This is a genomic window from Arthrobacter glycogeni (genome assembly GCF_054511155.1).
In genome coordinates this window covers 55,544-113,214 of record NZ_JBTNDE010000006.1, presented here as the reverse complement: position 1 = coordinate 113,214, position 57,671 = coordinate 55,544, and the positions used below count along the sequence as shown (strand labels likewise).

49 protein-coding genes and 1 pseudogene (2 of these 50 running past the window's edge) are annotated in these 57,671 nt (G+C 65.2%); 23 read left to right on the top strand and 27 right to left on the bottom strand.

What is annotated here, in order from left to right; translation table 11 throughout:
• The 5 genes from ACX80O_RS06165 to ACX80O_RS06145 form a co-directional block, all read left to right on the top strand.
• Positions 1 to 792 carry the 3' portion of an ROK family transcriptional regulator gene (locus tag ACX80O_RS06165; protein ID WP_459332876.1) on the top strand. Its footprint begins 411 nt before the window's first position, so the window shows 792 of its 1,203 coding nt (coding positions 412-1,203); its start codon lies off the left edge, out of view; the stop codon is at positions 790 to 792.
• Positions 793 to 911: 119 nt separating this feature from the next.
• A complete protein-coding gene (gene mmsA, locus ACX80O_RS06160) occupies positions 912 to 2,450 on the top strand; it encodes a multiple monosaccharide ABC transporter ATP-binding protein (RefSeq protein ID WP_459305019.1) in 1,539 nt (512 codons plus the stop codon).
• Positions 2,451 to 2,466: 16 nt separating this feature from the next.
• A complete protein-coding gene (mmsB, locus tag ACX80O_RS06155; RefSeq protein ID WP_459305020.1) occupies positions 2,467 to 3,738 on the top strand; it encodes a multiple monosaccharide ABC transporter permease in 1,272 nt (423 codons plus the stop codon).
• Between the two features lie 51 nt (positions 3,739 to 3,789).
• Entirely contained in the window at positions 3,790 to 4,872 is a 1,083-nt protein-coding gene (locus tag ACX80O_RS06150; protein ID WP_459305021.1) for a substrate-binding domain-containing protein, read from the top strand.
• Positions 4,873 to 4,947: 75 nt separating this feature from the next.
• Complete coding sequence (locus ACX80O_RS06145; RefSeq protein ID WP_459332875.1) at positions 4,948 to 6,045, top strand: Gfo/Idh/MocA family protein; 1,098 nt, start codon at positions 4,948 to 4,950, stop codon at positions 6,043 to 6,045.
• Positions 6,046 to 6,185: 140 nt separating this feature from the next.
• Here the strand turns inward: ACX80O_RS06145 and ACX80O_RS06140 are convergent, their stop codons facing one another.
• From ACX80O_RS06140 to purH, 3 genes are all read right to left on the bottom strand, one after another.
• Entirely contained in the window at positions 6,186 to 7,418 is a 1,233-nt protein-coding gene (locus ACX80O_RS06140; RefSeq protein ID WP_459305023.1) for an NADP-dependent isocitrate dehydrogenase, read from the bottom strand.
• A 110-nt stretch (positions 7,419 to 7,528) separates the two neighbouring features.
• Entirely contained in the window at positions 7,529 to 8,086 is a 558-nt protein-coding gene (locus ACX80O_RS06135; protein WP_459305024.1) for a hypothetical protein, read from the bottom strand.
• A 26-nt stretch (positions 8,087 to 8,112) separates the two neighbouring features.
• The gene (gene purH / locus ACX80O_RS06130) at positions 8,113 to 9,726 is read right to left on the bottom strand and encodes a bifunctional phosphoribosylaminoimidazolecarboxamide formyltransferase/IMP cyclohydrolase (RefSeq protein ID WP_459305025.1); all 1,614 of its coding nucleotides are present in this window, start codon (positions 9,724 to 9,726) and stop codon (positions 8,113 to 8,115) included.
• Positions 9,727 to 9,836: 110 nt separating this feature from the next.
• Between purH and ACX80O_RS06125 the strand changes: the two genes are divergently transcribed.
• Positions 9,837 to 11,195 carry an MFS transporter gene (locus ACX80O_RS06125; protein ID WP_459332874.1) on the top strand — a complete coding sequence of 453 codons (1,359 nt, stop codon included), beginning with the start codon at positions 9,837 to 9,839 and terminating at the stop codon, positions 11,193 to 11,195.
• 67 nt (positions 11,196 to 11,262) lie between these two features.
• A complete protein-coding gene (locus ACX80O_RS06120) occupies positions 11,263 to 13,974 on the top strand; it encodes an alpha-amylase family glycosyl hydrolase (RefSeq protein ID WP_459332873.1) in 2,712 nt (903 codons plus the stop codon).
• Positions 13,975 to 13,978: 4 nt separating this feature from the next.
• Here ACX80O_RS06120 and ACX80O_RS06115 read toward each other — a convergent pair whose 3' ends face one another.
• Positions 13,979 to 14,995, bottom strand: coding sequence for a magnesium and cobalt transport protein CorA (locus ACX80O_RS06115; protein ID WP_459305028.1), 1,017 nt, complete (start codon positions 14,993 to 14,995; stop codon positions 13,979 to 13,981).
• Between the two features lies 1 nt (position 14,996).
• Positions 14,997 to 15,566 carry a phosphoribosylglycinamide formyltransferase gene (purN, locus tag ACX80O_RS06110; RefSeq protein ID WP_459305029.1) on the bottom strand — a complete coding sequence of 190 codons (570 nt, stop codon included), beginning with the start codon at positions 15,564 to 15,566 and terminating at the stop codon, positions 14,997 to 14,999.
• 39 nt (positions 15,567 to 15,605) lie between these two features.
• On the opposite strand from purN, the gene ACX80O_RS06105 reads away from it, so the two are divergent.
• The gene (locus ACX80O_RS06105; RefSeq protein WP_459332872.1) at positions 15,606 to 16,049 is read left to right on the top strand and encodes a hypothetical protein; all 444 of its coding nucleotides are present in this window, start codon (positions 15,606 to 15,608) and stop codon (positions 16,047 to 16,049) included.
• A gap of 100 nt (positions 16,050 to 16,149) precedes the next feature.
• Here ACX80O_RS06105 and ACX80O_RS06100 read toward each other — a convergent pair whose 3' ends face one another.
• Positions 16,150 to 17,445, bottom strand: coding sequence for a cell division protein PerM (locus ACX80O_RS06100; RefSeq protein WP_459332871.1), 1,296 nt, complete (start codon positions 17,443 to 17,445; stop codon positions 16,150 to 16,152).
• Between the two features lie 82 nt (positions 17,446 to 17,527).
• Entirely contained in the window at positions 17,528 to 18,280 is a 753-nt protein-coding gene (locus tag ACX80O_RS06095; protein WP_459305032.1) for a sulfite exporter TauE/SafE family protein, read from the bottom strand.
• Between the two features lie 80 nt (positions 18,281 to 18,360).
• Here ACX80O_RS06095 and ACX80O_RS06090 point away from each other — a divergent pair, with 80 nt between their 5' ends.
• Positions 18,361 to 18,990, top strand: coding sequence for a DUF1684 domain-containing protein (locus tag ACX80O_RS06090; RefSeq protein WP_459305033.1), 630 nt, complete (start codon positions 18,361 to 18,363; stop codon positions 18,988 to 18,990).
• A 282-nt stretch (positions 18,991 to 19,272) separates the two neighbouring features.
• Positions 19,273 to 20,688: a stealth family protein gene (locus tag ACX80O_RS06085; RefSeq protein WP_459305341.1), complete on the top strand. Its 1,416-nt coding sequence runs from the start codon at positions 19,273 to 19,275 to the stop codon at positions 20,686 to 20,688.
• 54 nt (positions 20,689 to 20,742) lie between these two features.
• Here the strand turns inward: ACX80O_RS06085 and ACX80O_RS06080 are convergent, their stop codons facing one another.
• From ACX80O_RS06080 to ACX80O_RS06050, 7 genes are all read right to left on the bottom strand, one after another.
• On the bottom strand, positions 20,743 to 21,654 hold the full coding sequence (locus ACX80O_RS06080; protein WP_459305034.1) for a phosphodiesterase: 912 nt from the start codon (positions 21,652 to 21,654) through the stop codon (positions 20,743 to 20,745).
• A gap of 194 nt (positions 21,655 to 21,848) precedes the next feature.
• Positions 21,849 to 23,957: a hypothetical protein gene (locus ACX80O_RS06075; protein WP_459332870.1), complete on the bottom strand. Its 2,109-nt coding sequence runs from the start codon at positions 23,955 to 23,957 to the stop codon at positions 21,849 to 21,851.
• The gene (locus tag ACX80O_RS06070) at positions 23,954 to 25,054 is read right to left on the bottom strand and encodes a glycoside hydrolase family 130 protein (RefSeq protein WP_459332869.1); all 1,101 of its coding nucleotides are present in this window, start codon (positions 25,052 to 25,054) and stop codon (positions 23,954 to 23,956) included. The genes ACX80O_RS06075 and ACX80O_RS06070 overlap by 4 nt, the downstream gene beginning before the upstream one ends.
• Positions 25,055 to 25,060: 6 nt before the next feature.
• A complete protein-coding gene (locus ACX80O_RS06065; protein ID WP_459305342.1) occupies positions 25,061 to 25,816 on the bottom strand; it encodes a carbohydrate ABC transporter permease in 756 nt (251 codons plus the stop codon).
• A gap of 169 nt (positions 25,817 to 25,985) precedes the next feature.
• Entirely contained in the window at positions 25,986 to 26,936 is a 951-nt protein-coding gene (locus tag ACX80O_RS06060; protein ID WP_459305037.1) for a carbohydrate ABC transporter permease, read from the bottom strand.
• Between the two features lie 11 nt (positions 26,937 to 26,947).
• Positions 26,948 to 28,240, bottom strand: coding sequence for an extracellular solute-binding protein (locus ACX80O_RS06055; RefSeq protein ID WP_459305038.1), 1,293 nt, complete (start codon positions 28,238 to 28,240; stop codon positions 26,948 to 26,950).
• 54 nt (positions 28,241 to 28,294) lie between these two features.
• Entirely contained in the window at positions 28,295 to 29,332 is a 1,038-nt protein-coding gene (locus ACX80O_RS06050) for a LacI family DNA-binding transcriptional regulator (RefSeq protein WP_459332868.1), read from the bottom strand.
• 244 nt (positions 29,333 to 29,576) lie between these two features.
• On the opposite strand from ACX80O_RS06050, the gene ACX80O_RS06045 reads away from it, so the two are divergent.
• Entirely contained in the window at positions 29,577 to 29,753 is a 177-nt protein-coding gene (locus ACX80O_RS06045; protein WP_459305040.1) for a DUF1059 domain-containing protein, read from the top strand.
• Positions 29,750 to 30,892: an EAL domain-containing protein gene (locus ACX80O_RS06040; RefSeq protein WP_459332867.1), complete on the top strand. Its 1,143-nt coding sequence runs from the start codon at positions 29,750 to 29,752 to the stop codon at positions 30,890 to 30,892. The genes ACX80O_RS06045 and ACX80O_RS06040 overlap by 4 nt, the downstream gene beginning before the upstream one ends.
• Positions 30,893 to 30,919: 27 nt before the next feature.
• Here the strand turns inward: ACX80O_RS06040 and ACX80O_RS06035 are convergent, their stop codons facing one another.
• From ACX80O_RS06035 to ACX80O_RS06020, 4 genes are read right to left on the bottom strand one after another with little or no spacing between them, the layout of a single operon-like run.
• Entirely contained in the window at positions 30,920 to 31,993 is a 1,074-nt protein-coding gene (locus tag ACX80O_RS06035) for a glycine betaine ABC transporter substrate-binding protein (RefSeq protein ID WP_459332866.1), read from the bottom strand.
• The gene (locus ACX80O_RS06030; RefSeq protein ID WP_459305043.1) at positions 31,993 to 32,775 is read right to left on the bottom strand and encodes an ABC transporter permease; all 783 of its coding nucleotides are present in this window, start codon (positions 32,773 to 32,775) and stop codon (positions 31,993 to 31,995) included. The genes ACX80O_RS06035 and ACX80O_RS06030 overlap by 1 nt, the downstream gene beginning before the upstream one ends.
• On the bottom strand, positions 32,772 to 34,097 hold the full coding sequence (locus tag ACX80O_RS06025; protein ID WP_459332865.1) for an ATP-binding cassette domain-containing protein: 1,326 nt from the start codon (positions 34,095 to 34,097) through the stop codon (positions 32,772 to 32,774). The genes ACX80O_RS06030 and ACX80O_RS06025 overlap by 4 nt, the downstream gene beginning before the upstream one ends.
• Complete coding sequence (locus ACX80O_RS06020) at positions 34,090 to 34,731, bottom strand: ABC transporter permease (protein WP_459305045.1); 642 nt, start codon at positions 34,729 to 34,731, stop codon at positions 34,090 to 34,092. The genes ACX80O_RS06025 and ACX80O_RS06020 overlap by 8 nt, the downstream gene beginning before the upstream one ends.
• 301 nt (positions 34,732 to 35,032) lie before the next feature.
• Here ACX80O_RS06020 and ACX80O_RS06015 point away from each other — a divergent pair, with 301 nt between their 5' ends.
• From ACX80O_RS06015 to ACX80O_RS06000, 4 genes are read left to right on the top strand one after another with little or no spacing between them, the layout of a single operon-like run.
• Positions 35,033 to 35,329, top strand: coding sequence for a FitA-like ribbon-helix-helix domain-containing protein (locus ACX80O_RS06015; RefSeq protein WP_459332864.1), 297 nt, complete (start codon positions 35,033 to 35,035; stop codon positions 35,327 to 35,329).
• Positions 35,326 to 35,766 (top strand): PIN domain-containing protein, encoded by a 441-nt coding sequence (locus ACX80O_RS06010; protein WP_459305047.1) that lies wholly within the window; start codon positions 35,326 to 35,328, stop codon positions 35,764 to 35,766. Before ACX80O_RS06015 ends, ACX80O_RS06010 begins: the two co-directional genes overlap by 4 nt.
• A 31-nt stretch (positions 35,767 to 35,797) precedes the next feature.
• Positions 35,798 to 37,612, top strand: a complete 1,815-nt coding sequence (gene glsA / locus ACX80O_RS06005) for a glutaminase A (protein WP_459305048.1) — start codon at positions 35,798 to 35,800, stop codon at positions 37,610 to 37,612.
• 10 nt (positions 37,613 to 37,622) lie between these two features.
• Entirely contained in the window at positions 37,623 to 38,342 is a 720-nt protein-coding gene (locus tag ACX80O_RS06000) for a polyamine aminopropyltransferase (RefSeq protein WP_459332863.1), read from the top strand.
• Between the two features lie 21 nt (positions 38,343 to 38,363).
• Here the strand turns inward: ACX80O_RS06000 and ACX80O_RS05995 are convergent, their stop codons facing one another.
• The gene (locus ACX80O_RS05995; RefSeq protein WP_459305050.1) at positions 38,364 to 39,653 is read right to left on the bottom strand and encodes an ATP-binding protein; all 1,290 of its coding nucleotides are present in this window, start codon (positions 39,651 to 39,653) and stop codon (positions 38,364 to 38,366) included.
• Between the two features lie 356 nt (positions 39,654 to 40,009).
• Here ACX80O_RS05995 and ACX80O_RS05990 point away from each other — a divergent pair, with 356 nt between their 5' ends.
• Both ACX80O_RS05990 and ACX80O_RS05985 read left to right on the top strand, forming a co-directional pair.
• Positions 40,010 to 40,267, top strand: coding sequence for a hypothetical protein (locus ACX80O_RS05990; RefSeq protein ID WP_459332862.1), 258 nt, complete (start codon positions 40,010 to 40,012; stop codon positions 40,265 to 40,267).
• A 31-nt stretch (positions 40,268 to 40,298) separates the two neighbouring features.
• A complete protein-coding gene (locus ACX80O_RS05985) occupies positions 40,299 to 41,555 on the top strand; it encodes a phospholipase D-like domain-containing protein (RefSeq protein WP_459305053.1) in 1,257 nt (418 codons plus the stop codon).
• A gap of 180 nt (positions 41,556 to 41,735) precedes the next feature.
• Here ACX80O_RS05985 and ACX80O_RS05980 read toward each other — a convergent pair whose 3' ends face one another.
• The 6 genes from ACX80O_RS05980 to ACX80O_RS05955 are packed head-to-tail and all read right to left on the bottom strand — an operon-like array spanning position 41,736 to position 49,492.
• Positions 41,736 to 42,407, bottom strand: a complete 672-nt coding sequence (locus tag ACX80O_RS05980) for a GntR family transcriptional regulator (RefSeq protein ID WP_459332861.1) — start codon at positions 42,405 to 42,407, stop codon at positions 41,736 to 41,738.
• A gap of 10 nt (positions 42,408 to 42,417) precedes the next feature.
• Positions 42,418 to 44,088 (bottom strand): dipeptide ABC transporter ATP-binding protein, encoded by a 1,671-nt coding sequence (locus ACX80O_RS05975; RefSeq protein ID WP_459332860.1) that lies wholly within the window; start codon positions 44,086 to 44,088, stop codon positions 42,418 to 42,420.
• Positions 44,072 to 45,880, bottom strand: a complete 1,809-nt coding sequence (locus ACX80O_RS05970; RefSeq protein WP_459332859.1) for a gamma-glutamyltransferase family protein — start codon at positions 45,878 to 45,880, stop codon at positions 44,072 to 44,074. Before ACX80O_RS05970 ends, ACX80O_RS05975 begins: the two co-directional genes overlap by 17 nt.
• A 5-nt stretch (positions 45,881 to 45,885) precedes the next feature.
• On the bottom strand, positions 45,886 to 46,821 hold the full coding sequence (locus tag ACX80O_RS05965) for an ABC transporter permease (RefSeq protein ID WP_459332858.1): 936 nt from the start codon (positions 46,819 to 46,821) through the stop codon (positions 45,886 to 45,888).
• A complete protein-coding gene (locus ACX80O_RS05960; RefSeq protein WP_459332857.1) occupies positions 46,821 to 47,774 on the bottom strand; it encodes an ABC transporter permease in 954 nt (317 codons plus the stop codon). Before ACX80O_RS05960 ends, ACX80O_RS05965 begins: the two co-directional genes overlap by 1 nt.
• Complete coding sequence (locus tag ACX80O_RS05955) at positions 47,771 to 49,492, bottom strand: ABC transporter substrate-binding protein (RefSeq protein WP_459332856.1); 1,722 nt, start codon at positions 49,490 to 49,492, stop codon at positions 47,771 to 47,773. The genes ACX80O_RS05960 and ACX80O_RS05955 overlap by 4 nt, the downstream gene beginning before the upstream one ends.
• 201 nt (positions 49,493 to 49,693) lie before the next feature.
• Here ACX80O_RS05955 and ACX80O_RS05950 point away from each other — a divergent pair, with 201 nt between their 5' ends.
• From ACX80O_RS05950 to ACX80O_RS05930, 5 genes are all read left to right on the top strand, one after another.
• Positions 49,694 to 50,425 (top strand): YoaK family protein, encoded by a 732-nt coding sequence (locus tag ACX80O_RS05950; protein ID WP_459332855.1) that lies wholly within the window; start codon positions 49,694 to 49,696, stop codon positions 50,423 to 50,425.
• 143 nt (positions 50,426 to 50,568) lie between these two features.
• Entirely contained in the window at positions 50,569 to 51,624 is a 1,056-nt protein-coding gene (locus tag ACX80O_RS05945; RefSeq protein WP_459332854.1) for an extracellular solute-binding protein, read from the top strand.
• A complete protein-coding gene (locus tag ACX80O_RS05940) occupies positions 51,624 to 52,637 on the top strand; it encodes an ABC transporter ATP-binding protein (protein WP_459305062.1) in 1,014 nt (337 codons plus the stop codon). The genes ACX80O_RS05945 and ACX80O_RS05940 overlap by 1 nt, the downstream gene beginning before the upstream one ends.
• A gap of 9 nt (positions 52,638 to 52,646) precedes the next feature.
• Positions 52,647 to 54,458, top strand: a complete 1,812-nt coding sequence (locus ACX80O_RS05935) for an ABC transporter permease (protein WP_459332853.1) — start codon at positions 52,647 to 52,649, stop codon at positions 54,456 to 54,458.
• 55 nt (positions 54,459 to 54,513) lie between these two features.
• Positions 54,514 to 55,389, top strand: a complete 876-nt coding sequence (locus ACX80O_RS05930) for an SDR family oxidoreductase (RefSeq protein WP_459305064.1) — start codon at positions 54,514 to 54,516, stop codon at positions 55,387 to 55,389.
• Between the two features lie 5 nt (positions 55,390 to 55,394).
• Here ACX80O_RS05930 and ACX80O_RS05925 read toward each other — a convergent pair.
• Together ACX80O_RS05925 and ACX80O_RS05920 are read right to left on the bottom strand one after the other, a co-directional pair.
• Positions 55,395 to 56,899, bottom strand: a pseudogene (locus tag ACX80O_RS05925) (MDR family MFS transporter).
• Between the two features lie 95 nt (positions 56,900 to 56,994).
• Positions 56,995 to 57,671: the 3' portion of a D-2-hydroxyacid dehydrogenase gene (locus tag ACX80O_RS05920; protein ID WP_459332852.1), read on the bottom strand. It continues 322 nt past the right edge of the window; only the last 677 of its 999 coding nucleotides appear in the window; the start codon falls outside the window, past its right edge — the gene reads right to left on this strand; the stop codon is at positions 56,995 to 56,997.

Below are 57,671 nucleotides of genomic sequence, written 5' to 3'. Positions count from 1 at the left end.
GAACGCCTCCTCGACCAGCTCCTCCTGCGTGCGGGCACCAGCCGCGCCTCCGTGCTCGGCGCCGGGGTGGGGATACCCGGCCCCATCGACCGCCGCACCGGCACCGTGGTGCAGGGCGCCATCCTGCCCGAGTGGGTGGGAATCAACATCCTCGCCACCTTCGGCGAACGGCTCGGATTCCCCGTCTTCATTGACAACGACGCCAATCTGGGCGCCCTCGCACAGGTCACCTGGGGGCCGCACGGTGCGATTGAAAACCTGATGTTTCTCAAGGTCGGCTCCGGCATCGGCGCTGGGCTCATCCTCGGCGGCACGGTCTACTACGGCCACGTCGGCATCACCGGTGAACTGGGCCACAGCACCATCGTCGAACACGGCCTCGTCTGCCGGTGCGGCAACCGAGGCTGTCTGGAGACTGTCGCGTCGACCAGCACCATGGTGGACCTCCTGAGCCGCCGCGCCGAGGGCCTGATCAGCGTCGACGAACTGGTGAACCTCGCACTGGCCGGTGACACCGCCGCGCTCCGGGTGATCGATGATGCCGGCCTCGCCCTGGGCAAGGCGGTAGCCAACGTGGCAAACCTGATCAACCCGGAACTCGTGGTGATCGGCGGCCCGCTGACCAGGCTCGGCGACATCCTGCTCGAACCCATCCGCCGAGGCCTCCTCCGTCATGCAGTCCCCGTGGTGGGCGAGTCGACCGCGGTGCTCATGTCAGCCCTCGGAGACCGCACCGAGGCGCTCGGGGGCGCCGCCGTCGTCCTCTCGCAACCGCACCTTCATAACGTTTAGCTACCAATGAAAGCCGTTCTGTGTTCAAGACTTGACTCCAAACGGCTGGGCAGGGTTAACTTCCTATTCTGGCCTGTCAGGGTCAGGGAGAGTCAATGCCGTCACTCGGGAGGATGCGTATGGAGCATCACAAGATCCTAGAAATGCGTTCAATCACCAAAGAATTCCCGGGTGTCAAAGCCCTCGACCAGGTTTCCATCACCGTCGAGGCTGGCGAAATCCATGCCATCTGCGGCGAAAACGGAGCCGGCAAGTCCACTCTGATGAAGGTCCTCTCGGGTCTCTACCCGCACGGCACCTACGACGGCGCCATCATCTTCCAGGGCGAAGAGGTGGAATTCAAGGACATCCGGTCCAGCGAAGCAGCTGGCATCGTGATCATCCACCAGGAACTCGCGCTCATCCCCGAACTGTCGATCGCCGAGAACATATTCCTTGGCAACGAACCAGGGAAACGCGGAGTCATCGACTGGGATTCCGCGAACGCGCAAACGCTTGAGCTGATGGCCCGGGTGGGGCTCCGCGAGGAAGCCAACACCCCGGTCAAGGACATCGGTGTGGGCAAGCAGCAACTGGTAGAGATCGCCAAGGCCCTCAGCAAATCAGTGAAGCTGCTGATCCTGGACGAGCCCACCGCAGCATTGAACGAATCCGACTCGCAGCACCTGCTTGACCTGATGGCCGGGCTACGCTCCAAGGGCATTACCTGCATCATGATCTCGCACAAGCTCAACGAGATCGAGCAGATCGCCGACTCCATCACGATCATCCGCGACGGCAAAACCATCGAGACGCTGCATGTGAAGAACGACGGCGTCGATGAGGACCGGATCATCCGGGGCATGGTGGGACGATCCCTTGAATCACGCTTCCCCGACCACACCCCGAAGATCGGCGAGACCTTCTTTGAGGTCCGCAACTGGACTGTCGGCCACCCGGCTGTTGCCGACCGGCTGGTCTGCAAGGACTCCAGCTTCAAGGTCCGCAGAGGCGAAATCGTTGGATTTGCGGGACTGATGGGCGCAGGACGCACCGAGCTCGCCCGCTCCATCTTCGGACGCTCCTACGGTAACTTCATCTCCGGCGAAATCTACAAAGACGGCGAGCAGGTCACCCTCAAATCGGTACCGTCCGCCATCAAACACGGGCTGGCCTACGTCACCGAGGACAGGAAGACCCTCGGGCTGAACCTGCTCGACGACATCAAAACCACCACCGTATCTGCGGCGCTGAAGAAGATCACCCGCGGACTGGTGGTCGACAACGACGAGGAATTCGTCGTCGCCGAAAAATACCGCAAGTCCCTGCGCACCAAGACACCGTCGGTCAACGAAGGGGTCTCGAAGCTCTCGGGTGGTAACCAGCAGAAGGTGGTTCTCGCCAAGTGGATGTTCACCGACCCAGACCTGCTGATTCTCGACGAACCCACCCGGGGGATCGATGTGGGCGCCAAGTACGAGATTTACGGGATCATTCAGCAACTCGCCAATCAAGGCAAGGGAGTGATCGTCATCTCCTCGGAGTTGCCGGAACTCCTGGGCATCTCAGACCGTATCTACACCATCTTCGAGGGAGCCATCACGGGCGAACTAGCCCGTGGCGAAGCCGACCAGGAATCGTTGATGAAACTTATGACCGCCCGCAGGAAGACTGCCTAGCTTTTAGGACCACCCCATGACCTCCCTCAAACAACTCTTTGGCGGCGATACGCGGCAATTCGGGATGATCTTCGCCCTGCTCGCCCTGGTCGTCTTCTTCCAGATCATGACCGGCGGAAAGACGCTCACCTCCGGCAATATGATGAACCTCTTCAACGGCAACTCGTACATCCTGATCCTCGCGATCGGGATGGTGCTGGTGATCATCGCCGGCCACATCGACCTGTCGGTCGGTTCCATCGCAGCGTTCGCCGGGATCGTCGTCGCCCTGGTGATGCGGGACTGGGACTTCCCCTGGTACCTGGGGATCGTCGTCGGCCTGGTCCTGGGCGCGCTGATTGGGGCGTGGCAAGGCTTCTGGGTGGCGTATGTCGGCATTCCAGCCTTCATCGTCACCCTGGCGGGCATGCTGCTTTTCCGGGGCGCCAACCAGTTTGTCGGCCAGTCCAACACCGTTCCCGTCCCTCAGGAGTTCCGGTTCATCGGTGCCGGGTACCTGCCGGAAATTGGGCCGAGCTTCGGGTACAACAACCTGACCCTGTTGCTCGGGTTTGCCCTCGTCGCCGCGGTGATCTACAACGAAGTACGCACCCGCCGCCGGTTCGCGAAGATCGGCGCCGAAGCACCCCCCGTCTGGGTCTCCGTCGTCAAAATGTTCCTGCTGTCGGCGGTCATCCTGTACGCGACCTACCTGTTCGCCACCGGTAACCCCGGTACCTCGTTCCCCGTCCCCGGGCTGATCCTCGGTGCGCTCGTCATCATCTATGGCTTCATCTCCACCAAAACCATCATTGGCCGCCACGTATACGCAGTCGGTGGCAACCGCCACGCCGCGAAACTGTCGGGGGTCCGTAGCCGTCGGGTCGATTTCCTCGTCATGATGAACATGTCCATCCTGGCCGCACTGGCCGGCATGATCTTCGTCGGACGTTCCACAGCATCGGGACCGTTTGACGGCGTCGGCTGGGAACTCGATGCCATTGCCGCGGTATTCATTGGCGGCGCCGCTGTCACGGGTGGTGTGGGCACGGTCGTAGGGTCAGTCATTGGTGGGCTCGTCATGGCTGTGCTGAACAACGGTCTGCAACTGCTCGGCGTCGGCGCCGACCTGACTCAAATCATCAAGGGCCTCGTGTTGCTGGTCGCCGTCGCCTTTGACGTCTACAACAAGAGCCAGGGCAAGCCCTCCATCACCGGCATGATCATGAAGAATTTCGGCAACAAGGGGAAACCCGAACTGCCGACAGCCACCGAGACGGTCATTTCCAATGACGTCTCGGCCCGCTAACCCAAACCAACACTTCAGCAGTTAGTCACTTAGTTCACTAAAGGAGCAGTAATGCGCAAGTACGCACGTTCACTAGCGGCAATCGCCGCGATTTCAGCACTGGCCATCTCTGGTTGCGGCCGCGATGCCGGGACCGAAACCGAAGGAGAAGGCGGATTTGAGGACGGCGCAGCGATCGGCGTCGCCCTGCCCCAGAAGACGTCGGAGAACTGGGTGCTCGCTGAGGGCCTGTTCAACGATGGTCTGACCGACGCCGGGTACGACCCCGATGTTCAGTTCGCCAACGGTGGCGTTTCCGAGCAGCAGAACCAGATCAGCTCCATGATCACCAACGGCGTCGAGGTTCTGATTGTGGGAGCCATTGACGGCGCCCAGCTGGGGACCCAGCTGGCCCAGGCGAAGGAAGCCGGCATCACCGTCATCGCATATGACCGGTTGCTGACCAACACGGAAGACGTCGACTACTACGTGGCCTACGACAACTTCCAGGTGGGCGAGCTGCAGGGCCAGGCACTGCTCGACGGCATGGCTGAGCGCGGCGAAGGCCCGTACAACATCGAGCTGTTCGCTGGCTCACCCGATGACGCCAACGCCCAGGTCTTCTTCGACGGTGCAATGAGCATCCTCGAGCCTGAGATCGAATCCGGCAACGTCGTCGTCACCTCCGGTCAGACCGAATTCAACCAGGCTGTCACCCAGGGCTGGGAAGCCGGCAACGCGCAGACCCGCATGGACACCCTCCTCACCGGTACCTACGGTTCCGAGGAACTCCACGGCGTCCTCTCCCCCAACGACACCCTGGCCCGCGCCATCCTGACGTCGGTTCAGGCCAGCGGCAAGGACCTCCCCGTCGTGACCGGGCAGGACTCCGAGGTCGAATCGGTTCGCTCCATCATGGCCGGCGAGCAGTACTCCACCATCAACAAGGACACCCGCGCCCTCGTCGCCCACTCCATTGAAATGGTTCAGGGACTCGGCGCAGGTGAGGAACTCGAGATCAACGATCCCGATTCCTACGACAACGGCGTCAAGGTTGTTCCCGCGTACCTGCTGGAACCACAGATCGTCACCAAGGAAAACGCTGCTGCAGCCTACGAAAACGATCCAACGCTTTCCGAGATCGTCAACGAGTAACCAGCTTGTCTTAAGTAGCCCGGTCCCGATGGGGCCGGGCTACTTTTTTGCCGGCAGGCAGGCAAAGATAGAACGATGAACTCCCTCCAACCTGCCCGGCAGATCCCCCAACCGCCCTGCGCCGCACCCGGCGCCGCCGATCCGTTCGCAGCCACCGGCGAACCGCTCCGCTGGGGAGTCGTCGCCACCGGGCGCATTGCCAGCAATGTCACGCATGATCTTGCGGGGCTGGAAGACAGCGTCCTGCAGGCGGTCAGCTCCCGGTCCCAGGCGTCAGCCCAGGCCTTCGCCAAGCAGTTCGGTTTCGTGTCGAGCTACCACGACGCCGACGGCGTCACCGGGTACCAGCACCTCTTCAACGATCCCGACGTCGACGTCGCCTACATCGCGACGCCCCACGCCCAGCACTACGAGGTGGCCAAGGCCGCCCTCGAGTCGGGGAAGCACGTCCTGTGCGAGAAGGCGTTCACTGTCAACGCGCGGGAGGCCGCGGAGCTAATCGACCTGGCCCGCGCCAACAACCTCTTCCTCATGGAAGCCCTCTGGAGCCGCTTCCTGCCGAGCGTCAACCGGGCCTGGGAGATCATCCACTCCGGAGAGCTCGGCGACATCCAGTGGGTCCAGGCCGATCTTGGCTTCCCCTCCGACCACGGGCGCGACCACCGGCTGTGGGACCCGGCCGCCGGCGGCGGAGCACTGCTCGACCTCACCGTCTACCCGCTGACTTGGGCGCTCGGCGCGCTCGGCTTCCCCTCAGCGGTGACGGCGACCGCTGTCCTGAACGACGACGGCATCGACACCCAGAACGGGCTCACCCTCACCTACCGGAACGGTGCGCAGGCCCAGCTGACGTCGTCGTTGGTGTCCTCCGGCCCCGGCCAGGCGACCGTGTCAGGTTCGGCCGGCTGGTTGCGGACCGGGTCGGTACTGCACAACCCGCGGGAGCTGACCATTCAGCCGCATCAGGGCGAGCAACGGGTGGAAACCTTTGAGCAGGCCGGCCGCGGCTACGTCTATGAGCTGCGCGAAACCACCCGCTGCATCCAGCAGGGACTCACGGAGAGCCCCACCATGCCGTGGGCCGACACGTTGAACACCATGCGGCTCCTCGACGGAGTCCGGGACCAGCTGGGGCTGCGCTACGCCAACGACGGGGACGGCGACGGGGAGTAGCTCCGAGATACGGCGGGCATGAGAAGCAGCGGGGCACAGACGCAGCCGACCCTGAAACCAGAGAGACCCGGCGGATTTCCGCCGGGTCTCTCTGTGTCTATTCAAACGTGTCTATTCAAGCGTGCCTGTCCGAGCAAGTACTAGCTCAGGCGTGCCTTCAGGTTGTCATCGAGGGTCGCAAGGAAGTCCTCGGTGGTCTGGTACGCCTGGTCCGGGCCGACGAGAGCCGCGAGGTCCTTGGTCATGTGACCGGCCTCGACGGTCTTGATGACCACATCCTCGAGGGTCTCAGCGAAAGTGATGACCTCGGGGGTGTTGTCCAGCTTGCCGCGATGCATCAGCCCACGGGTCCACGCGAAGATCGACGCGATCGGGTTCGTGGACGTGGGCTTGCCCTGCTGGTGCTGGCGGAAGTGACGGGTCACGGTGCCGTGAGCTGCCTCGGCTTCGACGGTCTTGCCGTCCGGGGTCATTAGCACCGAGGTCATCAGACCCAGCGAGCCGAAGCCCTGGGCGACCGTGTCGGACTGGACGTCGCCGTCATAGTTCTTGCAGGCCCAGACGTAGCCGCCCTCCCACTTCATGGCGGAGGCCACCATGTCGTCGATCAGGCGGTGCTCGTAGGTGAGGCCGGCAGCCTCGAACTGGTCCTTGAATTCGGCGTCGAAGATTTCCTGGAAGAGATCCTTGAACTGGCCGTCGTAGGCCTTCAGGATGGTGTTCTTCGTGGAGAGGTACACCGGGTACTGGCGCTGCAGGCCGTAGGCGAAGGACGCCCGGGCGAAGTCACGGATCGACTCGTTGAAGTTGTACATGCCCATGGCCACGCCGCCCTCTTCAGGCATGGTGACGACGTCGAACTTCATCGGCTCGGAGCCATCGGCGGGCTCGAACATCATGGTGACCTTGCCGGGACCCGGCACCTTGAAGTTGGTGGACTTGTACTGGTCGCCGTGGGCGTGGCGGCCGATGATGATGGGCTTGTTCCAGCCCGGCACCAGACGCGGAATGTTGGAGATGATGATCGGTTCGCGGAAGACCACGCCGCCCAGGATGTTGCGGATGGTGCCGTTGGGCGAAACCCACATTTTCTTCAGGCCGAACTCTTCGACGCGTGCCTCATCGGGGGTGATGGTGGCGCACTTGACGCCCACACCGTGCTCCTTGATGGCGTTCGCGGCGTCGATGGTCACCTGGTCATCGGTGGCGTCGCGGTTCTGGATGGAGAGGTCGTAGTACTTGAGGTCGATATCCAGGTACGGGTTGATCAGGCGGTCCTTGATGAACTGCCAGATAATCCGGGTCATCTCGTCGCCGTCGAGTTCGACAACCGAACCCTGAACCTTGATTTTCGTTGCAGGCGCGTCAGTCACACGGTCTCCTTGCGATGGTGGGCCGGCGGCCATTGTGATGGACGCGGCTCGGCCCGCGATTTGTACTGGTTTTATCCTGCCCAACTATGCCACAGGCCACTATTGGTGCCCTAAATGGGGGGCAGCCCTTCGGCTCGAACAATATTTCCCCAGCGGTCCATCATGGCGCCGGGTGCGATTGCTTTTCCCCACCGGTCGGTGGCAGGGGCGGGCCGCAGCCCGCGGGTATCGGGCGCCGGATTGTGGCCGGGTGCCTGACCGGCGGTCGGGTAAGACGCCGCCTGACCACGAAAGGCTTTTGGGGTGAGCGCGGCGGGCAGTCCGTGAGTCCCGGGTCGGGTCATTCCGGGGACCTGCGGCGCCCAGGCGGGCAGGTTGAGCGGACGCAGATCCGCCAGATTGGGGTGGCGCACCGGGTCCAGCCCGGCGTCCACCTTCTTCTGGTGCCGGCTCGCGGCGCGGAAGTTCCTGACGGCAAACACGCCGGCAATAATCCACAGGAACACTCCCGGCGTGGCGCCCAGGAACAACGTCAAGACGGCGAACAGCACCACCGCCAGACCGAGGAAGGCGGAGATCATCCGGGTTCCCGGCGACACTCCGCGCGCGAAAGCCGAACCGATCAGCGCCATCCCTGCCGCAAGGGTGAGAATCGATGCGATCTCCATGGGCCCCGCCGTCTCTGTTATGCCGGCTAGTGGAAGAAGTGCCGGGTGCCGGTGAAATACATGGTAACGCCTGCCGCAGTCGCCGCGTCGACCACCTCCTGGTCCCGCACTGACCCGCCCGGCTGCACCACGGCGCGCACGCCGGCGTCGAGCAGGATCTGCAGGCCATCAGCGAAGGGGAAAAACGCGTCCGACGCCGCCACCGCGCCTCGTGAGCGGTTGACCCCGTCGCCGGCCAGGGTATTCGCCCGTTCGACGGCGAGCCTGCAGGAATCGACCCGGTTGACCTGGCCCATGCCGACCCCCACGGCCGCCCCACCGTCAGCGAGGAGGATGGCGTTGGATTTAGCGGCCCGGCAAGCGGTCCAGGCGAACGCGAGGTCGGCGAGGGTGCGCTCATCGGCGGCGGGTCCCGCGGCGAGGGTCCAGGTTTCCGGTGCATCGCCGTCGGCCTTCACCGTGTCGGCCAGCTGCACCAGCACTCCACCGGATACCTGCCGGATCTCCGCCGGGTCCCGCCGGTACCCCTCAGGCAGGGTCAGCAGGCGGATGTTCTTTTTGGCGGACAGGATGGTGACGGCTTCGGGGGCGAAGTCGGGGGCGATGACCACCTCAGTGAAAACGTCCTTCACTGCGGTGGCCATGGCGGCGGTGACGGTCCGGTTGGCGGCGATGACGCCGCCAAAAGCCGACACCGGGTCGCAGGCGTGCGCCTTGGCGTACGCGTCAGCGATCGGGTCGTCGGTGTCGGTTGCGCCGACCGCCACACCACACGGGTTGGCGTGTTTGATGATGGCGACCGCGGGCTGGTCGAAGTCGAAGGCAGCGCGCAGGGCGGCGTCCGCGTCTACGTAGTTGTTGTAGCTCATGGCTTTGCCGTGCAGCTGGTCAGCCTGGGCGATGCCCGGGGTGGCGCCCTTCTCCACGTACAGGGCGGCGTCCTGATGCGGATTTTCGCCGTAGCGCAGCACCTCGGAACGTTCCAGGGCGATACCGGCGTAGGCGGGCCAGGAGTCGCCGTCGGTGGTGCCGTCCCCGAACTGGGAGGCGGTCCAGGCGGCCACCGAGTTGTCATAGGCGGCGGTGTGGGAGAACGCGAGCGCAGCCAACCGGCGTCGTGCGCTGAGGTCGAACCCACCGGCGTCGGCGGCGGCCACCACGTCGCCGTACCGCGCCGGGTCCACCACAATAGCCACCGAGGGGTGGTTCTTCGCCGCCGAGCGCACCATGGCGGGCCCGCCGATGTCGATCTGCTCGACGACGTCGTCCTCGCCAGCCCCGGACTTCACCGTGTCGACGAAGGGATAAAGGTTTACCACCACGAGGTCGAAGGGCTCCACCTCGAGCTGGCGGAGCTGCTCGACGTGGTCCTCGCGGCGGCGGTCCGCCAGGATTCCGGCGTGCACCATCGGGTGCAGTGTCTTGACCCGGCCATCGAGGCATTCCTGGAAGCCGGTCAGCTCGGACACCTCGGTCACGGGGACTCCCGCGGCGGCGATGCGCTTGGCTGTGGACCCGGTGGAGACGATGCTGACGCCGGCGCGGTGCAGCCCCCTGGCCAACTCCTCCAACCCCGTCTTGTCGTACACCGAGATCAGTGCCCGGCGGATGGGAACTTGGTCAAGATGGTTCAGGCTCACGCGGTGGCTCCAGGATTTTCGCTGCGGGTGGGATCGCTTTTAGTCTAGGTCACGGGGCCTACCGCCCCCAGCTCTCGTCGACCCCGACGCTCCGGCGGTACAGTGTCCCCGTGAGCACCGAAACCGAAGTACCCACCGGAGACCAGGTGGTGCAGGAATTGCCGTGGCGCTGGAGGGTGCAGGGGAAGATTTTCCTCATCGGCGGCCTCGGCTTCATGTTCGATGCCTGGGATGTGACCCTCAACGGGTATCTGATCCCCCTGCTGTCGGACTACTGGGACCTCGCGCCGGGCGAAGCTGCGTGGGTGGCGACGTCCAACCTGATCGGCATGGCCATCGGCGCGTTCGCGTGGGGGTCCATAGCCGACATCATCGGCCGGAAGCGGGCGTTCACGCTCACCCTGCTGATCTTCTCCATCTTCACCGTCCTGGGTGCATTTTCTCCCGACTTCATCTGGTTCTGCGTCTTCAGGTTCATGGCCGGGTTCGGGCTGGGCGGCTGCATCCCGGTGGACTACGCCCTGGTCGGTGAGTTCACGCCGCGTAAACACCGGGGCCGCGTGCTCACCGCGATGGACGCCTGGTGGCCGATCGGGGCTGCCCTGTGCGGGGTGGTCTCGGCTCTGCTGATGACTGCCTTCGGCGACTGGCGTTACCTGATGCTCGTCATGGTGCTGCCCGCTCTGCTGGTGTTCTGGGTCCGCCGCTCGGTGCCCGAGTCCCCGCTGTTCCTGGTCCAGAAAGGCCGACGGGCCGAGGCGGAGGCGGTCATCAACGATCTGGTGGACCGCACCGGTGCCGCCCGCACACCGTGGCGGCTTCCCACCCCCGCCGAAGCGCCGAAACTGTCCATCGGCTCAATCTCCGGGCAGCTTCCCGCGCTGTGGCGGTTCGACTGGCGGATCACCCTTGCCGCGTGGGGTCTCTTCCTGAGCATCCTCCTGGTCTACTACGGCGCCCTGACCTGGATGCCCCAGATTCTGGTGCAGGCAGGCTACAAACAGTCGGTTGCCTTCCTCACCACCGCCGGGATGACAGCCGTAGGTTTCTTCGGCGTCGTCGCTGCTGCGCTGCTCGTGGAGCGGGTGGGCCGCAAATGGGTCCTCGCCGTCTCGGGCCCGCTGTCCGCCGTCGTGCTGGTGATCTTCGCCCTGACAGTCGAGCTACCCGCCGTCGCGACAGCCTGGCTGCTGCTGTTCGGGTTCCTGATCCAGGTCGCCATCCCGGTGCTGTACACGTACGTATCGGAGCTCTACCCCACCGAGCTCCGTGCCTCAGGGTTCGGCTGGGCGTCAACAGTGTCCCGCGTCGGGGCAGGGCTGGTGCCGCTGATCTTCGGTTCGCTGCTCTGGCCCGTGTTGGGACTGCCGCTCACCTTCGCTGCGACCGGGCTGCTGGTGCTGGTGGCGGTGGCGTGGATGGCGTTCAACGCGCCGGAGACACGCGGCAGGGCGTTGACAGACGGCTAGGCAGGCATTGACACCGGGTGTGACGTGCACCACGCTGAAATGAGGATCAGTCAACCCGGAGGTTTATATGTTCGCCCGCCGCGCCACCGCCGTCGCCCTCGCCACTCTCCTTGCCGCGGGTACTGCCGCCGCCCCCACCCAGGCCAGGACCGCCGATCCAGACTCCCCCCGGGGCCTGAACTCGGTGCGCGGGCCCGTGACCGACGAGAACTTCTATTTCGTGATGGCGGACCGCTTCGCCAACGGGGAGGTAGCCAACGACGACGGCGGACTCGGCTCCGATCCGATGGTGTCCGGCTTCGATCCCACCCGGAAGGGCTTTTACAACGGCGGCGACCTCGCCGGTCTGCTCGATCAGATCGACTACATCGAAGGCCTCGGCACCACGTCCATCTGGCTGACTCCGAGTTTCAAGAACAAGGCGGTCCAGCCCGAGGACAACTCGGCGGGCTATCACGGGTACTGGATTACCGATTTCACCCAGATCGACCCGCATCTCGGCAGCAACGACGACCTCAAAGCGCTCATCGACGAAGCACACAGCCGTGGCATGAAGGTGTATTTCGACATCATCACCAACCACACCGCTGACGTGATCGGCTATGGAGAGGGCGCCCGGATGCCCTACGTCTCCAAGGATGCGGCGCCCTACACCACAGCCGACGGTGACACCTTCGATGACCGGGACTTCGCTGGCACCGGGACCTTTCCCGAGCTGGACCCGGCGTCGTCGTTCCCGTACAGCCCGGTTCTCGAACCGGGCGAGGAGACGCTCAAGGTTCCGGCCTGGCTCAACGACCCGGCGCTCTATCACAACCGCGGCGACACCACCTTTGCCGGGGAGGATTCCTTCTACGGGGATTTCTTCGGCCTCGACGACCTCTTCACCGAACACCCCACGGTGGTGGACGGGATGAAGGAGATCTACCAGACGTGGATTGCCGACTTCGGCGTCGACGGCTTCCGGATCGACACCATGAAGCACGTCAACGACGAGTTCTGGCAGGAGTTCGGCCCCGATGTCCTGCAATTCGCCAAGGACGAGGGCAAGGACGAGTTCTTCATGTTCGGCGAGGTGTTCGACACCACCAAGAGCTTCACCTCCCAGTTCACCACCCGCAACAAGATGCAGTCGGTGCTGGACTTCCCGTTCCAGGAAGCGGCGCGGAATTTCGCGTCACGGGGAACTGACGCCTCGGCGCTCGGTGAGTTCTTCGTCGGGGACGACTGGTACACCGACGCCGACTCGAACGCCTACTCATTGCCCACCTTCCTGGGCAACCACGACATGGGCAGGATCGGCGGCTTCATCACCGCCGACAACCCCGACGCCGGGGACGCGCAGTGGCTCGACCGCAGTGAGCTCGCCCACGAACTGATGTATTTTTCCCGGGGCAACCCGGTGATCTACTACGGGGATGAACAGGGCTTCACCGGTCCGGGCGGTGACCAGGACGCACGGCAGACCCTGTTCGCCAGCCAGGTGCCGGACTACCTGGACGACGACCTGCTGGGAACCGACGCGACGCACGCCACCGACAACTTCGCTACCGGACATCCGCTGTACCGGAAGATCAGCGAACTCGCCGCGATCACCGAGAAGCACCCGGCGCTGCGCGACGGCGCCCACCAGAACCGTTACGCAGCGGAGGGCCAGGGTATCTACGCGTTCTCACGGATCGACGCGAAACGTCAGCGCGAGTACGTGGTGGCGCTGAACAACAGCACCGAGCCGCAAACCGCGCAGATCCCCACCTATGTCGCCGGTAAATCATTCCAGAAGGTATACGGCAATGCGGACCGGAAGGTGAAGAGCTCGGGGACCGGCACCCTGACCGTTGAGGTACCCGCGCTGTCCACGGTGCTCTATCAGTCTTCCGGGCGGATTCCCCGCTCCGACGAGGCGCCCGCCGTCACCTTGCGCGAGCCGGTGCCGGCCGCTGATGACAACGGCCGGATGGAAGTGGGAGTCGACGTCGAGGGATCCTCGTTCTATCAGGTGAGCTTTGAGGCGCGGACGGCAAACGGGGGGTGGACACCGATCGGTACCGACGACAATGCCCCGTACCGGGTGTTCCACGACACCAGCGCACTGGAGCCGGGCACCGACGTGCAGTACCGGGCCGCGGTGCTGGACAACGGCGGGCACACCGCTGCCAGCTCGACCCGTACCGCGGTGGTCCCCGCTCCGAAGGTGACCATCACGTCGCCCGCCGAGGGCAGCAACGTACAGGGCGAGGTACGCCTCAGCGCGGTAGCCGATCCCGAGAAGCCGTCCCACGTGGTCGACTTTGAGCGCAGCGTCGGCGGCGGCGACTGGCTGCCGCTGGGCTCGGATGATTCGTCCCCCGCCTACACGGCGGTGGATGACCTCTCCGCCCAGGAACTCCCCGACGGCACCGAACTCAGGTACCGGGCGCTGCTCGACGGGGTAGCCAGCGACATCAGAACCGTGACGGTCGGTCCGGCGCAGGTCGCTCCACCGGAGGCTGTCTCGGTTCCGGGTAGCTTCAATGCCGCACTGGGGTGCGACGGCGACTGGCTACCGGACTGTGCTGAGGCGCAGCTCAGCCTGGATCCGGCGGATTCCCTGTGGAAACTGGCGGTCGCCGATCTTCCGGCCGGATCGTACCAATTCAAGGCGGCGCTGAACCGCAGCTGGGACGAAAATTATGGCGCCAGCGGTGTCAGGGGCGGCAACAACATCGTGCTCGACCATCCGGGTGGGGCTGTGACATTCACCTACGACCACGCGACCAAGCTGGTGACCACCGGATAGCGCGCTACAACCAGCGGTTCCGCTTGAACGCCAGGTAGAGGCCGACACCTGTGGCTGCCATCAGCACCAGGGCGAACGGGTAGCCGAAGGCCCAGTGCAATTCTGGCATCACGTCGAAGTTCATGCCGTAGATGGCGGCCACCAAGGTGGGGGCGAAGAGAATCGCGGCCCAGGAGGAGATCCGTTTGACCTCCTCATTCTGTGCCAGGGACGTCTCGGTCAACCGTGTCATCTCCTCATTCTGGCGTTGGGCAACGAGTGTCGAGTGAACGGTGAGGGCGTTCTGCAGCAGGGTGCGGAACGTGTTCACCTGTTCAATCAGCCGGATCACATGGTCCAGCACGTCACCCAACCGACGGTTCACCTCAGGGTCAAGATGGTACTTCTCGGAACCGCGCTGAAGATTCTCCACCATGAATTGCAGCGGCTGGGTGGCCCGCTGGAACTCGATCACCTCGCGGTGCAGATCGTAGATACGCCGGGAGACGCCCGGGTCGCCGCCGAAGAGCTCGTTTTCGATCTCGTCGATGTCGTTCTCGAGCCCGTTCACCACCGGCTCATACTCGTCCACCACCTCGTCGAGGATGGCGTAGAGCACCGCGGCCGGCCCCAGCGAAAGCAGTTCGGGGCTCTCCTCCAGCCGGTTGCGGACCCTTCCCAGGTTGGGTGATTCGGCGTGCCTGACGGTGACCACAAAATCCTCGCCAATGAACACGTGGAGCTCCCCAAACTCCACTTTCTCCTCATCGTCGAGGTAGCGCGCCGGGCGCAGCACCACAAACAGGGTTGACCCGTAGCGTTCCAGTTTGGACCGCTGATGACCCTTCAGGGCGTCTTCAACCGCTAGGTGGTGGAGGGAAAACTCGTCGGCGACCGTGGTGAGCTCCTCGTCGTCCGGTCGGTATAGGCCGATCCATGCCATACCACCGCTGGCGCGCATGATTTCGAAGGTATCGTCGAGGGAATCCGGGTTTGGTTCTCTCTTGCCATCGACGTAGACGGCGTTGTCGATGAGTGCCATATCAGCCCTGTTCCTGGCTGAGTCGGCGGAGGGTCTGGATGAGCAGGGTCCGCTCCTTCACCTTGATGCGTTCGTGGAGGGACGCCTCGGTGTCGTCGTCGAGCACCTCGACGGCGGCCTGCGCAAGGATGGGCCCAGTGTCGACGCCGGCGTCTGCGATCATCACCGTGCACCCGGTCACCTTGACTCCGTAAGCCAGGGCGTCCCGCACCCCGTGGGCACCGGGGAAGCTGGGCAGCAGGGCGGGATGCGTGTTCAGGTAGCGGTGGGGGAAGGCGTCGAGGAAGCCCTGGTCGACAATCCGCATGAACCCCGAGGACACCACGTAGTCCGGTGCATAGGACGCGACCTTCTCCGTCAATGCCGCGTTCCAGTCGGCGCGCCGGTCGAAGGACCTGAAGTCCACCACAAACCCGTCGATCCCGGCAGCGGTGGAGCGCTCCACCCCGTAGGTGTCCGGGCGGTCGGCTCCGACGGCGGCGATGGTGAGGTCAAGGGTGCCGGTGTTCACGGCGTCGATGACCGCCTGAAGGTTGGATCCGGTGCCGGAAACCAGGACTACGATGCGCATGGGTCAACCATAGGCTGCGCTCTACCCTAGGGTTAAACCATGAACGAGAGCCCCCGCCCCGCCAAGCCAGCTCCCGCCACGCCCGGCCCCGGGTCGCCCGGGTCGCCCGGGGAAAAAGAGCTGGCCAGGACGCGGACCTACTTCAGGTGGTTCCTGCTGGCGATGCTCGGTGCCATCCTGACCGGCACGCTCCCCTTGCCGTGGAAGGTCTTTGGCCTGGTTTTCGGTCTGGCCGCTCTGGTACTCGGGATTTTCGCCCTGGTGCGGGCGGTGCGGGACAAACTCCCGGGGATGCTGCGTGTCACCACGGTGATCGGGCTGGTAGCAACGGCATTCCTGGTCGTCGGAACCGGCGCCCAGGTGGCGTTGTGGCCGGTCACCGCCGACTACGAGGACTGCATGAGCACGGCGCTCACCAACGCGGCGCAGAGTGCGTGCCAGGATGACCTGATGAACCTTGGCGGGCTCCTCCCGGGCTCCTAGATTCTGCCGCAGGAAAGTGGCGGCCCCGCACCTGAGTAGCGGCCCCGCACCTGAGCGGTTGCCCCACCACTTGTTTGCGGGTCAGCCACTCGTTTGCGGGTCAGCCACTGTTTTGGCGGCCTTCCCGCTCCAGCAGCGGGCCCGCCGCGTAGCCGATGACGGCGCCGACCGCCACCTCAGCGGCAATCAGGAGTGCCACCCACGCCGGGTTAGGTCCCAGATCCACCAGCCGCCCGAGGCCCAGCGACGCGCGGGACACCCACGCGAGCACCCCTGCCGCCACACCGGCGGTGACGCCGATCAGCACTGCGGCTGCCAGGGTGGAGATGCTGGCAGTGAACCACCGCGCCTCCATCTTGATTTCCAGCCACTCGTCGAAGTGATTCTCGCCTTCCCTGAAGAACCACCAGCCGGCCAGCAGACCCGCCAGGACGGGAATGGCGAGCGCCGCCAACCCGTATTCGAGGGTGCCCGGCGGCACCGCGCCAAGGACCGGCAGGGCAGGCAACGGGCCAGCACTGGTGGTCAGCGGGGTAATAGCGCTGCCGGAGCCGAGCGCGAAGCCGGTGCCGGACGCCCAGGCGAGGGTCCACACCACCAGGTTGGGCAGGAAGCCGAGCTGCGCGAGGGTCAGGGCGCCCCCGCCGACAATCCCCGCGTCAAGGCGCTGGTAGACCGCCGCCAGCTCCGCCCACCGCAGCCCGAACGTCACCGCCAGCAGCAGCGCTGACAGCCCGAGGGAGACGGTAAGCGCCACGAAACCGGCCCGCACACCCGACCAGGCGTAGGATCCGGCCCACCGGGAGTGCTGGCTGGTCTTCGCAAGCCAGGCGGCGCGTTCGACGCCGATTAACCGGCTCCACTCCCCTGCCTCCCGGTAGGCACCAATCACCAGTCCCAGGCCCGCCGACACGAGTGGGATCAGAGCGCCGCCGGCCAGCGGGACGGTCACTTCAGCAGTGGTGGAGAGGTAGGCAACGCCGGCCCCGATCACCGAGTAGATTCCGAGCGCCCCAAGCAGTGCCTGCCACAGTTGGTCGGAGTACGACGCCCGGGCAAGGCGTCGGCCCGCCCGCCACGCCAGTAGGAAAGGGATCAGGGTGAGCCCCAGCGGCACGACGGCGAGGAGTCCCGTGACACCGGTCCCGTCCGGGTCTGCCGCGGAAAAAGCTATTTCAAGGGGTACCCCGTGGATCAGGAGCCAAGCCTGCCCAACCAGGTGCAGCATGGCGGTGGCCGTACGGTCGGCGAACCCACCCGCTACCCAGACAGCGGCCAGGGGGACCAGGATCAGCAGCCCAGAGATCACTGCTGACTGCGCCAACTCGAACACACCCTGCAGCCACAGGGGCATGGGCAGGGCACGCCGACCGGGCATACGGAGTGGAAGCTTCATCTCCTCAATGGTGCCACCGGCTGCAGCCTCCGACGTTCAGCGACGCGGCCCGGCCGCCCGGTTCGAGGACACGGACCCCGCGTTAGACAAGAAGATCCAGCAATCCCTTGACCAATGCGGCTGCGGCACCAACGAAAGCGATCACAATCACAAAGAAACGGGCGTGATCGTCCTTAATGAACCGGGAGAGCTTCTCGCCGGCGAAGATCCCGGTCACGATCACGACGCCGATGGCAGTCCACATCCACCATTGCAGCGCTGGGGCGTCCGAGGGGTCGAGGCTGAGTTTGACCGCCAGGGTGACCAGCCCGATCACCACGAAGAACGGCTGCAGGGTGGCGGCAAAGGGCCGTTGCGGCCAGCGGGACAACAGTGCGTACGCGCTGACCGCCGGACCGCCGACCCCGGCCATGGAATTGGTCAGGCCAGCAGCGAACCCCGCGATGGCCTTGGGCGTATTGCCGCGCACCACCACCGACGAGCGTTGCAGTACCAGTGACACCGAGAGCGCGACGAGGACGACGCCGCCCACTGTCACCGACAAGGGTGCGGACGGCAGCATCACCGCGGCGATGGACCCGGGGACCGAGCCGAACACGGAGGGGATCACCATCCACCGGAACATGTTCCAGTCAATGTCCTTCCAGACCCGCCCCACGATCAGGGCCGAGGACACCACCCCGCACATGTTGACCAGCACCACTCCCTCGTGCGGGCCCAGGATGATGACCAGGAACGGCGCAATCAGCAGGGCAAAACCCAGGCCGGCGATCCGTTGCGCGATGGCACCGAGCAGAATGGAGAACAGAACGATGAAGAAGATGCCGGTGGTCACAGGTGACACAGTACGCTGGGGCAACTGTTTTCCGGTTGTCCGTGACGGGCGCCCCCAGCGTGGGCCACTAGGCTTGGAGGATGCCTACAGCCACTACAGCACTCCAGATTGCCGACTGGCGACAGCAGGTTTTCGACCTCTATGCGCAGGTGCGTGCTCGCGCGCAGTCCGGGTCGCCGTCGTCGGCGCATACCCTGTGGCGTGCCGGACGGGACCGGCTGTTCGCCACCCATCCCGCATCGCCGCTGGATGCGACGGCGGCCGCCTCCTTCGTCGGCCTCGCGGTAGCCGGGTACCAGTCGGACTACCGGTTTGAGGCAGTGATCGACGACGACGGTGTGGGCGAGGAGATGACCGTCCCCACCGGGACGGACGGGACAGTGACGTTCCAGCGGCTCGGCACCGTGGGGCTCGACGGCGTCGGGCGGCTGGCCCTGTGGCGGCTCGCCTCCTACGGGGGCGGGCTGTTCCTGCCGGTGCGCGACGGCTCCGCAGGCCAGCCCGGCGGAACCTACGGGGGCGGGCGTTATCTGCTGGACACCGTCAAGGGTTCGCATCTCGGGGTGGTCGGTGACCGGCTCATCCTCGACCTGAACTTCGCGTACAACCCGTCGTGTGCCTATGACGAGGCGTGGGCCTGCCCTCTGCCGGGGGTGGACAACCGGGTTGACGTCGAGCTCCGCGTCGGCGAGCTGTACTCCACGTACTGAAGGGCGAACGACGACGCCGCCGGGGGTCAGGGGGCGGGACGCTCGGTGCGAAGCAGGCTTTATCATGGAGCTAAGACACCTGGTACCCCTCTGGAGGCTCACATTACGGATACTGCCGCCCAACACGATATCTATTTCGGCGCGCCCGAACCCGTTAACGAGGCCGAAGTCCTCGAGTCGGCGTCGCGCGCCGCCGTCGCACGCTTCACCGATCGCACCGACATCACCACCGTCAAACGCCGGTTCACGCTGATCAACCAGAGCGTCACACCGCACCAGGCGATGGTCGAGGATCTGCTGTTCATCCGCGCCGCACTCGAGGACGCCGCCATTGAGTACCTGCTGGTGCGCGGCAATGACGAACGTCCGGTGATCGCTATTGACCTCAAGCACCGTGAACGCTTGCGGGACGCCCTGGTGGCGGCCTGCGAGACCGAACCGTTCTACTCCCGCACCGTGGACACCAAACGCCGGACCACCCTCCTCGTCACGGACGGTTCCCTGTCCCACAGCGCCAAGGCCCGGATTTTCCGCCTGTTCCGCCCCCGGATCGAACCGATCGGCGGGCTCGCCTTCGGGCCGTCCGCTGGAGTGCAGATTGAACTGTGGAAGCTCGACGGCGACACCATCGAACTCCCCGTCGAGAATTCCCTGACCCGCCGCACCCTCCCCTCCTCCGAGGTGGTCCGCGGGTCCGTGGAACGGCACGGCCTGATGTGGCCAACCATCGACAACATGTTCGCCGATCACGCCACTGACATCGACTTTGAGATTGACCTGGTGTTTTCCTGGGTGGACGGCAGTTCACCCGAGTACCAGGCGGCCAGGGCTGCCCGGATGCAGGGCGCAGTGGTGGGATCTGGTGACGACCACGAGGCACGGTTCCGCCAGATCAACGAACTGAAATACGCCCTGCGGTCGGTGTACATGTTCGCGCCGTGGGTCCGCCGGATCTTCATCGCCACCGACTCCGCCGCCCCCGAGTGGCTGGCCGATCACCCCTCGGTGACCCTGGTCCGCTCTGAGGAACACTTCAAGGACCCGTCGGTCCTTCCAACCCACAACTCGCAGGCCGTTGAAAGCCAACTGCAGCACATCCCGGGGTTGTCAGAGCATTTCCTCTACTCGAACGACGACATGTTCTTCGGCCGTCCGGTGTCCCCCGACATGTTCTTTTCCCCCGGCGGGATCACCAAGTTCATCCAGGCTGACATCCGGATTGGACTGGGCGACAACGACGCCGAGCGCAGCGGCTTCGAGAACGCCGCCCGGGTCAACCGGCGGCTGTTGCATGAGCGGTTCGGCAGGATCACAACCCGGCACCTCGAACACACGGCGGCGCCCCTGCGGCGCAGTGTGCTCCTGGAAATGGAACAGGAGTTCGCTGCCGAGTTCGCCGCTACCGCGGCCTCACGGTTCCGGGCCAAGGACAACATCTCGGTCACCAACTCCCTGTACCACTACTACGCTTTGCTGACCGGCCGGGCCGTGACCCAGGAGTCGGCGAAGGTGCAGTACATCGACACCACCATGCGGTCAGGGCTGCGCGGCCTGAACAAACTGCTGGACAAGCGGCACACCGATTTCTTCTGCCTCAATGATGGAAGTTTCCCCGAGGTTCCCGCCGAGGAGCGCGCCCGGCTGGTCACTGACTTTCTGGAGAAGTACTTTCCCATCAAGGCGCCCTGGGAAAAATGACCGGAGCAGTGGCCCGGGTGTTGTAGTAGGGCGCCTGTCTGACGCCCCGGGGCGTCAGGCGCCGGTGAACTGCCGGGCGGGTGCTGCGTCGGCGATCCGCACCCCGGCGGCGTCGAGTCTGCGGCGTGTTTCACGCAACGGCACCGTCTCGCCCACCGGCCGGTACGCGCCGATCGGGACCACCGAGTGGACGATCGTGTCCTCATAGACGTGCACCAGGTTGTACGCCTGGGCACCGTCCTGCCCGCGGGTGCCGCCGCCGTCGTACCCCAGATCCTGGGTGTAGCAGGTGGCCGACGCCACCGACACTGGAACGCCGGCGAAGGTGGCAGTGGTCGAGTAGTGCAGATGACCGGCCAGGATGCCGCGAACGTCGGAACCGCGGACGACGTCGGCGAGCTGGCGTTGGCCGCGCAGTTCCACCAGGACCGAGAGGTCCTGGACGCAGGGAATCGGCGGGTGGTGCAGGGCAAGCAGGGTGCCGTTGGGCGCCGGTGTCAGAAGTTCGTTCGCCAGCCAGAGCAGCTGCTCGTGACTGAACTCGCCGTGATGGTGGCCGGGCACCGTGGAATCGAGGGTGATGATGCGCAAGCCGTTGACGAGGTAACTACGGTCGATCGGCGCAGCGTCGGGAGCCTGATCGAGCAGCCCCACCCGGAAATTGGCCCGGTCATCATGGTTGCCCATCGCCCAGATCACGTCGGCGCCGAGCTTCGCCGCTGCGGGTTCAACGATGGCACGGAGTTTTGCGTAGGCGTTGGCTTCACCCTTGTCGGCCAGGTCTCCGGTGAAGACCAGCGCCTCCGGCCGGGCCCCCGAGTCTTCCAACTCGGTAAAAATCTGGCGTAACCGGGCTTCGCTATCCACCGCCCCGTACAGTGGCCCGGGCCCACCGAGCAGGTGGGTGTCGCTGAGGTGGAGGATAAACTGCTGCGGCCGAGGATGCTCGGCCGTCCGGTAATTCATGGTGACCCTCTAGGTAGCTGGCGGTAACCGTTTACAACCTAATTGACCTCCATCAAAGCAGAGATCACACTAATAGCCGGTGAACACAGCCCGGCAAGTCGGATAACGCTTCACGAGTGGCCGCGCGGCCGGGGGGTTTCCCGGCCGCACGGCCTCCTGGCCTGCTTGCGGACTAATTGCCGCCTGTTTGCGGACTACTTGCGGATCAGCGAGGTTTCGGTGAAGCCTCCCGGCGCCACATACACCTTGCCCTTGTCAGGGCCCTTGTCCTTGCTCCTGTCCTGGTCGGTGCCCTTACCCTTGCCTCCGGGCAGCGCAACCGGCTGTCCGGCCGCGTCGTAGGCCTGCTGTTCCAGCCAGTACCCGCGCGGCACATCCACTCGGTGCAGCGTCTTCTTCTCGGCGGCACTCACATAGATGGTCGACTCCCCCGCTGGCCCGTCCACTGTCACCGAGGAGATCAGCGGTTGGAGCAGCAGCGCGTCGATCGAAGCGGGACCGTCGACGGCGGCGCTTACACTACGCTCGCCCCGCCGCAGGTCGCGTTCCAGGCTGAACGGCTGCAACTGCCCCGGCGCGTCGGTGATGCCCTGCTCCCCCGCCCCGCCATTCGGGGTGGTGCCGAGCTTCCGCTTGCCGGACCAGGTGGTGGTCCCTGATTCCTCAATGGTCCGGTTCACGATCGGGTACACGTTGCGGTCCTGCTGATGCGCGGGCACCGGGATGCGCAGGCGCGCGCCTGCAGTCAGTTGCGCGTACGCACCGCCGGAAATATTCGCTTCCCCGGTCCACGCCGACTCGGCGGTGACCATGCTGCCGTCGCCTCGGATGGTTCCGGTTTCCGCTTCCACCACGGTGAGTCCATCCGTCGCCACTGTCCGGTTAATGCCCAGGGCGTCCGCCTTCAGCCCGGGGTGGGCGTCCAGGACCAGCATGGACAGCAGTCCGTGGATGGTGGACTCGGCCCCCGAGTTGCGATTCACGGTGCCGTCGGCCTGCACGCCGTCGAAGGTGACGCCGGTTGCCGGGTTGTAGGTGGGTTCGCCGCTGCGATTCGCGCCGAAGTACCAGCCGCCCATCACCGCCGCCAGCTCATAGAGCCCGGTGGCACCGGTCGCCTCAGCCGTCGACACCAGGCTTTGCAGCCGCGAGTCGACCCCGTACGCGATCTGCACCCGTTCGGAGGGGGTGGGCGTCCACGCGTTGTCCGGCCCGCCGGCGGCGAGCAGTTGCGCGGTGAAACCGGCGGTGTCCTTGACCGCTGCGTCAGCCAGCTCCGGCCGGCCCAGCACCACCGAAGCGTCCGCGACGGCCGCCGGCGCCATCCCGCCCCAGGCGTGCCAGAACGTCTGCGACTTGGTCCACGGCAGGATGGCGCCGAACGGCCAGGCCCGGGTGTCTCCCGCGGACATCCCGGCGATGCCTTCACTCAGCTGGGAGAGGGCCGTCCGGGCCACCTCATCCGACGGCTCGGCGCCGACATACGCTGCCAGGCCCAGCACCGCCTCGGCCGACGCGTCAGCACCGTCGGCGATCAGCCACGCGGGAACCGCTACGCCGTCGGCCACGTCGTACTGGCCGTACTGGCTCAGCGACTGGCGGTTGAGCGCGCCCAGCGACAGGTGCAGCCGCTCCTTGAGGAACGCCGCGAACTCGGGGTCGGCCTCGCTGAACGCTGCGTAGCCCTCTCCGAGGGCCCACACAGTGCGGGCCACCCAGTACGATTCAGCCGAATCGGAGGGGTCCGGCAGTTCGACGGGTTCGGCGCTCGGGTTGAGGTCGCCGTCGGTTTGCTGCCAGAGCACCACGTTGCCGGCGTTGGGTCCGTCGGTGGTCTGCAGGTAGGCCAGCGACCGCAGGGTCTGGAAGGCCGACTCCCTGCTCGCCTCACTCCCGGTCTGCTGCCAGTGCCTGAGGTAGACCACAGCGGTCCGGGAAATGTCGTCGGCGTTGTAGGCGCCTTGGCTCCAGTCACCTTCGGCGTTCAGGTTCCCACCGCCGATTTTCCGGTAGGTGCCGTCGTCGTTCCGGTCGGCATACGTCCAGGGTGCCAACGCCGTGGGCCGGTCCCCGGATTGGTAGGTGCTGTGCCCGGCGATGTCAGGGACCGGCACCTCGTCAAGCAACCAGTCCAGGTGGGACGTGTTGGTCAGTGGCGCTGTAGCGGTGGGCTGGATAGCCGGCGCAACAACTGAGGGAACTGCCGGTGCCGGCGCAGCGGCCACCGGCGCCATCCCGACGCCGACGATCGCCAGCGAGACGCCGACGGCAAGGCACGGGACGCGTACCGCCCGGGCGGTCATGGCGCAACCCGATCGAGGCGGGCCACACCGATTTTGGAGTCGGCCATGCCGTAGAAGACGAAAAGCTGCCCGTCGATTTCCTCGATGGCCGTGGGGAAGACCACGTTCGGCACGATCCCCGACTTTTCGTCCTCGGTTTCCGGCGCCAGCAGCGGCTCCCGGCTGCGGGCGATCACGATGGACGGGTCATCGGCGGAGAGGATCATCGCCGCCGCCGAATAGTTGACCTTCTGTTGATGATCGAACGCTGACTTCTCCAGCGCACCGGCCACCCCGTGGTGGATGATGAGCCAGCCCTCGTCGACCCGGATGGGGGGCGGGCCGCCACCGATCTTCAGTTCCTCGAACTCGAACTCGCTCATCGCCACGAGGGTGTGCTTGCCCATGTGGACCAGGTTCCGGATGTCCTTCTCGACGTCCTCGACCGCGACATAGGAGATCCAGATGCCGGGTCGGCTGTCGGTCATCCCGGCGGGCAGGTGCTCGCCTTCACCCTCGCGGATCCAGCCCAGGTCCCACATGGGCCGGTGCAGGAGCGCATAGGAGGGGACGCCGTCGGGGTCGTTGACCGGTTCGGGGAAAAACACACCGTCCTTGTTGGGGAACAGGTTCAGGTCCATGGACAGTTCGGCCCGGTACTCGAAGAAGCAGGGGCCGAGCCGCTGCCAGGACCGCAAATCGGTGGAATGGGCAAACGCCATCCGTGGTCCCATCGGCCCGTACGCCACATAGGTCATCAGGTGCAGTCCGAGTGAGGGCACCCATGTGGTGCGGGGGTCCTCGGTGCCCGAGTTGTTGGTGCCCCGTTCCCAGCCCTCGTCCGGACCGAACACAACGCCCAGCCGGTCGACGCCGGTGGGGACCCCGTTCTCGATGATGATTTTGGCGAGCCCCACCCGGGACACGTTGCCCTTGGAGACCAGGCGGGGCAGCAGGTACAGGTCGCCGTCCGGGCCGCGACCGCTGGCCGGGTTGAGGACTCCTTCGGCTTCGAGGTCGTTGCCCTCCTCCGGGCTCATGATGACGCCGGCACGGGTCAGCGTGAACGGCACGGTGGGTAGCAGGGTGGTGGTGGAAGCAGTGGTTTGCGTAGTCATTGAAGGTTAACCCTTTGCGCTTGATCCGATATTGGTGGAAATGAATTGGCGTTGGAAGACGATGAAGAGTGCGACGGCGGGCGCCGCGAGCACGCACGCGCCGGCCAGGATGGCACCGAACGGGTTGGCTGCGGTGGCCGCAACATTGGAGATGTAGTTGGCGAGGGACACGGCGAGCGGTTGGAACGCGGTGTCCTTGGTGACCAGGAACGGCCACAGGAACTCGTTCCACGGCCCGATGAACGTGAGCAGGATTGCCGTGACGATCGCCGGCCGCACCAGGGGAATGGCGATCTGCAGCAGGATGCGCAGCTCGGATGCCCCGTCGATCCGCGCCGCCTCGAACAAGGAGGCGGGCAGTTGCAGGAAATACTGCCTGAAAACGAACACCGCGGTGGAGTTGATGGCAAACGGCAGGATCATGCCGAGGTAGCTGTCCGCCAACCCGTAGTCCCGCACAATCAGCACGTACAACGGGATCAGCAGCAGCTGGAACGGCACCATCTGGACCAGGAGCAGCAGGGCAAACACCACCCCGCGGCCGCGGAACTGCAGTTGCGCCAGGGCGTAGCCCACCGGGATGCCGAAGATCACGGTGCAAAGGATCACCCCGCCGGTGAAGATCCCGGAGTTGATCAGGCCCTGAATGAGGTTGATCGACTCGTTGATCAGGACGTAGTTGGCTCCGGTGATGTTTCCGACGTTCGGGAACGCCCCTCCCACCGAGGTGTCGGGTTGGGTCTGCAGCGACCCGATGAACATGTAGTAGAACGGAAACAGGAACACGAATGCACCGACGGCAAGCAGGATGAAGCTGAACGGCCGCAGCCCGCGCTGCTTTTCGGTCGGTGAGGCCCGCGGTGCCGGGGACGGCGTCACGGCCGGCGCAGCCGACGTCGTGCCGAGGGTTGGCTGGAAGTCCTTAGCCATGTCAATCGTCCTTTCCACCGATAAAGCGGCGTTGCAGGAAGGCCAGGAGCAGGACGCCGAGCACCAGGATGACGCCGAGGGCGGCAGCGGTATCGGGGTTGCCCTGCAGGATCCCCTGCTGGTACATGAGGAACACGGGCGACGTCGAGGCGCCGTCCGGTCCGCCGCCACCGGTGAGGAGGTAGGGCTCGGTGAACAGGTTAGCGCCGGTGATGGTGGCGAGCAGCGTCACAAGGAAACTGGCGGGCCGGACGCTGGGGACGGTGATGCTCCAGAACTGCCTGATTTTGCCGGCGCCGTCCACCGAGGCGGACTCATAGAGTTCTTCGGGGATATTCTGCAACGCAGCCAGGTAGAGCAGGATGAAAAATCCCAGCTGCTTCCAGGTCACGTACAGTGCCACGGTCGGCATGGCGAGCCCGGAGTTCACGAGCCACGACGGGTCGGGGGCCAGCGGGCCGAGGATCGAGTTGATCAGGCCGTTCTGGGAGAACAGGAACAGCCACACGCCGACGACGGCAACACTCGCCGTCACGTACGGCACGTAGTAGCTGACCCTGAAGAACGTGCGGAGGCGGGTGACCCGGTTCAGCGCGTTGGCGAGGACCAGGGACAGCACGACGGTGAGGGGCACATTGATGATCAGGAAGACGCCGATGTTCGCGAACGAACGGCCGACGTCGGGATCCGTGAGCACCGCCGCGTAGTTGTCGAACCCGACAAACGGGCGTTCCACGGCGACACCTGGCGCGGTGAAGAAGAAGTCGTGGAAGGAGATGTAGACGGCGTAGCCGAGGGGAAACGCGAGCACCGCGAGGATGAAGAGGACGTAGGGTGCACTGAACGCGAGCCCAAGGGGTTGGCGTCCCAGCAGTCTGTTGCGCCGGCGGGGGGCGGGACCCGGGCTGGTGCCCGGATCCCGCGGCTTACCGACGGTGGTTGAAGCAGTCACCGTCGGTCCGCCTACTCTTCGGTGGCGAGGGTGGTGATTTCCTCGGCGGCGGTGGTGAACGCGTCGTCGACTGTTTCATTGCCGAAGATCACCGACGCACCGTAGGCGTCACGGAAGGTCTGCCAGATTTCGACCGAGTTCGGCACGTTGGGAACCTCGACCGCCCGCGACGCCTGGTCGGCGAATTCGGTGTAGGCGGGGTTGGCTTCGAAGTACTCGGCGTAGGCGTCGCTCAGATCGGCGCGGATGGGCATCTGGCCGGTCGCTTCGAGGAGCGCCCCGTCCTGTTCCTCGCTGGTGGCGAACTTCATCAGGTCCCAGGCGGTCTGCTTGTTGTCGCAGGCCGAGTAGATGGCCATGTTCTTGGCGTCGGAGAACGTGTAGCTCTCGTCCCCCTCGGCGAGGCCCGGCACAGGCGCTGTGCCCCAGTTGACGTCGTCGCCGTAGACCGGGATGGCCCACGGACCGGAGATGGCGATGGCCGCCTTCCCATCGACGAAGGAGTCACCGGTGTACGCCTCCTGCGAGGACAGGCCCTCCTCGTACATGGTCTGCCACATCCCCGCGACAGCCTTGCCCTCGTCGGTGTTGAAGGCTGCCTCGCCGTCGGCCACCAGCTGTGAACCGCCGGATGCTGCGGCGAAGAAGGGGTAGAAGTCAAACCAGGACTGGTAGAACTCGCCGGCCGGGGACGGCCACATGGCGTAGTCGGCGGCACCCGATTCGACGAGGGTGCGGGACGTTTCGAGGAGCTCATCCTGAGTGCCGAGCGCCGGGTTCTCGGGGTCAAGGCCTGCCGCTTCGAACATGTCCTTGTTGTAGTACAGCACCACGGGGTTGGATTTCCAGGGCAGCTGGTAATACTGGCCGTCAGCCGATTTGTATTGCTCGGCGACGTCGCCGCTGCGGGATTCGACGTACTCGACGCCGTCCTCGAAGGTGTCCAGCGGAACCAGGCCGCCCATTTCCTCGAACTGCGGGACCGCCACGGGCGCCGTGTTCATCACGATGCAGGGGGCGTTGCCGGCGGTGATGGCCGCCGCGATAACCTCTTCGGAGCTGGTGCCCGCGGGAATCTCCTGGGCGGTCACCTCCTGGTCCGGGTTGTCTGCGTTCCAGGCTTCAACCATCGCCTCGCCCCACGCCACTTCCTGCTGGTTGTTCGAATACCAGATGGTGATGGGGCCGCTGGTCAGCTCTCCATCGCCGGCCGCGTCGCCGCCGCCCCCGCCGCAGGCGGCGAGTCCCAGACCCATCATGGCGGTGGCCGTGATGGCCAATGCTCGGTTGGTGTATCGCGTCATTGCGTTTTCTCCTAGATCACTTTCACAGCGCTTGGTGTCACTGTGGTTACTGAGTTATTTACTGCCGGTGGTACTCCGGCCGTGGGGCGCCGCGGTGGACCCGCGGGTAATAAGTCCTGGTGCAGGAAGGACGACGTCGTCGCCGTCGTGGGTGCCTTCGAGCTGGTTCAGCAGTACCTGCGCCGCGGAGCTTCCCCACAGCAGCGGGTCGCTGCCGATGCTGGTCAGCGCTGGGTTGAGGTACTGGGCGTATTCGGTGTTGTCGTAGCCGGTGATCGACAGGTCATCGGGAATCCGCAGCCCGTGCTGCTGGGCATAGGCCTGACCCGCCGTCGCCATGATGTCGTTCGCGTAGACGATAGCCGTGGGCGGGCTGTCCCGCGCCAGGAAGTCAGCCGTCGCTGCCACCCCCTCCAGGGCACCGAAGTCCGCCTCAATGAAGAGGTCATGGTCCAGCCTGTTGAGTTCAAGGGTGTTGGCCCACGCGTTACGCCGGCTCAGACCGTGGATGTAGTGCTGGGAGCCGCCCACATGGGCGATTCTGGTGTGGCCCAGGTCGACGAGGTGCTGGACGGCATGGCTGATGCCCTCGGTGTCATCCATGCAGACCGCGGGAAACGGGGACGGCGTGATGGGTCGATTCAGGGTGACCGCCGCAAGTCCCAGTTCGAGCAACAGGGCGATCCGGGAGTCGTTGGTGCGCATGTCGCTGAGGATGACGCCGTCCACGCGCCCTTCGTGCGCCAGACGCCGGTAGCTGGCTTCCTCTGCCCCTGTTTTGGTGGCCACGGTGAGGACCAGTGAATAGCCCCGGTCGGCCAGGGTGGTCTCGACGCCGGCAATGAACGAGGGGAAGAACGGATCCGTCCCCAGCAGCCTGGGGTCGCGGGCCACCACCAGACCCAGCGCGTAGGCCTTGGAGGAGGACAGGGACCTGGCCCGCAGGCTCGGCGTCCAGCCCAGGGCGGCCGCGGTGCTGAGGATCCGACGACGGGTGTCCTCGCTGACCCCGGCCTGCCCGTTCAGGGCGTAGGACACAGCACCTTTGCTTACCCCGGCGGCCCGGGCTACGTCGCTGATCGTTACCGCCATCTCCGTCGCCGTCCTTCGCTTGCTGAGTCAAAGAGTGATGCGCATCACTTAACCGGTTAAGTAGACTTAACTAAACCGGTTCAGTGGCCGATAGTCAAGGATGTCTCGAATTCACAGCGGATTCGATGGGTGGCGCAGCCATCTTTAACGAGGCCCAGAGCGAATCTAGCTCTGGAGCATTGAGCTCAAACACGTACAGTTATGCAGGTTCACCGCCGAACACGGCGTACTACAAGGAGATCAGATGAAATCGTTTGCATGTGGTGATGTGGTTCCTGGTTGCGACGCCAAATGGGTGTGCAGCTCGGACGACGAAATCCTGGCCCAGGTTGGCGCCCACGCCGCCGCAGTTCACGGGCTGACGTCGTTGCCCGACAGTATGGTTCACTCTGTCCACGGTGCCATTCAGCCAGTTAGTTGATTCCTGCACGCCCGTCCCAGTCCGGGGCCACCGCCGCCCCGGACTGGGAGGAGCTGCTGACGATCGCCTGCCGGGGCGAAGGCCTGGCTACCGCCTACCAGCCGATCATCGATACCTCACGTGGCTCAGTGGTCGGCTACGAAGCGCTGGCGCGGTTCCCCGGGTTTGAGGAGAAGAACCCCGAGGTCTGGTTCGCTGCCGCACGCCGGCACGGCCGGGGCGCTGACCTCGAGTCAGCTGCCCTCCGGGTCGCTCTGCGGGCGCGCCAGGACCTGCCCACGAACAGTTTCCTGACGCTCAATGTCTCTCCCGAACTCCTCACCTCGGAAGCCATCCGCAGCGTCTGGCGCCAGGAGGGCGACCTTGGTGGGCTGATCGTCGAGCTCACCGAGCAGACTCCCATCGATTCCTACCTCGAATTGGAACCCGATCTGCACCAGCTGCGGTCGGCGGGCGCGCTCATCGCCGTCGACGACGCCGGTGCGGGCTACGCCGGGCTGCGGCACCTGCTGCAGTTGCGCCCGTCAATGATCAAGATTGACCGGGAGCTGATTCAGGATGTTGACCGCGACGAAGCCAAGCGTGCCCTGATTGAGATGCTCGGAATCTTCGCCAGCCGGGTGGACGCCTGGATTCTCGCGGAGGGCGTGGAACGGGTGGAAGAACTCGACACCCTGGTCAGCCTCGGCGTTCCCCTTGTGCAGGGCTACCTGTTGGCCAGGCCGGCACCACCGTGGGCGGGCATCGACTTTGAGCTTGCCCACCGCCTCGCCGCCCGGCAGCCGTCCGCCCAGAAGTCCGTCCTGCGCGACGTCGTCGAGCCGGCCCCTGCGGTCCTCGGCATGGCTGAGGCGGTCGAGGCATTTAACCAGGACCCAGGGCTGGGGTCTGTTGCCCTCATCGACGCCGACCTGCGGCCTATCTCACTGCTCACGCCCGATGCGGCGTCCCTGGGAGTGGTGAGCCAGGGTATGCGTGCCAACCTGGACACTCCCCTGGCTGACGCCCTCGACCGGTCCATGACCCGCGAGGCCGTCTACCGGTTTGAGCCACTCCTCGTCATCGACAACGCCGGACGGTTCGCCGGGATCGCACGACTCGAACGGATGATCACCGCGCTCACGGCAACCGAGCCGTAGCGGACCGGATCAGGCCGTGGCGGCCCCCTAGTCTTCGGAGCCTAGCGCTCCCTCGGCCTCCGAGATGAAGCCCTGCTCCACCATGAAGTCGAAGGCGACGTCCGCGGGTTCCTCGCCCTCGACATCCACCCGCAGGTTCATCGCCCGCAACGCTTCGTCGGTCAGGGTGGGAGCGATCGCACGGAAAACGTCCTCAAGTTCCGGGTGCGCCTCGAGGGTCTCCGTGTAGAAGACCGGCGCCGCGTTGTAGGCGGGGAAGAAGCCGAAATCGTCCTCGAGGACCGTCAGGTCAAGGGCGTCGATCCGCCCATCGGTAGCGAACACCTCACCGAAGTTGCAGTCCCCGTTATCCGTGGCTGTGTAGACGGCACCGGTATCGAAGATGCTGATGTTGTCATCGGGTACACCGTCCGGGGCGCCCCGCTCCATCCCGTAGTGGGCGAGCATCGGGTTCATGCCGTCGGGCCGGGAGTTGAACTCAGCCTCAACGCAGAAGGTCCTCTCCTCCACCGGCAGTTCAGCGATTTCAGAGATCGAGCTGATCCCGCCGAGCTCCTCGACCGCCTCGCTGCGCACACCGATCGCGTAGGTGTTGTTCAAGGGTGCTGTGTCGCCCCACGTCAGCCCGTTCGGCAGGTCAGCTTCGTAGACGGCATCGAACTGCTCCTCCTGGTTGGGGAATCCTTCGCTCATGCCGAGGTAGGTCAGCCAGGCGGTACCGGTGTACTCCCAGACGATGTCCGCCTGCCCGGCGAGCATCAGCTCCCGGACGGGTTGGCTGCCCGGAACGTTGGTCAGGTCGGTGACATCGAACCCCGCGGCCTGACCGGCCAGGACGGCGATCTTACCGAGGATCAGCTGTTCGGTGAAGTTCTTCGAAGTGACAGTCAGCGGCTCGCCGTCGACAATTTCCTCGATGCTGCCCGGTCCTGCCAGCGGAACGTAGGAGGTGGCAGGCTGCAGCCCGCAGCCGGTGGCCAGCAGACCGGTGGAGAGCACCACGGCAGCGCCTGCGACGCGCCGCAGGGCCCGGCCGCCAGTCGTTGCTCGGGCGGAAGGTGTTCGGGCGGAGCTTGTTCGCGCGGAGGGTGATGAGTGCATCAGAGTCCTTTCGGGCGGGCAACGTGCTCGACGACGCGCCCAATCCAGTCGACCAGAAGAGCGAGCAGTGCCACCAGGACCGAGCCGATCACCAGCACGCTGACCAGGTTCAGGTTCACCCCGGTGATGATGAGGATGCCCAGCCCGCCGCCGTTAATGAATGCCGCGAGTGCAGCGGTGCCCACCAGGAGCACCAGTGCGGTGCGGATCCCGGCGAGCATCACCGGGACGGCAAGGGGCAGCTCCACCTTGAACAGGACCGCTGCGGCACTCATTCCCATTCCCCGCCCGGCTTCGACGAGCCGGTCGTCCACCTGGTTGATACCAATCATGGTGTTACGCAGCACCGGGAGCAGGGCGTAGAGGACCAGCGCGGTGATGGCCGCGTTGAACCCAAACCCCAGCCAGGAGGCGAGGAGCACAATCAGACCGATGGCCGGCGCGGCCTGCCCGACGTTGACGACGGCGAGTACCGGTCCGGTGAGCCGCCGGAACGGTCCACGGGTCAGGAGGACACCCAGTGGGATGGCAAGGATAAGCACGAGGACTGCTGACACGGCTGTCAGGGCGAGGTGTTCGAGCGTGTAGCCGAGCAGCGTGTCAGGGTTGAGCGTATTCAGTTCAACTTCCGACAGGTCTGCGGTCAGCGCCCAGGCCACCAGGACGGCGAATGCCGCAAGGATGCCCGCGAGCTGGTAGACCAGCGGCCGCCAGGAGGTCCCTGCGCTGTCCGCCCGCGCGGCGATCACCTGGGGAGTCTGGGCGGGTGCGGCAGCGCTCACTGGCCGTGCCCCGGGGTGATACCAGCTGAATCGCCGTCGCGGTCGTCGTCGCGATCGGCGTCGTCGTAGCGGGTGTCCTGCTCCTCGACGGCCTGCAAAGTGCCCGTGTTGACGCCCACCGGTCGCCCCGACGAGTGCGCCGACCGGGCGTGGGCGTGGGCACGGCCGATCGCGTCCATCACCGTTTCGACGTCGATCACCCCGAGGAAGGTGTCCCGCTTCCCGGTGACCAGGGCGGCGCCGGCGCTGGACACGAGCATGGTGTCCAGGGCGTCGTTAAGGGTGGCACGGTCGCCGACGACAGGGAGTTTGGCGTCCCAGTCGTCGCTGACCCGGTCGGTGCGGGAGAGCTGGCGGCGGGTCAGCCACTGGATGGGGCGGTTCTTCCCGTCGACGATCACCGCGTGGTCGTGCTTCGCCTCGTCGAGCCGGGACAGCACGTCGCTGCCCAGGTCGCCGATCTGCGCGACGACGGCGTCGGCCAGCACCACTTCGTTGACCCGGGTAAGGGTGAGTTGCTTCAGTCCGGCGCCGGATCCGATGAAGTTCTCGACGAACTCGTTCGCCGGGTTGGCGAGAATCCGCTCGGGGGTGTCGTACTGCACCAGTTGCGCGCCGTCTGTGAAGATCGCGATCCAGTCGCCGAGCTTCACCGCTTCGTCGAAGTCGTGGGTGACGCAGACGATGGTCTTCTGGAGCTCTGCCTGGATGTTCAGCAGCTCGTCCTGCAGCCGCTGCCGGGTAATCGGGTCCACGGCACCGAACGGCTCATCCATGAGCAGGACGGGCGGGTCGGCAGCCAGGGCACGGGCCACTCCCACGCGCTGCTGCTGCCCACCGGAGAGTTCCTTGGGGAAACGGTCACGGTACTGCGCGGGATCCAGTGAGACCAGTTCGAGCAATTCGTCGACCCGTGCAGCGATTTTGTCCTTGCTCCAGCCGAGCAGTTTCGGCACGATGCCGATGTTGGCCGCAACGCTCATGTGAGGGAACAGCCCGCCAGCCTGGATGACGTAGCCGATCCGGCGTCGGAGGTTGTCCCCGTTGATGTCGGTGACGTCGTCGTCGTCAAGGACGATGCGACCCTCGGTGGGCTCGATCAGCCGGTTGATCATCTTCAGCGTGGTGGTCTTGCCGCACCCCGACGGGCCAACCAGCATGACGATCTTGCCGGCCGGGATTTCGAGGGTCAGCCCGTTGACGGCCGGGGAATCCTGACCCGGGTAGCGTTTGGTGACCTTGTCCAACAGGATGCTGGCGCCGGTGATGCCGTTCCCCGCACTGTCAGGGGTGATGGTTGCTGTGGGAATGGTCTCAGACACGGATACCTCGCGGGGTGGTTAGTCGGCCGAGGCCGATGAGCAGGACGTCGAGCACAAGGGCAAGAATGATGACGGCGATGACGCCGGTGGCAACCGACTCGATGGCATTGGCGCCGCCGAGCCGGGACAGCCCAGAGAAGATGAAGCCACCCAGTCCCGGGCCCAGGGCGTAGGCGGTGATCGCGGCGATGCCCATCACCATCTGCGCGGATACGCGGATACCGGCGAGGATGACCGGCCAGGCGAGGGGCAGTTCGACCTGCAGCAAGGTGCGGATACGGCTCATCCCGATCCCCCTGGCGGATTCCACCACTGCGCTGTCGATCCCGGACAGCCCCACTACCGCGTTGCGGAGGATCGGCAGGGCCGCGAAGAAGGACACAACAATGACGGCCGGGGTGACGCCGAACCCGAAGGGGGCGATCATCAGCCCGATGAACGCGAACGAGGGGATGGTCAGCCCAACCGCTGAGATGCTGTTGGCGAGCGACTTGAAGAGGCTGCTGCGGTACACCAGTGCTGCGATAACTACGGCAATCACCGTGCCGAGGATTAAACATTGGACGACGAGGGAAAAGTGCTGCCAACTTGAGAACAGGATCTGAGGCAGCCGGTCTCCAAAGAAATCCAACAAATCTATACCCTCTTCACATTGGTTACGTGTCAGCCCGGCAGCAAATATCCGAAAATTTGAGGCGCCAAGAATCGGCCTCCTTTACAGGATACCCACAGCAATGTTGAGGAACCGTCACGCGACGGTCACGATTGGCAGTCGATAAGTGGCGACTGCGTGGTGAAAGCGGTGGGTTTACGCACATAGCGGGGACCGGTGTCCCATTTTTTTAGTGCATGCAGTGCAATCAATGCATGCACTTTCAAATCCGGAAGTGCATGCATTGCAGGCACTGCATGCACTTTTTAAAAGGGAGATACCCATGCCGAACCTCACCATCCGCCAAGTGGACTCGGACGTCGTGGACCAGGTCAAGGTGATAGCAGCACAGAATGGCCGATCAATGCAGCAGGAGTTGCGTCTGCTCGTTAATCGCTTCGTGAGCTTACCGGTCGAGTCCCGCCGCGCCCTCCTTCCTATCGCGGCACTACCGCTGCCCGAGTGGTACATCAAGCTCTGGCACATCCGGACGGACATCGGCAGCGTTACCCACACTGCCTTGCCGGTGCGACGCTCCCAGTTCAGGCACCTGGAGATGCCGAGGACGGTCAGGCAATGAGCATTCTCGACTCGGACGTTCTTCTGGCGCTCATCCGTTCCACTGAGGACCAGGAGGTCGCCGACTGGGTGAAGCAGTTTCCATCGAAGCCCCAGACCACTTCCCTGTCAGTGGCCGAGGTGACTGCGGCGGTTTACGCCAGCTCCGATCCCATGAGGCATTTCGCTCAGGAGCGTGCCCTGGAGACGCTGCTTGGCGGTCTCTTGCACCGCAGGGTACTGCCCCTGGACGCCGACTGCGCATCAATCCTGGCGAAACTTTCGACCGCACAGGATCCCAACGGCTCGTTCTACCCCTTGGGAGTGCTGATTCAGGCTGCTATCTGTCGCCAGTTTCGGATGCCGCTGGTCACAGGAAGGTCCGGCGACTACCAGGGCCTCGACCTTGAGTTGCATCCGCTGCTGTTGGATACAACTGCCGATGCCGAGGCAGGGTGAGTACAGCCAGGATCCAGCTAGTGTTGCAGTCATGGACTCCCCCATTGAAAACTATCTCAAGCGTATCCACCGGGAGATCTCGGAGCTCAAGGACGGGAAGCCGTACAGCACCATCCCTGCCATGGCGAACGTGGACCCGAACAATTTCGGGATCTGCCTCACCACCGTAGACGGCTACATCTACGAGGTCGGTGATACCCGGGACGAGTTCAGCATCCAGTCAATCTCCAAGCCGTTCACCTACGGGCTGGCCCTCGCCGATCTGGGGACGGAAGCGGTCGACGAGAAGGTGGACGTCGAGCCGTCAGGGGATTCGTTCAACGAGATTTCCCTTGCCGAGGGGTCGGGGCGGCCGTCCAACGCCATGATCAACGCTGGCGCCCTGACCGCCACCTCTCTGATTAAGGGGTCGGGCGGCAACGGCCGGTTCAAGCGAATCCTCAACACGTACTCGGCGTTCGCCGGCCGGCAGCTGAGCGTCAACACCGAAATCTACGAGTCCGAACTCAAGCACGGCCACCGCAACCGGGCGCTGGCCCACCTGCTGCGTTCGTTCAACATCATCGAGGACGATCCGACGCCGGTGATCGAGGACTATTTTCGCCAGTGCTCGGTGCTGGTGAACTGCCTCGACCTTTCGGTGATGGCGGCGACCCTGGCCAACAGCGGGCGCAACCCGCTCACTGGCCGCGAGGTCCTGGAAATCGGCCCTATCGAGCGGGTGCTGTCGGTGATGACCACGTGTGGCATGTACGACGACGCCGGCGCCTGGATCAGCACCGTCGGCATGCCGGCCAAGAGCGGGGTGGGCGGCGGCACCATCGCTGTGCTTCCCGGCCAGGTGGGTCTCGCCGTGTACTCCCCTCCCCTGGACGAGCATGGCAGCAGCGTCCGCGGCATGGCCACCAGCCAGCGCCTCTCCCAGGACATGGAACTGCATTTCGTCAGGGCCGCCCGGACGGGTAAATCGGCGATCAGGTCCACCTATGACATCTCGGCGTCGCCCTCGGGGATCCGCCGCAACGACGAAGCCATGGATATCCTTCGCGACAACGGCCACCGTGCCCGGGTGATCGAGCTCAACGGTGATCTGCTCTTCGCCGGCACCGAGTCGATGATCCGCGAACTAAGCTCCCTCGATCAGACGGTCGAACTGGTCATTCTCGACCTGCGCCGGGTTGACGAAGTGGCCGACGTATCAATGCGTCTGCTCGCCGAAACGCGGGAGAACCTGGTCAGCGACGGCAGGGAACTGGTCCTGATCGACAGCGACGGCACCCTCGCCGACACGTTCGAGCACGTGGACCGGGAGGTCCCCACCTTCGACACCCGCACCGCTGCGGTTGAGTGGTGCGAGGACCGGCTGATTGCCGCCTACGGCGATGACCTGCACCTCCCCTCGGTGGTCACTGTGACCGACTGTCCTGCGCTGAGCCCGCTGACCAGCGAGGACGCGGCTGCGCTTGCGGGCCGGATGGAGGAGCGGGAGTACGACGACGGCCACGTGATTCGCCGCGTCGGGCAACGTTTCGCCGGCGTGTTCTTCATCCTGTCCGGGAAGATCACCACCTCGGTCCCGGGACCGAGCGGGGGTCGGGTTCGCCTGACCACCCTGAGCGCTGGCATGACCTTCGGGGAACTGGCGCTGGGCAGCGACGACCGGCAGGAAACCACTGTGAAGGCCGAAGGCGAGGTTAAGGTCATGGTGCTGACCGCAGATGCCATCGCCCTGCTCGAAACCGAGGACCCCCGACTGGCCGTCGAACTGTGGAAAGCGCTCACCCGCGATGCCTACACGCGGGTGGATCTCTACCTGCGGGAGACCGCTGTCCGGGTCCGCGACTAGTGACACACTGATGAGCGCACGGTTCGAGGAGCTCGACTGGCGCGAGACCCGCCTGGGCGAGATCAGCCTGCGCCGCCGCTGGGACCCGACCTTCGATAAGGAGGTCTACGAGGTCAAACTCGACGACGACTTCCTGATGTCCAGCCTTTTCACCGTGGCGGAGATCGAGCTGACAGTCCTCGCCCTTGCCGAACTGCCCGGGGACGGGCTCGACGTCGTCGTCGGCGGACTCGGCCTGGGCTACACGGCGCAGGCAGTGCTCGACAGTCCGCGCGCCCGCACGCTACTGATCGTCGAGGCGCTCGGCGAGGTCGTCGAGTGGCATCAGTCGGGGCTGATCCCGGCCGGCAAATCCCTGACCGCGGATCCGCGCTGCCGGTATGTTCATGGGGACTTCTTCGCGATGGCCGCGTCGCCGGCGGGATTCGACCCGAACGCACCGGCGCGGCTGTTCCACGCGGTGATTCTCGACGTCGATCACTCACCGCGCCACGTGCTGCACCCCAGCCATGCGGCGTTTTATGATCCGGCGGGTACGCGGAGGCTCGCCGGTCATCTGCACCCGGGCGGGATTTTTGCGCTCTGGTCCAACGACCCGCCCGACGACGACTACCTCGCCGTGCTGGGCGAGGTGTTCACCGAGGTGGGCGCCGAGGTGGTCAGTTTCGACAACCCGCTGCAGGGCAGGGAATCGACCAACACCGTGTATCTGGGCCGCAAACCCCGATAACGTGACGCTCCCCCGGGTCTGTTACAGCCTTGCAATCCGCTCGATGTCCTCGCGGAATTCCTGCGCCACGGATGCCGACACGGTGGTCCGCGTTTCGGCGATCGCCGTCAGGTAGTCCTCGCTGGACGGCCCCGCGGCGGGCGTGCCGCCGTCCGCCGACCCGAAGACCGCCTGCTCCAGGGCCCGTTGGGACGCCTTGCGGGCCGCGAACTCGATGTCGGCTGGCGAGAAACCGTCGGAGGTGTCGACCAGCCGGGCGATGTCGACGTCGGCCGCCACCTCGGACGGGATGTAGCGCTGCCAGATGGCGTGGCGGGCGGCTTCGTCGGGCAGGCCGATCGGGATGACATAGTCGAAGCGGCCGTGGCGGAGGAACGCCGTATCAAGGGCCCGGATGAAGTTCGTGGCGCACACCAGCAGCCGGCCGGGCCGCTCCCGGAACGCCGGAATGATCTTGAGCAGTTCGTTGGTCACCCCCTGTAACGGGGACGGCGGCTCGCCCTGCCGCTGGGCGGCGATTTCCTCCACCTCATCGATGAAGACCACGGCGTGTTCCAGGTCGGCGATCTCGAGGAAGGTCTCCCGCAGCGCGCCCGCGAGGCCCTTGGAGTCAGCGGCAAGCCGCGACGGAAACACTTCGACGAAGGGCCACTCGAGCCGCGACGCGATGGCCTTCGCGAATGTGGTCTTACCGGTCCCCGGCGGGCCGAACAGCATCACAGCGCGGGGCGGAACCACCCCGTACTGCTCGGCGAGGTCGGGGTTGGCCAGCGGCAGGACCAGCCGGCGTTCGAGCAGTTCCTTTTCCCGCTGCATCCCGCCCACGTTGTTCCACAGGTTCCGCGGCATCAACCGGCCGCCGAGTTCGCTGAGCAGACCCATTTCCTGCCGCTGCACGGGGATGTCCCGTTCGAAGTACCTGAGGTGTTTGCGGTCCTGGAAACCCGAGTTGAGGAGTGCATCCACCCGGTGTTCGGCGTCGGGCACCAGGGTGGAGAGCTTGGTCAGGCCATGCGGCGCCATCCTGCCCTCGATGGCGGCGAGCAGCGCACTCCCGATCCCGTGGTTCCGCCAGCCCTCGTCGATGGCGAAAAAGACAATCCAGCCCTGGTCGTGGGCGGCGCGGGCCACCGCCGTGCCGACCACCGTCTCGCCGTGGACGGCGACGACGGCGTGGTCCTTCTGGCAGGAGGCGAGAACCTCAGCGAGGGCATACACCGGTTCGACGCCGGCGCTGCGGGATTCTTCCCACAGGTGCAGGATCGCGTCCATGTCTGCAGAGTGAAAGTCCCTGATTCTCCAACCGGTCATACGGGTGACTCCTTCGTCGTGGGCTGATCGTGTCGTCTGCAAAACGTGCCGTGCGCTGATCATGGCACACCGCCGGACGGTACCGGAGATTGTGACTGTCTGAGGCGGCTGCCATGATGCTGTGATGCACCTCGACCGGTTTCCCTCCGCCGTGTGACCGCCCACCCGGCGTATCCGCTGGCGCCAGGGCAGTGGCCGGGGACCCTGCCGCCCGTGGCACAACTGCTGGGCGACGGGCTGGGCCTGGGCGCGGCGACCTGAGCATGTCGCGGAAGGATTCCGAGTTTCACTCAATGTCCCACGGCGAATCTTTCCTGGAACTCGCCGTGGACCGGTTCCGCGGACCCTGCCTGTGAGTGCTGGACGAGCCGGAGTCGGCCCTGTCGTTTGGTGGCTGCCTGGCGTTGCTCGGCATCCTCAAGGATTTGCTCGCCGATGGGAAGTCACAGGTGCTGTTGTCCACCCACTCGCCCCTTCTCGCCGCCTTACCCGGGGCGTCCATCCTGGAGATCGGGCCATGGGGGTTCCGGGAGATGCCGTGGGAGGAGCTGGACCTGACAATGAACTGGCGGAGCTTCATGAACGCGCCCGACCGGTATTTGCGCCACCTCTGACCGCCGTCGCCGGTCAGCTAGGCTCTTGATTATGCGTCTACACCACCCGAAGCACCTTTTTGGCTTCGCCCGAACAGTTGTTGGTCGAGCGGCCCTGGCGCTCGCGGCACTGCAGGCGGCCGTTGCTGCGACGCTGGTGATCATCGACGCTGTGCAGAAGAAGATCAGGACCAAGCGGGTAGGGTTCCCCAAACCCGGCATCTTCGAGGGCCACGTGGCCGGCTCCACAACCACCGTCTACACCTACGGCGAAGACCTGTACGAGGCGATGCTTCAGGCGATCAGGTCCGCGCAACACCAGATCCTGATGGAGACGTACATCTGGAAGGGCGACGACGTCGGGCGCACCTTCCGGGATGCGCTCAGTGAGGCCGCCGCACGGGGCGTGAAGGTATACGTGATCTATGACGGATTCGCGAACCTGGTGGTCCGACCGTCGTTCTACTCGTTCCACCCCGACGTCCGGGTTTTCAGGTTCCCTGTGCTGCGTCCTTCAGTGCTGTTCACCAATATCCGGGGTACCGGTTTCGATCACCGCAAACTACTGGTGGTGGATGAAGCCGTCGGGTTTGTGGGCGGCTACAACATCGGGAGTCTCTACGCCACCAAGTGGCGGGACACCCACCTGCGGATCGCCGGACCGTCCGTCTGGGAATTACGGGAAGCGTTTGTCAGCGTGTGGAACCTGTCGGCGGCGAAGTCCCGACCCAGGCTCGATGACATCAGCGCCGACTTCTGGGAGCCGCGGCTGCGTGCGGTCAACAACATCCCGGCGAACCTGGTGTTCCCGATCCGCGGCGTCTATCTCGACGCGATCAACCGCGCCAAGCATCACATCTACATCACCACCGCCTACTTCATCCCCGACCAGCAGATCCTCAACGCCCTCCTGCGGGCGAGCAAACGCGGGGTGGACGTCCGCGTGATCCTTCCCGAGGAGTCCAACCATGTGCTCTCCGACTGGCTGTCCCGCGGATTTTATACGTCCATGCTGGAGAACGGGATCCAGGTGCTGCTGTACCAAAACGCGATGATTCACGCGAAGACCGCCACCGTGGATGGCCAATGGTCAACGGTGGGCACCGCCAACATCGACCGATTGAGCCTGACCGGGAATTACGAGATCAACATCGAGATCTTCGACGAGGGCCTGGCTCACAGCATGGAGCAGATCTTCGCGATCGACAGCGGCAACAGCCGTATCCTCACGATCCAGGAATGGGAACGCCGGCACATCGTCGCTCGCGTCAGCGAGGCAATCCTCGCCCCCCTCCGCCCCCTCCTCTAGCCGAGCGCCCACCTTCCCTCTTCCGCCGTTGCATGATCTGCGCAGCTCTGGCGGGTTGGCTTCAACAATTGTGCAGCACTGGTGGGTTCGAGCGTCTCCTACCCGCCACAGCTGCGCAAAAGTTTCCGCCGTCCGGCGAGGAACACGCCCGACCTACCCTCGTCAGTTTCTGAGCCCGGCTCAGGGGGCCGCGAACCGGTCCAGGTACCCCACGCGGGATTGGTGGACATGTCCGGCCATGAGGCGTTCGGCGTCGGCCGGGTTGCCGGCGTCGATCGCTGCCATGATCAGGCGGTGCTCGCTCCAGGACTGCTTCCCCCGATTGTCGACGTCGGTGGCGTAGAGCCACTCGATCTTGCCCGAAATCTGGCGCAGCAGGGCCGTCAGCGAGGCGCTGCCGCTGAGATCAGCGACCCCCAGATGGAACCGGATGTTCAGTTCCGGCAGCGACTCGAGGTTCCCTCCGACGACGGCCCGGTCGCCGTCGTCGAGCAGGTCAGCGAGTGACCGCCGCGCCTTCCACCAGTCGGCGCTCGGCTCCCCGGCACTGAACTGTGCGGCCGCCCGCCGCGCCGCCCGGCGTGCGGTCGCAGCCTCAAGCGCCTCGCGCACGGAGAAGAGATCGTCGGCGTCGTCCAGCGGGATCTCCGAGACCGTCGACCCTGCGTACGGCTTGGACTCGACGAACCCCTCCGCCTCGAGCGCACGCAGCGCCTCGCGCACCGGGATCCGGGACACCCCATAGGTGGCGGCAAGCGCAGCCTCGGTGACCCGGGTGCCGGGCCGCAGGGAACCGAAAATGATGTCATGCCGGATTTCGTCCTGCACCCGCTGTTTCGGGGCAGGATCCACCGGTTTCGGATCAGGCGGCAAAGGCGGCACCGGGGATCGCTCCCAGCAGTTCACGGGTGTACTCGGATTCGGGCCGGTTATAGACCTGGTCCACAGTTCCCGCTTCCATCACTTGGCCCGCCTTCATGACCACCACACTATCGGCAATCTGCCGGACGACGGCGAGGTCATGGCTGATAAACAGGTAGGTCAGCCCCAGCCGGTCCTGCAAATCGGCGAGCAACCGGAGAATCTGGTCCTGCACCAGCACGTCCAACGCCGACACCGCCTCATCGAGGATGAGCAGCTCCGGTTCCAGTGCCAACGCCCGGGCGATGGCCACACGTTGGCGTTGCCCGCCGGAGAGCTCGTTGGGTCGGCGTTGCGCCACGGTGTGCGCCAGGCCTACCTGGTCCAGCAGGTCGGCCACCTTGCGACGGCGGTCGCCTTTATCTCCCACCTTAAAGATCCGCAGGGGCTCGTCGATCAGACGTTCGATGCTGAACGTGGGATCCAACGATCCATACGGGTCCTGGAAGACCGGCTGGACCATGCGCCGTAGTGCCCTGCGCTCCTGGCCGCGGCTGGCAGTGATGGTCTTGCCGTCGATCAGCGCGTCACCCGACGTTGCGGTTTCCAGGCCGAGGATGATCCGGGCCACAGTGGTCTTGCCCGACCCGGATTCGCCCACCACCGCCGTCGTCGTCCCGCGCTGCACGCTGAAGGAAACATCCTTCACGGCTTGCACCGTGCTGCCCCGCTGGCCGCGCAGCTTGAACTCCTTGAACAGGTCACGGATGACGAGGATCGGTTCGGGCCCGGCGATTGATGACATTCCGCCGCCAGCGGGTTCCCGACCCAGGACGGCCGCCACCGATGGCGCCGCAGCGACGAGTGCCTTGGTGTACTCCTCCTGCGGGCTGAGGAGAATTTCGCGCGGCGTGCCAACCTCAACGATGCGGCCCTCGGACATCACGATGATGCGGTCGGTGCGGTCGGCCGCAAGGCCCAGGTCGTGGGTGATGAACAGCAGCGAGGTACCCCGTGCGTCCACCAGATTCTGGAGGTGGTTCAGGATCTGCCGCTGCACCGTCACGTCAAGGGCCGACGTCGGCTCGTCAGCGATCAGCAGCTCAGGCTCCCCCGCCAACGAGATGGCAATGAGCACCCGCTGGCGCATGCCGCCGGAGAATTCGTGCGGGTACTGCCCGTACCGGCGTGCGGCGTCGGGAATCCCCGCCTCGGCCATCAACCCGACGGCGCGTGCCCTCGTCTGTGCCCGATCCAGGCGTTCGCTGCCCGGCGCCCGGTTGGACATCAGGGCGTCGGCGATCTGCGGCCCCACCTTCATGGCCGGGTTCAGGTTGGACATGGGGTCCTGCGGGACCAGGCCGAGCCGCGAGCCGCGGATGGTGCGCATCTGCGCCTCGGACGCGTCGGCCAGTTCGACGGTGTCACCCGAAGTGCCCAGCCGGATCGACCCGCGGGAAATGTAGCCGTCTCCGGGGAGGAGCTGCAGGATCGCACCGATGGTGGTGGACTTGCCGGAGCCGGACTGGCCCACGATTGCCACCCGCTCGCCCTTTCGCAGCTCGAAGCTCACGTCGTGGAGCACCGGGGTGTTGCCGAACGTCACCTCCAGGTTCTCGACCTTCAGCAGGACCTCCCTGGATCCTGCGTTCACTTCATCGCCCTGCTGCATAGCCCTGCGCTCCTCTCGGGTTGGCGGCGGCCTTCAGCACACCGGTCGCCGGGTCGCTGACCACTGCGGAGATGCGGCCCAACGCCCAGTCACCCGCCCGGGTGACCACGTGGCCGCGGGCCTCCAGACCGGTGATGACGTCCTCGCCCAGACGGTCCTCCACCACAGCTCCACCCGGTTCCCAGGTCCGCGGGAAGAAGGATCCGGGGATCGACGTCGTGTGGAGGGACGGCGCGTCGATCGCCTGCTGCGGCGAGTAGCCGCCAACGATGGTCCGCAGAATGTAGAGCAGCTGCCACTGATCCTGCTGGTCGCCGCCGGGAGACCCCAGGGCCACCACCGGCACCCCGTCCCTGAGGATCAGGGTGGGGGTCAGCGTGGTGCGGGGGCGTTTCCCCGGCCGGAGGGTCGACGGCGCGCCGTCCTCCAGCCAGGTCATCTGCAGCCGTGAGCCCAGGCAGAACCCGAGTTCGGGGATGGTGGGCGACGATTGCAGCCAGCCACCGGACGGGGTGGCTGAGACCATGTTCCCCCACCGGTCGACGACGTCGACGTGGCAGGTGTCCCCACGGGTTTCACCGCTGCGGGAGACAGTCGGCTCGCCGACGCCGGCCATCGCACCGATCCCTGCGAGCGCCGGCGGGAGGTACTCGGTCCGCAGCGGCGGGATGAACGGCTCGCGGCCCGGCACGGTGCCGGGCCGGAACTCGGCGGAGGCCCGGTCGGTGATCAGCGCGCGGCGTCCGGCCGAGTACTCCTCGGAAAGCAGGTAGTCGAGGGGGACGTCAGCGTCACCGTAGTACGCTTCCCGGTCGGCGATCGCGAGTTTCTGTGCCTCAAGAATGGTGTGGGCGCCGAGCGCCGTGGACGGGTCCAGGTGCTCGTCGTCGTACTTGGCCAGGATCGCGAGGGTCTGCAGCAGGGCCGGTCCCTGCCCCCAGGCGCCGGTCTTGGCGATCGTGTGGCCGCGGAACTCGAAGGTGGTGGCGGGCTCGTACCCGGCCTGGCAGCCGGCGAAGTCCTCCAGGCTCATCACGCCGGCATGGTCGGTGCCGGAGGAGTGGCGGTGCGGCTGGGCGGTGAAGGCGACGGCGGCCTGCGCCACGAAGCCCTCGCTCCATTCGCGCCGGGCAGCGTCGATGCGCTCCTCGCGGGTGGCCTCGGGCGCACCGGCCGCGATTAGGCGGTCCAGCACTGCAGCGTAGGCCTCGTTGGTGATCACCTCGCCGGCCTCGGGAGCGCGGCCCCCGGGCAGCCAGAGCGCTGCCGACGTCGGCCAGTGGTCGTTGAAGAGGTCAGCGACGGCGGAGATCGTCGCACCAACGCGTCCCACGATCGGGTGCCCGTTGCGGGCGTAACCGATCGCAAATTCCAGGACGTCACCGAGTTCCCAGGTGCCGTGGTCTCGCAGCAACAGGAACCAGGCGTCGACGGCGGCAGGCACCGCTGCGGCGAGCGCCCCCGAACCGGGCACCAGTTCCAGCCCCTCGGACAGGTAGTGCTCACGGGTGGCGGCAGCCGGTGCGGGGCCCTGCCCCATCAGGACGACGGGCTCGGACGGGTTCGCCGCCGTCGCAAACACGCCGGTCATGTCGCCGCCCGGACCGTTGAGATGCGGCTCCACCACATGGAGCACGAACGCGCCGGCGACGGCGGCGTCGAACGCGTTCCCGCCGCGCTCAAGGACTGCCTGCGCCGACGCGGTGGCCAGCCAGTGGGTGGACGCCGTCATCCCGAAGGTGCCCTCGAGGGTGGGCCGGGTGGTGAAGGAGGCGGGTGGTGTGTAGCTCATCGACGTCACTTTCGGTTCTTCTTGCGGGAACGGGAACTTGAGGCACTGGTGGGGTCGAGCGCGTCACGCAGGGCATCCCCAAACAGGTTGAAGGCCAGGCAAATCACGGCGATCGCCACCCCGGGGAAGATGGCGGCCGTGGGCGACCTGAAAATGTACTGCTGCGCATCCGAGAGCATGATACCCAGGCTAGGGGTGGGCGGCTGGATGCCGAGACCGAGGAAGGACAGCAGCGCCTCACCGATCACCGCGACCGGCATGATCACCGTGGCCTGCACGATGATCGCCGATGCCGCGTTGGGCAGCACATGCTGGGCCATGATCCGCAGCCCCGACGCGTCCATGGTGCGGGCACCGAGCACAAAGTCGCTCTCCTTGATCCGCAGCGTTTCGCCGCGAACCACCCGGATCATGGTCGGGATCTGCGCGATCCCCAGGGCAATGGCCGCGTTCGACAGGCTGGGCCCGCTGATCGCCGCCAGCCCGACGGCGATGATCAGGAACGGGAAGGCCAGAGTGACGTCGGTAAGACGGGAAATGACGGCGTCGAACCCTTTCCAGTAGCCGGCCAACAGCCCCAACGGGGTCCCGACGACGACGGCGAGCAACACGGACAGGGCGCCCACCTTAAGCGAGGCCTGCATACCGAAGAGCATCCGGGAGAAAATGTCGCGGCCCAGGTCATCGGTTCCCAGCAGGTAGCCCACGGTGAGCGGGTCCTGGAACGGAGCGTCGAAGTGGACCTCGGTGGGATCGTAGGGTGCGATCAGCGGAGCCAGCACAGCGGCCAGCACCACCAGCGCTAGCATGATGCCGCCAGCAATGCCCAACGGGTTCCGGCGCAGCGAACGCCAGATCCGGCCGCGTGCCGACCCGAGGCCCGCCGCGTCAGGTCCTATGCCCGGGCCTGTTCCCCTGGTGGCAATTTCAGTAGCGGCCATTAGTTGGCTCCTCCGACTCGGATTTTCGGGTTGACGACTGAGTACAGGATGTCCACGGCCAGGTTGATCACAATGTAGGAGATGGTGATGATCAGGACCACTGCCTGGATCACCGGGTAGTCGCGGGTGAACACGGCGTCGAGGGTGAGTTTCCCGAAGCCGGGCAGCGCGAAGATCCGCTCGGTCACCACCGCACCGGAGATCAGGCCACCGAGTTGCAGTCCAACGATCGTGACCACCACGATCAGCGAGTTCCGTAAGCCATACCGCATCAGCACCCGGCCGCGTCCCAGGCCCTTGGCCCTCGCGGTCCGCACATAGTCGGTGCTCATGGTTTCGATCATCGACGCCCGGGTCTGCCGCATGATCACGGCGGCCAGCCCGGTGCCGAGAATGACGGCCGGCAGGGTTAGGTAGTACAACCCGCGCAACGGGTTGGTGGCCACATCCACGTACCCCGACGCCGGGAACCAGCCGAGGGTCACCGACAAGTACAGGATCGCGAGGATGCCCAGCCAGAAGTTCGGCACCGACAGGCCGACGAGTGCAAACCCGTTGGCGAACCATTCCGGCCAACGCCCACGGAACCGCTCGGCGATGACGCCGAACAGGATCCCGACGACGACGGCGACCACAATTGCGTAGGCGGACAGCCACAGCGTGACGGGCAGGGTGGTGGCAATCAGCTCGGTGACGGGCGTGCCGGTACGGGTGGACTCGCCGAAGTCGCCACGCATGATGTTGCCGATGAAGGTGAAGTACTGGCTGGTCAGGGTGTCGTTGAGTCCCAGTTGTTCACGAATCACCTCGACCTGCTCGGGGGTGGCTTCCTCACCGGCCATGGCCAGCGCAGGGTCCCCGGGAAGCTGCCGGACGCCGATGAAGACCACCAGCGATGCCAGGAGCAGGGTCAGCGCCGACTGCCACAACCGGGCGCCGACGTAGCGGATCACGGTGTCACCTCCGCTGCTTCAGCTGAGGCTGACTCAGCTGAAGCATCGACGAACGCCACATTGCTCAGATGCACCACGCCGTCGGCGAAGGTTTCCACCCCCGCGATATCCGTGGTGTACGCGGTGAGGCTGCGCACCCGATACAGGTAAATGAGCGGGTTGTCTTCCTGGACCTTCTCGATCACCTGGCCGTACAGGTCGGCGCGTTCGCCTTCGTCTATGGTCTGGGCCGCCTGCTGAAGCAGGGCGTCGACGTGGTCCTCGCTGTACCCGGAGTAGTTGTTGCCGCCCCCGGTGGAGAGGAAGTTGAACATGTTGCCGTGGGGGTCAACGCGACCGGACCACCCAAGTTGCAGCATTTCGAAGTCGCCGCGGGACTGGACGTCCAGCAGGGTCGAGTACTCCACGGGAACGATGGTCAGGCTGAACGCGCCCTCCTCGGACACCGCGGCCTGCAGGGCCTGGGCGAAGCGCAGCGTGTCGGGTGCGTTGGAGACCTGCATCTCGATCTCGTACGGCGTTTCGATGCCAGCTTCTTCGAGCAGAGCGACGGCGCCTTCCGGATCAAACGGTGGGCACTCCTCGCTCAGCTCGGAGGTGAAGGGGCTTTCCGGGGAGACGGGTGAGCAGGCCGGCTGGTACCAGCTGTTGAACACGGTGTTCACGAGGGCTTCGCGGTCGATCGACATGGACAGGGCCATCCGCACGGCCGCCTCCTGGGCCAGCGGTGTGTCGATGGTGCCGACCGGTTCGCCGACGCCGCCGGTGTTGCCGACGTTGATGGTGAGGCCCTGATAGCCGAGGGAGCCGACCTGCAACACGCCGATCCCCTCTTCCTGGGTCAGTGCGTCAATGTCCTGCGGCGAGATGGTGTCGGCTACGTGGACATCGCCGGACCGCAGATTCGCCGCGCGGATGTTCGCGTCGGTGATGATCCGGTAGGTGATGCTGTCCAGATGGACGTTTTCGGCGTCGTAATAGAGCGGATCCCGTTCGACGGAGATGGAGGTCTGGGGGACGCGGTCGACGAACTTGAACGGGCCCACGCAGACTGGGTTGTCACCGAAGTTTTCGCCAGCGGTATCGAGTGCCTGCGGCGAGAGCATCATGCCCGCCCGGTCAGCGAGTGCCGCAGTCAGCGGAGCGAATGGGGTCTCATACGTGATTTCGACTGTGTATTCGTCGGTCGCTTCGATGCTCGTGATCGGCCCCAGCTCGCTGGCCCGGGAGGAACCCTCAAGGTTGAGGTGGCGGTCGATGGTCTTCCGGACCGCTTCGGCGTTGAACGCGGTGCCGTCCGCGAACACGGCGTCCTCCCGCACCGGGATGGACACGGTGAGTCCGTCGTCGGACACCTCGGGAAGGCCGGTGGCGAGCTGCGGGATGAGTTCGCCTGCCGCATCGATGTCGTACAGCTTCTGACACATGGTCTGCATGACATAGCGGGTGTAGAGCGACGACGACGTCGTCGGGTCGAGCCGATCGGGTTCGGCGGAGAGAGCCATCACCAGGTCCCCTCCCTCGGCGATGGTCTTGCCCTCAAGCGACGCGGTGGTGACTTCTTCACGTTCAGGAGCCGGTTCGAGCGCCTGGAGGGGCTGGCAAGCGGTCATCGCGAGGATCACCACGGCGGCACCCGCAAACACGCCGGCTGTCTTGAGCGGGGACCGGGATCGCGTGTCCGGCAGGACCGGCTGCGTACGGGGTGTGGACGGCATTTCTATCCTTGATTCAGGAGGCGGGGGCTGCATGTGGCGCAGGTCTTATGTGACCGATTGCATACAACAATAAACAGTAAGGTGTATTTTGTATACATGTAGTCCAAAATATGACAGTTCGTATAACAACGCATCGCGTCACAACGGATCGCAAAAACAGCAGTGCGCATAACAGCAGTTCGCCAAACACTGGAGGATCCCATGAAGCGTCAGCCCGTCTCCACCGAGCGACTCCACTTGTGGCTCATGCTGACCCTCACCTTTTCCACCGGGGTGGTCGACGCCGTCGGCTTCCTCGGCCTTGACCAGGTCTTTACCGGCAACATGACCGGTAACGTCGTCCTGTTGGGCATGGCCATCGCCGGGGGCAGCGACCTGCCGGTGGTTCGCCCGGCCCTGGCTCTACTCTTCTTCATGGTCGGCGCCGTCATTGGCGGGCGGGTGCTGCGCAAAGCCCCCGAAGGGTGGAGCGGACGGACCTCGTTGACCTTCCTGACGGTGGCAGCGCTCATCGGCGGCCTGTCCCTCTTCACAGCCCTGATCGATGTCACCGCCGACGAGGTGCTCGGCAGCATCACCACCAGCACGCTAGCCCTCGCCATGGGCATTCAGGCGGCGACGGCGAAGCGCCTCAAAGTCGCCGAGATCACCACGGTGGTGGTGACGTCCACCATTACCGGGCTGGCCTCCGACTCGCGCCTCGCGGGAGGAAAGAGCCCGTTCTGGGTGCGCCGCGCCCTCGCGATCTCGCTGATTCTGCTTGGCGCCCTGGTGGGGGCGGCGGCACTGCAGGTCGACCTCTGGGTGGGAATTGCGCTCTCCGCGGTCCTCACCTCGGTGGTGACACTCATTGGCCAGCTCCGGCATCATAAGGACAAGCAGGCCAAGGCTGCGGCGAAGACTGACGACGTCGAAGCCTTGGCCAAATGGTAGTCAGCAGTTCACCGGCAATTCACTGACGCGCTGTATTCCCTCCACCGGGCTGAACGAGCATGGTCAGTCGGGCGCAATTCGTGCCCAGCTGTTGGCTCAGCCCTCCACGGTTCGTCGTCCGGGGGCGAGAAGGGAAACAAGACGTGCGTAGAACTATTTCGGTCACAGCCACCCTGGCTGCAGCACTGCTCCTCGCTGGCTGTGGTGGCGGGTCCACCGAGACCAGCAATGACGAATCAACCGAGGGCGCCACCCTGGTGGTCTACACCAACTCGAATTCCGATGGCAAGGGCGAGTGGCTTGAAGCCGAAGCTGAGGAAGCCGGGTTCAGCCTGGAGATCGTCGGCGCTGGTGGAAGCGATCTAACCAACCGGATCATCGCCGAGGCAGGAAACCCGGTGGCCGACGTCGTCTTCGGTTTGAACAACATGTTCTTCGAACAGATCAAGGCGGAGGGCATCCTCGAGCCGTATACGCCCGCCTGGTCGGGTGAAGTGGATCCCGAACTGGGCGACGGCGAAGCCTTCTGGCCGCTGGTGCAGCAGGGCATCGTACTGGCCTACAATTCCGACGCCATTCCCGCGGGCGAGGCGCCGTCGGACTGGACCGATCTCTGGGAAGACGAACGATTCCAGGACCGTTACGAGTCGGTCAACTCTCTTGAGGGCGCAACGGAGCAAATTGTGATGGCTGGCATCCTCACCCGCTATCAGGACGAAAGTGGCGATCTGGGGATTTCAGACGAGGGCTGGGCGCAGGTCCAGGAATACTTCGAAAACGGTTCACCGGCCGTCGAGGGCGAGGACCTGTTCGCGCGGATGGCCTCGGACACGGTCGACCTGGGTCAGATGACCATCAGCGGCCTGCCGGCTCGCGAGGCTGAATACGGGATCGCTGCTGGTGTGGTGGAACCGTCGGTCGGGATCCCCTACGCCGTCGAACAGGTGGCGATGGTCAAGGGCACCAGCAAGCAGGACGAGGCACAGCGGTTCATCGACTGGTTCGGTAGCGCCGCGGTCCAGGGCGGTTTCGCCCAGGAATTCTCGACTCTTCCCGCCAACGAGGACGCGCTCGAGATGGCGGATCCGGCTGTCCTCGAGCAGTACGAATCTCTTCCTCCACAGGACCTGGACTGGGAGTTCATCAGGGACAACATTTCTCCGTGGGTTGAGAAAATCGAACTCGAATACATGCCCTGATGATTCGGTACGAGAATATTCAGGTCTCGTTCGACGGTTTCGTCGCGATTCCCAACCTCAACTTTGAGGTGAAGGAGGGTGAGTTCTTCACCCTCCTGGGCCCGTCGGGCTGCGGCAAGACCACCGCGTTGCGGACTCTCGCGGGGTTCGTCAACCCCAGCCGGGGCGACGTCTACGTGGACAACAAGCGCGTCACCCAGCTGTCCAGCGACAAACGCAGCATCGGCATGGTGTTTCAGAACTACGCCCTGTTCCCCAGCATGAATGTCTGGGAAAACATCGCCTTCGGACTCAAGGTCCGTAAGGAAAGTAAAGCCGGCACCGAACGCCTGGTCGCCGACATTGCAAAGAAAATGGAGCTGACCGACGAGCAGTTGGGCAAGAACATTTCCGAGCTCTCCGGCGGCCAGCAGCAGCGGGTTGCCATTGCCCGCGCCCTGGTGCTGCAACCGAAGATTCTGTTGCTGGATGAGCCCCTGTCGAACCTCGACGCGAAGCTCCGCGTGCAACTGCGCGGTCAGCTGAAGGACCTGCAGAGCCAGTTCGGGATCACCACCGTCTATGTGACCCACGATCAGGATGAGGCCCTGACCATGAGTGACCGGATTGCCGTGTTCAACAAGGGCGTGGTGGAGCAGGTGGGACCGCCCGAGCAGATCTACGACTCTTCCTCCACAGAGTTCGTCTGCAACTTCATCGGGGACATCAATGTGCTGGACGCTGCGTTGATCCAGCGGCTGAACGCCGTGTCGATGCGGAAGCTCGACCCGGCAAAGAGTTCCTACCTCAGGGTGGAAAAGGTGGGGCTGGACCGCAACCAGGTCAGCGCAGCAGCGGTCAAGGTCAACGGCCGGGTGACGGCCCGCAGCTACCACGGCATGCACAGCCGCTACACGGTCGACGTCGCCGGCAACAGCATCAAGACCCTGGTCACCGAGAACGGTCCGAGCACACTGCACATCGGCGCACCAGTGGACCTGTACATCAATCCCGACAACGTGCTCCAGTACTGAGGCCGCACCATGAAGACGTCGCTGCGGTCAATGATCCGCTCCCCCATGGTCCTGGTGACCTCGGTGGTGTTGACCTGGTTCATTGTCACCTTCCTCATCGCCCCCAACGTGGGACTGCTCGCCACGACCTTCTTCCCGAATGGTGATTTCACCCCCCGCTCGGTCGACAAACTGCTGAGCTCCGACCGGGCCATGAAGTCGCTGGGCAATAGTTTCCTTCTCGCGATTGTCCTTGCCGTGACGGTCAACATTGTCGGAATTTTCATTGTGCTCGTCACCCAGTACTTCGACATTGTGGGGTCGCGCATCCTTTGGCTGGGCTACGCCACCACCTTGATCTACGGCGGAATTGTCCTCGTGGCCGGGTACAAGTTCATTTACGGGCAGAACGGGTTCATCACCAATCTGCTGCTGAACTACTTTCCGGGGATGAACGCCGAATGGTTCACCGGGTTCCTGGCCGTGGTCTTTGTGATGACCTTCGCCAGCACGTCGTACCACATGCTGTTCCTCACCTCGGCCCTGAACAAGGTGGACTTCCAGACCATCGAGGCGGCCAAAAGCATGGGCGCGTCAACGCTGACCGTCCTGTGGCGGATTGTCCTGCCGGTCCTACGTCCCATCCTGTTCGCCATCACGATCCTGGTGTTCCTGGGAGGCTTGACCGCGCTCACCGCCCCGCAGGTGCTTGGCGGTCCCGACTTCCAGACTGTCACCCCGCTCATCCTCACCTTCTCCGGCAGCACCACCTCCCGTGACATCGCCGCCCTGCTGGCGCTGATCCTCGGCGTCGCCACGATGATCCTGCTGGCGGTGATGAGCCGGGTGGAACGCGGCGGCACCTACTTCTCGGTCTCGAAGGTCTCCGCGACCATGCAGAAGCAAAAGATCACCAACCCGGTGGCCAACGCGGTGGTGCACGTCGTCGCCTACGCCCTCTTCGTGGTGTACACGTTACCGATCCTGCTGATCGTCGTGTTCTCGTTCACCGATTCCGCGAGCATCCAGACGGCCACCCTGTCCTGGGACCGGTTCACCCTGGACAACTACATCACCGTGTTCACCACCCAGAGCGCGTTCCAGCCGTTCATCGTGAGCGTCCTGTACAGCGCGGCGGCGGCCGTCGTCGTCGTCGGCGGGCTGCTGTTCGTCGCCCGGATCCTGCAAAAGTACAGGAACGCTGCCACCACGGTTGCCGAGTACCTCCTGCACATCCCCTGGATCCTGCCGTCGACCATGATCGCGTTGGGGCTGATCCTCACCTTCGACCGGCCCAATGCCCTGATCGGCGGGCAGGTGCTGACGGGAACAGTGTGGGTGCTGCTGGTCGCCTACATCATCATCAAGATCCCGTTCACCTTGCGGATGCTGAAGGCTGCGTTCTATTCGGTCAGCGATTCGGTGGAGGACGCGGCGAGGATTCTCGGGGCGAAGTCCCTGTACACGTTCCGGCGGGTGCTGCTGCCCATCGTCCTGCCCACCGCTGCGGCGATCACCGCCCTGAATTTCAACAGCCTCCTCGATGACTACGACACCGCCGTGTTCCTTTACTCGCCGCTGTATGAGCCGCTCGGGATTGTGATCAAGAACAGCACCGACGGCGACAACATCAGCGACGCCATGGTGCTGACCCTGGTCTACACGGTCCTGTTGATGATTATCATGGGCCTGAGCATGTACGCAGTGTATGGGCGGTCGGTGACGGCGCGGCCGAAGAAGCGTCCTCGCGCTGTGGTGCTGCCCGAGGCGCCGGATCAACCCGCCACCCAGGTGGGTCGGGAGAGGCAGCCCGACGACGACGGTCGGGTGACCACCCGCTGAGCCCCTGTAGGCTCGACTTTCACGGTCCTTTGGCCGGCGCGAGAAGGAGTACAACGTGGGTCAGTCGGGCGAAGTGAATGACATCCAAGGTACGGTGCTGATCGCCGGCTGCGGGGATCTGGGCACCGAGGCGGGGCTGAGGTTCGCTGCGGCGGGGCACCGGGTGATCGGGTGGCGGCGGTCGGCGGACAAGCTGCCGGCGGAGATCGAGGGAGTCGCCGTCGATCTCACCGGCGAGCTGCCGCGGATCCCGGCGGACACCAGCATCGTGGTTTTGGCCACCGCAGCCGACGGCCGGACCGAGGACGCCTACCGCTCGGCGTACCTCACCCCTGCCGGCAACGTGCTCGATGCACTGGACCGCGACGGCGTTGACGCCCATGTTCTGCTGGTGTCCTCGACCGCCGTGTTCGGGGGCGACGACGGCGAATGGGTCGACGAATCGACTCCCGTCGCGCCCGGGACCGCCACCGCGCGCATCCTGGCCAGCACCGAAGAGCTCCTGCGGGCGCGGCGGCCGGACACCACAATTCTTCGCCTGTCGGGCATTTATGGGCCAGGGCGCACCCGGTTGATTGATCAGCTCACGGCGGGGACCGCCGTCGTGCCGGAAGAGGTTCAGTGGACCAACCGGATTCACCGCGATGACGCGGCGGCGGCCATCGTGCACCTGACCACCCGGGTGAGCGATCCGGGACCGGTGTACGTGGGCGTCGACAACGAGCCAGTCGACCAGGGCGAAGTGCTCGAGTTCCTCGCGGCCCAACTAGGCCTGCCCACGCCGCCGGTGGGGCGGTCGTCGTCGTCGCGGTCCGGCGGGAAACGGCTCAGCAACTCTCTGCTGCGGGCCACCGGGTTCACGTTCGCCTATCCCACCTTCCGGGAGGGGTACCTGGCCGTCATCAACGGGGACGGGATCAGGCACCCCTGACAGGGCTAGTGGACGGCTGGCACTCCAGCTCCGTCGAGCGGGGCCTCGGCACCGTGGGTCGGCACCTCGTCGGGTTTCCTGATGAAGAAGGCGGCGACGATGAAGACGATCGCCCCACCGAAGAAGGCGGCCTGGATGCCGCCGGCTTCGGCGGCAACCTCGGTGGCGCCGTCGTCGAGCAGGGCCGTCGCCTGGATGGTCATGACCGAGATGAATAGGGCCGTACCGGCAGCTCCTGCGAGCTGCTGGACGGTGCCGACGATCGCGCTGCCGTGGGAGTACAGGGCCGGGCGGACCGAGCCCAGTGCCGGGGTCAGCAGCGGCGTGAACATGAGCGCGAGGCCCACGCTCAGGAAGACGTGAGCCACCATGACCATGAGTAAGGGGGTGGTTTCGCTGAGCATCGTCAGTCCCCAGAAGACCAGGCTGACGATGATCGCGCCGGGCACCACCAGGACCCGCGGGCCGCGTTTGTCGAAGATGCGGCCCACCACCGGGCCGAGCAGACCCATGGTCAGCCCGCCCGGGAAGAGCAGCAGTCCCGCCACCACGGGTTCCAGCCCGAGGACGTTCTGCACATACAACGGGAGCAGAATGATGGTCCCAAACAGCGCCATCATGCTCACCGAGATCACCAGGATAGAGATGGTGAAGGTGCGGGACGTGAACGTCCGGAGGTCCAGCAGAGCCCGGTCGGCGCGCTGCAGGGTGCGCTGCCTGAGGACGAAAAGAACCAGGCCGCACCGCCGACGGCGAGTGGCAGCCACTGCGGCACCGCTCCACCACCATCGGCTGCTTCACCGAACTGGCTGAGGCCGTAGATGATCCCGCCGAAGGCCAGGGCCGAAAGGATCACTGAAAGGATGTCGATAGGGAGACGTCGCGGCGTGCTGACGTTCTGAATGCGGGTGGCGCCGAGTGCCAGGGCGCCAAGCGCGATGGGCAGGACCAGCCAGAACAGCCAACGCCAGTCCAGCACGCTGAGGATGAGGCCCGAAATGGTAGGGCCGATCGCCGGCGCTACCGACATGACGATGGCGATATTGCCCATGGTGCGGCCGCGCGAGGCGGGCGGCACCAGGGTCATCACCGTGGTCATCAGCAAGGGCATCATGATGGCGGTTCCGCTGGCCTGGATGATCCGACCCACCAGCAGCACCTCGAAGCCGGGCGCCAGTGCCGACACGAGGGTGCCCAGGCTAAACAGGGACATGGCGGCCATGAAGACCGGCCGGGTGTGGAACCGCTACAGCAGGAACCCGGTGACGGGAATGACCACCGCCATGGTGAGCATGAACGCTGTGGTCAGCCACTGTCCGGCGCTGACGGTGATGCCGAGGTCGACGGTCAGCGACTGCAGTGCAACGCTCATGATGGTCTCGTTGAGGATCACCACGAAGGCTGAGACGAGAAGCAGCGAGATGACCAGTCTGTTGCGTTTGGCGTGCTCAGTGTCTTCCCGGCCAGCGGCGGGCGGGTTTGCCGCGGCGGACGGGGCGCTATGGGGCACAGGGAATCCTTCGAAGGGTGTGCGGGTGGGAAATCCTACTAGCCGCAACGTCCGAAGGAAGAGGATCTATTCCGCCGGTAACGGGGACGGATTGGTTAGCTGAGCGAGCCCGACGTCGGCACGTACCCGAGGGTTTTGTCCACCGGGTGGGGCAGCTGGTCGCCCGCATGCCAGAGGAGGAAGTTGGTTTCGAACTGACGGGCCAGGTCCTCCAGCCAGGAGTCGGCGTCGCTCGCCATGTGCGGCGAGATGAGCACCTGGTCCATCCCCCAGAGTGGGCTGTTGGTGGGGAGGGGTTCGACGGCGAAGGTGTCCAGCACCGCCCCGGCAATCCCGCCGTCGGCGAGGACCCGGCCCAGCGCCGGTTCGTCCACCAGCCGGCCGCGCCCCACGTTGATGAGGAACGACGACGGCGCCATGGCCGCGAGCACGTCGGCGCTGACCATCCCCTCGGTCTGCGCGGTGAGCGGCGCCACCAGGACCATCCAGTCATAGACGCCGACCACTGCGGCGAGGTCTGAGCTGCTGTGGACTGTGCCGAAATCGGGGTCGGCCGTCCGCGCCACCCGGCCGGCGCCGTCGACGTCGGCTCCCGCGGCAGTGAGGAGGCGTGCGGTGCACCGACCGATGCTCCCCGTTCCCACGATGAGTACCCGGGCGCCAGCGATGTTGCGGGTGGTCCGCCGCCCCCAGACCTGGTGGTGCTGCTGGTCGCGGGTCTGGCCGAAGCCCTTGGCCGAGAACAGCATCGCACCCAGGACGTATTCGGCCA

Excerpts from the sequence above, each read along its gene's own strand:
- mmsA (WP_459305019.1), top strand. The coding sequence starts at position 912 with ATGGAGCATCACAAGATCCTAGAAATGCGTTCAATCACCAAAGAATTC.
- mmsB (WP_459305020.1), top strand. The coding sequence starts at position 2,467 with ATGACCTCCCTCAAACAACTCTTTGGCGGCGATACGCGGCAATTCGGG.
- ACX80O_RS06150 (WP_459305021.1), top strand. The coding sequence starts at position 3,790 with ATGCGCAAGTACGCACGTTCACTAGCGGCAATCGCCGCGATTTCAGCA.
- ACX80O_RS06145 (WP_459332875.1), top strand. The coding sequence starts at position 4,948 with ATGAACTCCCTCCAACCTGCCCGGCAGATCCCCCAACCGCCCTGCGCC.
- ACX80O_RS06135 (WP_459305024.1), bottom strand. The coding sequence starts at position 8,086 with ATGGAGATCGCATCGATTCTCACCCTTGCGGCAGGGATGGCGCTGATC.
- ACX80O_RS06120 (WP_459332873.1), top strand. The coding sequence starts at position 11,263 with ATGTTCGCCCGCCGCGCCACCGCCGTCGCCCTCGCCACTCTCCTTGCC.
- ACX80O_RS06115 (WP_459305028.1), bottom strand. The coding sequence starts at position 14,995 with ATGGCACTCATCGACAACGCCGTCTACGTCGATGGCAAGAGAGAACCA.
- purN (WP_459305029.1), bottom strand. The coding sequence starts at position 15,566 with ATGCGCATCGTAGTCCTGGTTTCCGGCACCGGATCCAACCTTCAGGCG.
- ACX80O_RS06105 (WP_459332872.1), top strand. The coding sequence starts at position 15,606 with ATGAACGAGAGCCCCCGCCCCGCCAAGCCAGCTCCCGCCACGCCCGGC.
- ACX80O_RS06100 (WP_459332871.1), bottom strand. The coding sequence starts at position 17,445 with ATGAAGCTTCCACTCCGTATGCCCGGTCGGCGTGCCCTGCCCATGCCC.
- ACX80O_RS06090 (WP_459305033.1), top strand. The coding sequence starts at position 18,361 with ATGCCTACAGCCACTACAGCACTCCAGATTGCCGACTGGCGACAGCAG.
- ACX80O_RS06085 (WP_459305341.1), top strand. The coding sequence starts at position 19,273 with ATGGTCGAGGATCTGCTGTTCATCCGCGCCGCACTCGAGGACGCCGCC.
- ACX80O_RS06080 (WP_459305034.1), bottom strand. The coding sequence starts at position 21,654 with ATGAATTACCGGACGGCCGAGCATCCTCGGCCGCAGCAGTTTATCCTC.
- ACX80O_RS06075 (WP_459332870.1), bottom strand. The coding sequence starts at position 23,957 with ATGACCGCCCGGGCGGTACGCGTCCCGTGCCTTGCCGTCGGCGTCTCG.
- ACX80O_RS06070 (WP_459332869.1), bottom strand. The coding sequence starts at position 25,054 with ATGACTACGCAAACCACTGCTTCCACCACCACCCTGCTACCCACCGTG.
- ACX80O_RS06065 (WP_459305342.1), bottom strand. The coding sequence starts at position 25,816 with ATGTTCATCGGGTCGCTGCAGACCCAACCCGACACCTCGGTGGGAGGG.
- ACX80O_RS06055 (WP_459305038.1), bottom strand. The coding sequence starts at position 28,240 with ATGACGCGATACACCAACCGAGCATTGGCCATCACGGCCACCGCCATG.
- ACX80O_RS06050 (WP_459332868.1), bottom strand. The coding sequence starts at position 29,332 with ATGGCGGTAACGATCAGCGACGTAGCCCGGGCCGCCGGGGTAAGCAAA.
- ACX80O_RS06045 (WP_459305040.1), top strand. The coding sequence starts at position 29,577 with ATGAAATCGTTTGCATGTGGTGATGTGGTTCCTGGTTGCGACGCCAAA.
- ACX80O_RS06035 (WP_459332866.1), bottom strand. The coding sequence starts at position 31,993 with ATGCACTCATCACCCTCCGCGCGAACAAGCTCCGCCCGAACACCTTCC.
- ACX80O_RS06015 (WP_459332864.1), top strand. The coding sequence starts at position 35,033 with ATGCCGAACCTCACCATCCGCCAAGTGGACTCGGACGTCGTGGACCAG.
- ACX80O_RS06010 (WP_459305047.1), top strand. The coding sequence starts at position 35,326 with ATGAGCATTCTCGACTCGGACGTTCTTCTGGCGCTCATCCGTTCCACT.
- glsA (WP_459305048.1), top strand. The coding sequence starts at position 35,798 with ATGGACTCCCCCATTGAAAACTATCTCAAGCGTATCCACCGGGAGATC.
- ACX80O_RS06000 (WP_459332863.1), top strand. The coding sequence starts at position 37,623 with ATGAGCGCACGGTTCGAGGAGCTCGACTGGCGCGAGACCCGCCTGGGC.
- ACX80O_RS05995 (WP_459305050.1), bottom strand. The coding sequence starts at position 39,653 with ATGACCGGTTGGAGAATCAGGGACTTTCACTCTGCAGACATGGACGCG.
- ACX80O_RS05985 (WP_459305053.1), top strand. The coding sequence starts at position 40,299 with ATGCGTCTACACCACCCGAAGCACCTTTTTGGCTTCGCCCGAACAGTT.
- ACX80O_RS05975 (WP_459332860.1), bottom strand. The coding sequence starts at position 44,088 with ATGCAGCAGGGCGATGAAGTGAACGCAGGATCCAGGGAGGTCCTGCTG.
- ACX80O_RS05970 (WP_459332859.1), bottom strand. The coding sequence starts at position 45,880 with ATGAGCTACACACCACCCGCCTCCTTCACCACCCGGCCCACCCTCGAG.
- ACX80O_RS05965 (WP_459332858.1), bottom strand. The coding sequence starts at position 46,821 with ATGGCCGCTACTGAAATTGCCACCAGGGGAACAGGCCCGGGCATAGGA.
- ACX80O_RS05955 (WP_459332856.1), bottom strand. The coding sequence starts at position 49,492 with ATGCCGTCCACACCCCGTACGCAGCCGGTCCTGCCGGACACGCGATCC.
- ACX80O_RS05950 (WP_459332855.1), top strand. The coding sequence starts at position 49,694 with ATGAAGCGTCAGCCCGTCTCCACCGAGCGACTCCACTTGTGGCTCATG.
- ACX80O_RS05940 (WP_459305062.1), top strand. The coding sequence starts at position 51,624 with ATGATTCGGTACGAGAATATTCAGGTCTCGTTCGACGGTTTCGTCGCG.
- ACX80O_RS05935 (WP_459332853.1), top strand. The coding sequence starts at position 52,647 with ATGAAGACGTCGCTGCGGTCAATGATCCGCTCCCCCATGGTCCTGGTG.